At 60.4% G+C, this 57,264-nt stretch carries 50 protein-coding genes and 2 pseudogenes (2 of these 52 only partly in view); 25 read left to right on the forward strand and 27 right to left on the reverse strand.

Annotated features, from left to right (window positions below; translation table 11 throughout):
• A protein-coding gene (lpxC, locus tag AAEZ05_RS19345) for a UDP-3-O-acyl-N-acetylglucosamine deacetylase (RefSeq protein ID WP_045059296.1) crosses the window boundary here: on the forward strand, window positions 1-176 show its 3' portion. The gene continues 736 nt to the left of window position 1, outside the view; the window shows 176 of its 912 coding nt (coding positions 737-912); its start codon lies beyond the left edge, outside the window; its stop codon occupies window positions 174-176.
• 180 nt (window positions 177-356) lie between these two features.
• Here lpxC and AAEZ05_RS19350 read toward each other — a convergent pair whose 3' ends face one another.
• From AAEZ05_RS19350 to AAEZ05_RS19375, 6 genes are all read right to left on the reverse strand, one after another.
• Window positions 357-1,859, reverse strand: coding sequence for a sensor domain-containing diguanylate cyclase (locus tag AAEZ05_RS19350; protein ID WP_205891612.1), 1,503 nt, complete (start codon window positions 1,857-1,859; stop codon window positions 357-359).
• Between the two features lie 289 nt (window positions 1,860-2,148).
• On the reverse strand, window positions 2,149-2,373 hold the full coding sequence (locus tag AAEZ05_RS19355; RefSeq protein ID WP_045059297.1) for a hypothetical protein: 225 nt from the start codon (window positions 2,371-2,373) through the stop codon (window positions 2,149-2,151).
• 288 nt (window positions 2,374-2,661) lie between these two features.
• Window positions 2,662-4,026, reverse strand: coding sequence for a heavy metal sensor histidine kinase (locus tag AAEZ05_RS19360; protein WP_045059298.1), 1,365 nt, complete (start codon window positions 4,024-4,026; stop codon window positions 2,662-2,664).
• A complete protein-coding gene (locus AAEZ05_RS19365; protein ID WP_045059299.1) occupies window positions 4,016-4,693 on the reverse strand; it encodes a heavy metal response regulator transcription factor in 678 nt (225 codons plus the stop codon). Before AAEZ05_RS19365 ends, AAEZ05_RS19360 begins: the two co-directional genes overlap by 11 nt.
• Window positions 4,694-4,702: 9 nt before the next feature.
• Window positions 4,703-7,804, reverse strand: a complete 3,102-nt coding sequence (locus AAEZ05_RS19370; protein ID WP_350648476.1) for a multidrug efflux RND transporter permease subunit — start codon at window positions 7,802-7,804, stop codon at window positions 4,703-4,705.
• Complete coding sequence (locus AAEZ05_RS19375) at window positions 7,801-8,961, reverse strand: efflux RND transporter periplasmic adaptor subunit (protein ID WP_045059301.1); 1,161 nt, start codon at window positions 8,959-8,961, stop codon at window positions 7,801-7,803. Before AAEZ05_RS19375 ends, AAEZ05_RS19370 begins: the two co-directional genes overlap by 4 nt.
• A 289-nt stretch (window positions 8,962-9,250) precedes the next feature.
• On the opposite strand from AAEZ05_RS19375, the gene AAEZ05_RS19380 reads away from it, so the two are divergent.
• On the forward strand, window positions 9,251-9,508 hold the full coding sequence (locus AAEZ05_RS19380; RefSeq protein ID WP_045059302.1) for a hypothetical protein: 258 nt from the start codon (window positions 9,251-9,253) through the stop codon (window positions 9,506-9,508).
• An 87-nt stretch (window positions 9,509-9,595) separates the two neighbouring features.
• Here AAEZ05_RS19380 and AAEZ05_RS19385 read toward each other — a convergent pair whose 3' ends face one another.
• From AAEZ05_RS19385 to norR, 5 genes are all read right to left on the reverse strand, one after another.
• Window positions 9,596-10,345 (reverse strand): YkgJ family cysteine cluster protein, encoded by a 750-nt coding sequence (locus AAEZ05_RS19385; RefSeq protein ID WP_045059303.1) that lies wholly within the window; start codon window positions 10,343-10,345, stop codon window positions 9,596-9,598.
• A gap of 84 nt (window positions 10,346-10,429) precedes the next feature.
• Window positions 10,430-10,756, reverse strand: coding sequence for a hypothetical protein (locus AAEZ05_RS19390; protein WP_045059304.1), 327 nt, complete (start codon window positions 10,754-10,756; stop codon window positions 10,430-10,432).
• A 157-nt stretch (window positions 10,757-10,913) separates the two neighbouring features.
• The gene (locus AAEZ05_RS19395; RefSeq protein ID WP_045059305.1) at window positions 10,914-11,372 is read right to left on the reverse strand and encodes a GNAT family N-acetyltransferase; all 459 of its coding nucleotides are present in this window, start codon (window positions 11,370-11,372) and stop codon (window positions 10,914-10,916) included.
• 27 nt (window positions 11,373-11,399) lie between these two features.
• Entirely contained in the window at window positions 11,400-12,302 is a 903-nt protein-coding gene (locus AAEZ05_RS19400) for a chemotaxis protein CheV (RefSeq protein ID WP_045059306.1), read from the reverse strand.
• Window positions 12,303-12,439: 137 nt separating this feature from the next.
• Window positions 12,440-13,990, reverse strand: coding sequence for a nitric oxide reductase transcriptional regulator NorR (gene norR / locus AAEZ05_RS19405; RefSeq protein WP_045059307.1), 1,551 nt, complete (start codon window positions 13,988-13,990; stop codon window positions 12,440-12,442).
• 146 nt (window positions 13,991-14,136) lie between these two features.
• Between norR and hmpA the strand changes: the two genes are divergently transcribed.
• The gene (gene hmpA / locus AAEZ05_RS19410) at window positions 14,137-15,315 is read left to right on the forward strand and encodes an NO-inducible flavohemoprotein (protein ID WP_045062108.1); all 1,179 of its coding nucleotides are present in this window, start codon (window positions 14,137-14,139) and stop codon (window positions 15,313-15,315) included.
• A 200-nt stretch (window positions 15,316-15,515) separates the two neighbouring features.
• Here the strand turns inward: hmpA and AAEZ05_RS19415 are convergent, their stop codons facing one another.
• The 5 genes and pseudogenes from AAEZ05_RS19415 to AAEZ05_RS19435 all read right to left on the reverse strand — a co-directional run bounded on the left by AAEZ05_RS19415 (window position 15,516) and on the right by AAEZ05_RS19435 (window position 20,877).
• Window positions 15,516-16,142: a helix-turn-helix transcriptional regulator gene (locus AAEZ05_RS19415; RefSeq protein WP_350648479.1), complete on the reverse strand. Its 627-nt coding sequence runs from the start codon at window positions 16,140-16,142 to the stop codon at window positions 15,516-15,518.
• An 81-nt stretch (window positions 16,143-16,223) separates the two neighbouring features.
• Window positions 16,224-17,360: an NAD(P)/FAD-dependent oxidoreductase gene (locus tag AAEZ05_RS19420; RefSeq protein WP_045062110.1), complete on the reverse strand. Its 1,137-nt coding sequence runs from the start codon at window positions 17,358-17,360 to the stop codon at window positions 16,224-16,226.
• Between the two features lie 147 nt (window positions 17,361-17,507).
• A complete protein-coding gene (locus AAEZ05_RS19425) occupies window positions 17,508-18,455 on the reverse strand; it encodes an ornithine cyclodeaminase family protein (protein ID WP_205891618.1) in 948 nt (315 codons plus the stop codon).
• Window positions 18,456-18,595: 140 nt separating this feature from the next.
• A complete protein-coding gene (gene rhlB, locus AAEZ05_RS19430; protein ID WP_045062112.1) occupies window positions 18,596-20,083 on the reverse strand; it encodes an ATP-dependent RNA helicase RhlB in 1,488 nt (495 codons plus the stop codon).
• 96 nt (window positions 20,084-20,179) lie between these two features.
• Window positions 20,180-20,877, reverse strand: a pseudogene (locus AAEZ05_RS19435) (alpha/beta hydrolase).
• Between the two features lie 469 nt (window positions 20,878-21,346).
• Here AAEZ05_RS19435 and AAEZ05_RS19440 point away from each other — a divergent pair.
• The 4 genes from AAEZ05_RS19440 (at window position 21,347) to AAEZ05_RS19455 (ending at window position 25,509) form a co-directional block, all read left to right on the forward strand.
• Window positions 21,347-22,378, forward strand: coding sequence for an amino acid ABC transporter substrate-binding protein (locus AAEZ05_RS19440; protein ID WP_045062114.1), 1,032 nt, complete (start codon window positions 21,347-21,349; stop codon window positions 22,376-22,378).
• Window positions 22,379-22,443: 65 nt separating this feature from the next.
• A complete protein-coding gene (locus tag AAEZ05_RS19445) occupies window positions 22,444-23,625 on the forward strand; it encodes an amino acid ABC transporter permease (protein ID WP_045062115.1) in 1,182 nt (393 codons plus the stop codon).
• 10 nt (window positions 23,626-23,635) lie between these two features.
• A complete protein-coding gene (locus AAEZ05_RS19450; RefSeq protein WP_045062116.1) occupies window positions 23,636-24,733 on the forward strand; it encodes an amino acid ABC transporter permease in 1,098 nt (365 codons plus the stop codon).
• Window positions 24,734-24,744: 11 nt separating this feature from the next.
• Complete coding sequence (locus tag AAEZ05_RS19455; protein WP_045062117.1) at window positions 24,745-25,509, forward strand: amino acid ABC transporter ATP-binding protein; 765 nt, start codon at window positions 24,745-24,747, stop codon at window positions 25,507-25,509.
• 73 nt (window positions 25,510-25,582) lie between these two features.
• Here AAEZ05_RS19455 and AAEZ05_RS19460 read toward each other — a convergent pair whose 3' ends face one another.
• Window positions 25,583-27,226, reverse strand: coding sequence for a S8 family peptidase (locus AAEZ05_RS19460; protein WP_350599847.1), 1,644 nt, complete (start codon window positions 27,224-27,226; stop codon window positions 25,583-25,585).
• A gap of 256 nt (window positions 27,227-27,482) precedes the next feature.
• Here AAEZ05_RS19460 and AAEZ05_RS19465 point away from each other — a divergent pair, with 256 nt between their 5' ends.
• From AAEZ05_RS19465 to AAEZ05_RS19485, 5 genes are all read left to right on the forward strand, one after another.
• Window positions 27,483-28,142 carry a FadR/GntR family transcriptional regulator gene (locus AAEZ05_RS19465; RefSeq protein WP_045062157.1) on the forward strand — a complete coding sequence of 220 codons (660 nt, stop codon included), beginning with the start codon at window positions 27,483-27,485 and terminating at the stop codon, window positions 28,140-28,142.
• Window positions 28,132-29,439 (forward strand): CynX/NimT family MFS transporter, encoded by a 1,308-nt coding sequence (locus AAEZ05_RS19470; protein WP_045062119.1) that lies wholly within the window; start codon window positions 28,132-28,134, stop codon window positions 29,437-29,439. The genes AAEZ05_RS19465 and AAEZ05_RS19470 overlap by 11 nt, the downstream gene beginning before the upstream one ends.
• Before the next feature lie 111 nt (window positions 29,440-29,550).
• The gene (locus AAEZ05_RS19475; RefSeq protein ID WP_350648482.1) at window positions 29,551-30,021 is read left to right on the forward strand and encodes a nuclear transport factor 2 family protein; all 471 of its coding nucleotides are present in this window, start codon (window positions 29,551-29,553) and stop codon (window positions 30,019-30,021) included.
• Window positions 30,022-30,061: 40 nt separating this feature from the next.
• On the forward strand, window positions 30,062-30,370 hold the full coding sequence (locus AAEZ05_RS19480) for a GIY-YIG nuclease family protein (RefSeq protein WP_045062121.1): 309 nt from the start codon (window positions 30,062-30,064) through the stop codon (window positions 30,368-30,370).
• An 84-nt stretch (window positions 30,371-30,454) separates the two neighbouring features.
• Window positions 30,455-31,393 carry a glutathione S-transferase family protein gene (locus tag AAEZ05_RS19485; RefSeq protein WP_350648484.1) on the forward strand — a complete coding sequence of 313 codons (939 nt, stop codon included), beginning with the start codon at window positions 30,455-30,457 and terminating at the stop codon, window positions 31,391-31,393.
• A gap of 80 nt (window positions 31,394-31,473) precedes the next feature.
• Here AAEZ05_RS19485 and AAEZ05_RS19490 read toward each other — a convergent pair whose 3' ends face one another.
• Both AAEZ05_RS19490 and yejK read right to left on the reverse strand, forming a co-directional pair.
• Complete coding sequence (locus AAEZ05_RS19490) at window positions 31,474-31,824, reverse strand: glutaredoxin family protein (RefSeq protein WP_045062123.1); 351 nt, start codon at window positions 31,822-31,824, stop codon at window positions 31,474-31,476.
• Window positions 31,824-32,828, reverse strand: coding sequence for a nucleoid-associated protein YejK (gene yejK / locus AAEZ05_RS19495; protein WP_045062124.1), 1,005 nt, complete (start codon window positions 32,826-32,828; stop codon window positions 31,824-31,826). Before yejK ends, AAEZ05_RS19490 begins: the two co-directional genes overlap by 1 nt.
• A gap of 484 nt (window positions 32,829-33,312) precedes the next feature.
• Here yejK and AAEZ05_RS19500 point away from each other — a divergent pair, with 484 nt between their 5' ends.
• Window positions 33,313-33,594: an HU family DNA-binding protein gene (locus AAEZ05_RS19500; protein WP_007905514.1), complete on the forward strand. Its 282-nt coding sequence runs from the start codon at window positions 33,313-33,315 to the stop codon at window positions 33,592-33,594.
• A 187-nt stretch (window positions 33,595-33,781) separates the two neighbouring features.
• On the opposite strand, the gene rlmF is transcribed toward AAEZ05_RS19500, so the two are convergent.
• The 5 genes from rlmF to AAEZ05_RS19525 form a co-directional block, all read right to left on the reverse strand.
• A complete protein-coding gene (rlmF, locus tag AAEZ05_RS19505; protein WP_045062125.1) occupies window positions 33,782-34,798 on the reverse strand; it encodes a 23S rRNA (adenine(1618)-N(6))-methyltransferase RlmF in 1,017 nt (338 codons plus the stop codon).
• A 234-nt stretch (window positions 34,799-35,032) separates the two neighbouring features.
• On the reverse strand, window positions 35,033-37,879 hold the full coding sequence (locus tag AAEZ05_RS19510) for a valine--tRNA ligase (protein WP_205891625.1): 2,847 nt from the start codon (window positions 37,877-37,879) through the stop codon (window positions 35,033-35,035).
• Window positions 37,880-38,105: 226 nt separating this feature from the next.
• Window positions 38,106-38,471, reverse strand: coding sequence for a hypothetical protein (locus tag AAEZ05_RS19515; protein ID WP_045062128.1), 366 nt, complete (start codon window positions 38,469-38,471; stop codon window positions 38,106-38,108).
• 8 nt (window positions 38,472-38,479) lie between these two features.
• A complete protein-coding gene (locus AAEZ05_RS19520) occupies window positions 38,480-38,908 on the reverse strand; it encodes a DNA polymerase III subunit chi (protein ID WP_350648487.1) in 429 nt (142 codons plus the stop codon).
• A gap of 149 nt (window positions 38,909-39,057) precedes the next feature.
• Window positions 39,058-40,548 carry a leucyl aminopeptidase gene (locus AAEZ05_RS19525; RefSeq protein WP_350648489.1) on the reverse strand — a complete coding sequence of 497 codons (1,491 nt, stop codon included), beginning with the start codon at window positions 40,546-40,548 and terminating at the stop codon, window positions 39,058-39,060.
• Window positions 40,549-40,948: 400 nt separating this feature from the next.
• Between AAEZ05_RS19525 and lptF the strand changes: the two genes are divergently transcribed.
• The 8 genes from lptF to pdxJ all read left to right on the forward strand — a co-directional run bounded on the left by lptF (window position 40,949) and on the right by pdxJ (window position 49,379).
• Window positions 40,949-42,067 (forward strand): LPS export ABC transporter permease LptF, encoded by a 1,119-nt coding sequence (gene lptF / locus AAEZ05_RS19530; protein ID WP_045062131.1) that lies wholly within the window; start codon window positions 40,949-40,951, stop codon window positions 42,065-42,067.
• Complete coding sequence (lptG, locus tag AAEZ05_RS19535; RefSeq protein WP_350648491.1) at window positions 42,060-43,121, forward strand: LPS export ABC transporter permease LptG; 1,062 nt, start codon at window positions 42,060-42,062, stop codon at window positions 43,119-43,121. The genes lptF and lptG overlap by 8 nt, the downstream gene beginning before the upstream one ends.
• Before the next feature lie 171 nt (window positions 43,122-43,292).
• Entirely contained in the window at window positions 43,293-45,092 is a 1,800-nt protein-coding gene (lepA, locus tag AAEZ05_RS19540) for a translation elongation factor 4 (protein WP_045062133.1), read from the forward strand.
• A gap of 5 nt (window positions 45,093-45,097) precedes the next feature.
• Entirely contained in the window at window positions 45,098-45,952 is an 855-nt protein-coding gene (lepB, locus tag AAEZ05_RS19545) for a signal peptidase I (protein WP_045062134.1), read from the forward strand.
• Window positions 45,953-46,136: 184 nt separating this feature from the next.
• On the forward strand, window positions 46,137-46,826 hold the full coding sequence (gene rnc / locus AAEZ05_RS19550; RefSeq protein WP_010463056.1) for a ribonuclease III: 690 nt from the start codon (window positions 46,137-46,139) through the stop codon (window positions 46,824-46,826).
• Complete coding sequence (gene era / locus AAEZ05_RS19555; protein ID WP_059403406.1) at window positions 46,819-47,721, forward strand: GTPase Era; 903 nt, start codon at window positions 46,819-46,821, stop codon at window positions 47,719-47,721. Before rnc ends, era begins: the two co-directional genes overlap by 8 nt.
• Before the next feature lie 170 nt (window positions 47,722-47,891).
• Window positions 47,892-48,581, forward strand: coding sequence for a DNA repair protein RecO (gene recO / locus AAEZ05_RS19560; protein WP_045062136.1), 690 nt, complete (start codon window positions 47,892-47,894; stop codon window positions 48,579-48,581).
• Between the two features lie 51 nt (window positions 48,582-48,632).
• On the forward strand, window positions 48,633-49,379 hold the full coding sequence (pdxJ, locus tag AAEZ05_RS19565) for a pyridoxine 5'-phosphate synthase (RefSeq protein WP_350648493.1): 747 nt from the start codon (window positions 48,633-48,635) through the stop codon (window positions 49,377-49,379).
• A gap of 98 nt (window positions 49,380-49,477) precedes the next feature.
• Here the strand turns inward: pdxJ and mltF are convergent, their stop codons facing one another.
• Window positions 49,478-50,938 (reverse strand): membrane-bound lytic murein transglycosylase MltF, encoded by a 1,461-nt coding sequence (gene mltF / locus AAEZ05_RS19570; RefSeq protein ID WP_122838826.1) that lies wholly within the window; start codon window positions 50,936-50,938, stop codon window positions 49,478-49,480.
• 274 nt (window positions 50,939-51,212) lie between these two features.
• On the opposite strand from mltF, the gene purL reads away from it, so the two are divergent.
• The 4 genes and pseudogenes from purL (at window position 51,213) to AAEZ05_RS19590 (ending at window position 56,246) form a co-directional block, all read left to right on the forward strand.
• The gene (gene purL / locus AAEZ05_RS19575; RefSeq protein WP_045062138.1) at window positions 51,213-55,109 is read left to right on the forward strand and encodes a phosphoribosylformylglycinamidine synthase; all 3,897 of its coding nucleotides are present in this window, start codon (window positions 51,213-51,215) and stop codon (window positions 55,107-55,109) included.
• 5 nt (window positions 55,110-55,114) lie between these two features.
• Entirely contained in the window at window positions 55,115-55,426 is a 312-nt protein-coding gene (locus AAEZ05_RS19580; RefSeq protein WP_045062139.1) for a YqfO family protein, read from the forward strand.
• 240 nt (window positions 55,427-55,666) lie between these two features.
• Window positions 55,667-55,944, forward strand: a pseudogene (locus tag AAEZ05_RS19585) (type II toxin-antitoxin system RelE/ParE family toxin).
• Between the two features lie 14 nt (window positions 55,945-55,958).
• Entirely contained in the window at window positions 55,959-56,246 is a 288-nt protein-coding gene (locus AAEZ05_RS19590) for a HigA family addiction module antitoxin (protein ID WP_082069249.1), read from the forward strand.
• 52 nt (window positions 56,247-56,298) lie between these two features.
• Here the strand turns inward: AAEZ05_RS19590 and AAEZ05_RS19595 are convergent, their stop codons facing one another.
• Both AAEZ05_RS19595 and xseA read right to left on the reverse strand, forming a co-directional pair.
• On the reverse strand, window positions 56,299-57,120 hold the full coding sequence (locus tag AAEZ05_RS19595; protein ID WP_045062140.1) for a peptidoglycan DD-metalloendopeptidase family protein: 822 nt from the start codon (window positions 57,118-57,120) through the stop codon (window positions 56,299-56,301).
• A 3-nt stretch (window positions 57,121-57,123) separates the two neighbouring features.
• Window positions 57,124-57,264, reverse strand: partial view of an exodeoxyribonuclease VII large subunit gene (gene xseA / locus AAEZ05_RS19600; protein ID WP_045062163.1) — the 3' end only. The gene runs 1,239 nt beyond the window's last position; the window shows 141 of its 1,380 coding nt (coding positions 1,240-1,380); its start codon lies beyond the right edge, outside the window — the gene reads right to left on this strand; it ends in the stop codon at window positions 57,124-57,126.

Genomic DNA, 57,264 nt, shown 5'->3' on the forward strand with positions numbered 1-57,264 from the left:
TCTACCTGCTGGGCAATAGCCTGATAGGTGAGTTCAAGGGCTTCAAGTCCGGGCATGCATTGAACAACCAGCTGCTGCGCAAGTTGATTGAGCAGACAGATGCTTGGGAAGTCGTGACTTTCGAAGACGCCAGCACTGCACCGATCTCTTACATGCGTCCAGTTGCGGCCGTGTAAGTAAAAACCTCTCTAGTTTTTAAGGGCTGCCTTCGGGTGGCCTTTTTTTATGGCTCTTAACAAACATTTCGTTGCTTGATCCGGCGTCATCGCGAGCAGGCTCGCTCACACAATTAAACCGCGTCCTTCCCTGTGGGCGCGAGCCTGCTCGCGATGAGGCCTGACGGGGCAGCGAAACCATCAACTGCCTGCCACTACCCGATTGCGCCCCTGCTCCTTGGCCTGATACAGCGCCTTGTCCGCTGCAAACAGCAGTTGCTCCAGGGTCACATCCGTCTGGGTAGTCCAGGTGCTGATACCGATACTGACGGTCATGGGTAGCTCGTCTCCCTCCGTCTTCGGCAACTGTTGCACCGCCATCCGGATCTTTTCGGCAATCTGCCGGGCACCCGTGCTGTCAGTTTCCGCCAGGATCACCGAAAACTCCTCGCCACCGTAGCGCGCCACCAGGTCCGCAGGACGCCGTACATTGGCCGCGATTACCTTGGCGATCGTGCGCAATGCCTCGTCACCGCCTTGATGCCCATGACGGTCATTGAAGGCCTTGAAGTGATCGGCGTCGATCATCAGCACCGACAGCGGCTGGCCTGAGCGTTGTGCGCGAAACCATTCGTGGCGCAGGGTCAGGTCAAGGATCCGGCGGTTGGCGACCCCGGTCAGGGAATCGGTGGCGGCCAGTTGCGCCAGTTCCTGCTCGGCTTGATGGCGCAAACGCAGTTCCCGACACAGCAACCAGCTAAGCCACAGCAAGCCAATGCACAGCACGCCCGTAGCCCCGCTGATCACCAGCGCCGTGCGCCGCCAGGCGGCAAACACGTCGTTGCCGGACAGCGCGACGATGACCGTCAGCGGCAGATTACCAACCCGGGAAAAGGTATAGAGGCGTTGCCGGCCGTCGATACTCGAAACGCTCTCGAAGCTGCCACTGCCTTCGCGCAGGATGCGCACGACATTGGGGCGGGTGGCGAAGCTCTTGCCGATCGAGTCATGCTCCAGGTAGGGCTTCTGCGCCAGGAGGATGCCTGCGTCGTCGATGATGTTCAGCGTGCTGTCGCTGCCGATGTACAGGCTGTTGAACAGCTGGTCGAAGTAGGTCAGGCGCATTGATGCCACGGCTACCCCCAGGAACTCCCCGGTCGACGAGGCAATACGACGGCTGAAGCTGATTCGCCATTCATTGCTGTCCTCGCAATCGCAGCGGGGCTTGAACGGGCGACTGATGTACATGCCGCTGCCGGTGTTGGTGACGTGGGCCTGAAAGTAGTCGCGGTCGGCGAAATTTCCTGGCCGGGGCTCGATCAGGGATGAGTCGGCGAGGACCTCGCCATGCTTGTCGAGTAGCAGGATGTCGCCTTTGAATCGGGCCGTGGTGGAGCGGTCGAACAGCACCAGGTGGCGGATCTGCGGTGAGACCTGGCGCAGGTCGTCCCGTTGCGCGGCAGCGATCAGGCCTTGCAGGGTCATGTCGTAGAGCTCGACGGTGCGCAACACGTCGGCATCGATGAGTTGCGCAATGGTGGTTGCGCTGCGGGTGGCGGTCTCCTTCGCTCCGGCATGTTCGCGGATCAGCAGGAAGGTGACGATGCCGAGAATCGCGATGACCGTCAGGGTGCTGCCGAGGATCACCATGAGTTCAGGTCGACCGGTCTTGCCTGAAAATTGAGGGAGGCGACTGGCGGTCATGGGCATGAGGTCTGCGTGAACTTCGGTTGGGCATTTGTAGGAGCTAGCTTGCTCGCGAAGAACGTCGAGGCATCGCGTTGTTCCAGACAGCCTGCGTTATCGTTAACGTTTTTCGCGAGCGAGCTCGCTCCTACAGAGTTAAGCAGGTAGTGGACCGTTTTGCCTATCGTTGCACTTATTGCAAGAATTGGCAGGCGAAAAAAAGCCGCTGGTAGCAGCGGCTTGAAGACAACTTTTCAAAGGGAAGAGCCGATGAAAAGTGTCGAGGGAAATAGAATTCTGCAGCGGGTCAGCTGTCTTTCCCGGCCTCGGGCTGGGCGTGGAGCGTCGATGCTTGCGGGGTCTGGCCAGCGTCCTGAGCCTTGGCCGTCATCTCACCCTGATAGGCTTCGAACGCCGCAGCGCGTTCAGCGTTGCGGGTGGCGAAGGTCAGGGACTCTTCAGCCATGGCGAGTGGGGAAAGGAACAATGAGGACAAAACGAAAGCGCTGGCAATACCCATGGAGTTGGACATCTTTAAAACCTTCTTGCTTGGCAAGTGCTGTTTGGTGGCGCAAAGATAAGGCTGAACGGGGAGGGGAAAAAGAGTGGATTCGTGAAAGGACTGTTGCGTATTTGGCAAAAATAGGCCGTTGCTTGGCGTGTGCCTGTTACCGCCGGAGTGCGGGGGCCCGCATCGCGAGCAGGCTCGCTCCCACAATTGATTTCAAAGTGTTGGGGAAAATCCCGGTGGGAGTGCCCCTGCTCGCGATTGCGGCGGGTCAGGCCGTATATTTTCAGCGGGAAGAACCCAGCTGGCGTATCAGATGGGCAGGTGAATCCCGAACGTATTCACGCCCTCATCACTGCGCGCAAACACATCCCCGCCATGCATCAGGGCAATGGCCTTGACGATCGCCAGCCCCAAGCCATGGTTGTTCCCGCTGTTGCTGCGCGAAGCATCAACCCGGTAGAAGCGCTCGAACAGGCGCGGAAGGTGCTCGCTGGCGATCGGCGCGCCCGGGTTGGCCACGCCAATGCTGACCTGATGAGCCTGGGCTTCGATGCGCACAAGGATCACCTGCCCGGGCTCCGTGTGCTGCACGGCATTACTCAACAAGTTGATGAGCGCCCGGCGCAGGTGTGCGATCTCGATTCGCACCTGCGCGTCGCCGCTGACCTGGACCTCAACCTGAGCGTCCTCGAGGATGAAATCCAGGTACTCCAGGGTGGTCGCCACTTCACCCGCCAGTGAGGTCGAAGTCAGTTTGGTGGCCTTGCTGCCCTGGTCGGCACTGGCCAGGAACAACATGTCGTTGATGATCGAGCGCAGTCGCTCCAGTTCCTCGAGGTTCGATTGCAGCACTTCGAAGTAATGTTCCGCCGACCTTCCGCGAGTCAGCGCGACCTGGGTCTGGCCGATCAGGTTGGTCAGTGGCGAGCGCAATTCATGCGCCACGTCGGCATTGAAGGACTCAAGGCGTGAGTAGGCCTGCTCGACCCGCTCCAGCGTCGAATTGAATGAGCTGACGAACTGGTTCAGCTCCGGCGGCAGCGGCGACAGTTGCAACCGGCCGGATAGAAGTGGCGGCGCCAGGCGTTGGGCTTCCTGGGATAATTTGATCAGGGGTTTGAGGCCGATGCGTGCCACCCAATAGCCAAGCGCAGAAGCCAGCAGCACGCCAACGATCGCCAGGCTGATCAGCGCGATCAGCAAGTGGTGCTGCGTCTGGAAAAAGGTTTCGGTGTCGATGCCGATCATGAAGCGCAGCGCGGGACGCTGGTCCTTGGCGGGAAACTGACTGACCAACACCTTGAGTGGATAAGGCTGGTCCGGCAGCTTCAGGTCGCGCATGCCCAGGGGACCTTGGGCAAAGGCGCGGATCCGGGGCGTGAGCTCGCCGTATTCATAGTGGGGATCGCCGCTGATGATCCAGAAGCGTATGCGCTTGTCTTCCTCGCCCAGCAGCTTGAGCTTGTTGTTGATCTTCACCCAGTGCTCGGGCGTGCCGTAACGTCCGACGGTGGATTCGAGCACGCTGTAGCGCGCATCCAGTTCGGCTTCGGGCAGCAGGCCCAGGCCCTTGTCGACCTGCTGGTACAAGGCCCCGCCAATCAACAGGAACACCAGCAACGCCACCAGCGTGAACATGCCACTGAGGCGCAGGGCGATCGAGTTACTGGACACTACGGCTCTCCAGCACGTAGCCCATGCCGCGAATGGTGTGCAGCAATTTCTCGTCGAAAGGCCCGTCGAGTTTGGCGCGCAGACGCTTGATCGCGACCTCGACGACGTTCGCATCGCTGTCGAAATTAATGTCCCAGACCATCTCGGCGATCGCGGTCTTCGAGAGAATTTCACCTTGGCGACGGGCCAGTACGCTCAGCAGCGAGAACTCCTTGGCGGTCAGGTCCAGGCGGGTTCCGGCACGGGTCGCCTTGCGGCTGATCAGGTCGATCCACAAGTCGGCGATGCTCACCTGCACGGGTTCATGTCCGCCACTGCGGCGGGTCAGCGCTTGCAGGCGCGCGACCAGTTCGAGGAAGGAGAACGGCTTGCCCAGGTAGTCGTCGGCACCATCGCGCAAGCCCTTGATGCGGTCTTCGACTCGCTCGCGGGCGGTCAGCATGATCACCGGGGTTTGCTTGCGCGCACGCAGCGCCCGCAGGACGCCAAAGCCGTCGAGGCCCGGCAGCATGACGTCGAGGACGATTACCGCATAGTCACTTTCCAGCGCCATGTGCAGGCCTTCCACGCCGTCGCGCGCCAGGTCCACGGTGTAGCCTTGTTCCGTCAGGCCGCGGTGCAGGTAGTCTGCGGTTTTTTCTTCGTCTTCGATAATCAGGACGCGCATGACCCCGCCTCAGTCTGTGGTCGCCAGCGCCGCTACCGGGGCTGGTTCAGGTCGATGGAATAGCCGCTCCAGCCACAAGTATATGACCGGCGTGGTGAACAGCGTCAGCGCCTGGCTCACCAGCAGGCCACCGACCACCGCAATCCCCAGTGGCTGGCGCAGTTCGGCGCCGGTGCCGTAGCCGAGCATCAACGGCAAGGCGCCCAGCAGTGCGGCGAGGGTGGTCATGATGATCGGCCGGAACCGCGTGATACAGGCTTCATAGATGGCTTCTTGCGGTGTCAGGCCACGGTTGCGCTGGGCATCGAGGGCAAAATCAATCATCAGGATACCGTTTTTCTTCACGATGCCGATCAGCAGTACCAGGCCGATCAGCGCCATGATCGAAAAGTCCTGCCCGCAGATCCACAGCATGATCACGGCCCCGAGCCCCGCCGATGGCAGCGTCGAGATAATGGTCAGCGGGTGGACAAAGCTCTCGTAGAGCACGCCGAGGATGATGTACACGGCCACCAGCGCCGCCAGGATCAGCCACGGCTGGCTGGCCAGCGAACTCTGGAAGGCCTGGGCTGCGCCCTGGAAATTACCGCTCATGGCGGCCGGCATGCCGATCTCGGCCTTGGCCTGGTTGAGCATGATCACTGCATCGCCCAAGGCCACGCCGGGGGCCAGGTTGAATGACAGGTTGGCGGCCGGGAACATGCCATCGTGGGCAATGGACAGCGGGCCCACCGTTGGCGCATCGAATCGGGCGAGGGCCGAAAGGGGCACCATTTCCCCGCTCAATGGCGAGCGCAGATAGAAATAGTTGAGGCTTTCTGCTTTGCCGCGTTGCCGGGTGTCCAGCTCCAGAATGACGTTGTACTGGTTGATCTGGGTCTGAAATTCGTTGATCTGGCGCTGGCCGAAGGCGTCGTACAGCGCTTCGTCGACATCGCTTGCGGTCAGGCCGAAACGCGCGGCGGCGCTGCGGTCGATGCTGATGTGGGTGATGCTGCCGCCCAGTTGCAGGTCGTTGGAGATGTCGCGGAACGCCGGATTGCTGCGCAGCTTGTCGGTCAGGCGCTGGGTCCAGGTGCTGAGCGTCGCGCCGTCGTTGCTCTTGAGCACGTATTGATACTGCGCGCGGCTGGGGCCGGAGCTCAGGTTGATGTCCTGGCCGGCACGCAGGTACAGCACGATGCCGGGGACTTTCATCAATTGCGGACGAATCCGGTCGATGAACTCGCTGGCCGAGACATCACGGTCGCCGCGTTTTTTCAGGGATATCCAGAACCGGCCGTTGGCGATGGTCTGGTTGCTGCCCGACACGCCGACCGAATGGGAGAACGCCTGCACGGCCGGGTCGGCGGCGACAATCTCGGCCATGGCCAGGTGTTTTTTCACCATGTCACCGTAGGAAATATCCGCAGCGGCTTCGGTGGTGCCCAGGACGAACCCGGTGTCCTGCACCGGAAAGAAACCCTTGGGAATGAATATGTAGCCGGCAATGGCCAGGCCCAACGAAACGCCGAACACCCCGATCATCAGCTTCTGGTGCGCCAGGGCACGACGCAAGCCTTTTTCGTACCACCCCAGCAGGCGTTCGCCGAACCCCGGCTTGCGGTTGGCATGATGCACCGGCGCACGCATGAACAGCGCGGCCAGGGTCGGCGCGAGGGTCAGCGACACTACGACCGAAATCATTATGGTAGCGGTGGCGGTCAGGGCGAACTCCTTGAACAGCCGCCCGACCACGCCGCCCATGAACAGCAGCGGGATGAACGCCGCCACCAGCGAGAAGCTGATCGAGACCACGGTGAAACCGATCTCGCCCGCACCCTTGATCGCCGCCTCGCGCATGCCATCGCCGGCCTCCAGGTGACGGTGGATGTTCTCCACCACCACAATCGCATCGTCGACCACAAACCCCACGGCCACCACGATGGCAACCAGGGTCAGGTTATTCAGGCTGAAGCCCATGATGTACATCAGGGCGAAACTGGCGACCAGCGAAACCCCCAGTACCGCCGAGACGATCAGCGTTGCGGAGAGCTGGCGCAGGAACAGCGCCATGACCGCGACGACCAGGGCGATTGCGATCAGCAGGGTAATTTCCACCTCGTGCAGCGACGCACGGATGGTCTGCGTGCGGTCGATCAGCACCTTGACCTGGACCGAGGCCGGCAACATGGCCTCCAGGCCGGGCAACGCGGCCTGGATGCGGTCGACTGTTTCGACAATGTTGGCCCCCGGCTGGCGCGAGATCACCAGGTTCACCCCGGGTTGATCACCGGCCCAGGCTTGCACGTAGGCATCTTCCGAACCGTTGACGACTTTGGCCACGTCCTTGAGATGAACCGGGGCACCGTCCTTGTAGGAAACAATGAGTTGGCCGTATTCCTCGGGGTGGAACAACTGATCGTTGGTTGACAGGGTCGAGATGCTTGATTCGCCGTACAGCGCACCCTTGGCCAGGTTGAGGCTGGTTTGCTGAATGGCCACGCGGATGTCGGCCAGGGTCAGGCCGATCGCTGCGAGCTTGTCTGCGGAAGCCTGGACGCGGATTGCCGGACGCTGCTGACCGGTAATATTGATTTGGCCTACGCCGTCGATCTGACTGATCTGCCGCGCCAGCAGGGTTTCCACCAGATCGCTGAGTTCCGGGCCGGGCAGCAGGGTCGAATTGATGCTGAGGATCAGCACCGGGCTGTCGGCCGGGTTGACCTTGCGCCAGGTTGGCAGGTTAGGCATGTCCTTGGGCAGTTTGCCTGAGGCCGTGTTGATCGCCGCCTGCACTTCCTGGGCGGCGGTGTCGATGCTTTTGTCGAGGGTGAACTGCAGGGTCAGGTTGGTCGAGCCCAGGGCGCTGCTCGAGGTCATCTGGGTCACGCCGGGGATGGCGCTGAATTGCACTTCAAGCGGCGTGGCCACCGATGAAGCCATGGTTTCCGGGCTGGCCCCGGGCAATTGCGCAGCCACCTGGATGGTGGGGAATTCGGCTTCCGGCAGCGGCGCGATCGGCAATTTCGGGAACGCGATCACCCCGAGCAGCACCAGGGCGAACGTCAGCAGGATCGTCGCGACCGGATGATCGATGCACCAGGCGGAAACCGAACCGCGGCCTTTCATGACTTGGGCTCCGACTGCACGACCTGCGGCGGCTCGGTCAGCACCTGCACCGTGGAGCCGGGCTTGAGCCGGGATTGACCGTCACTGACCAGTACATCGCCGGGCTTCACGCCCTTGATAATGTCCTGCCCGCTGCCTTGATACACCATCTGCACAGGGACGATTTCAACCTTGTCACCCTTGACCCGGTAGACGAAATGTTGATCAAGCCCGCGCTGTACGACCGTGGGTGGAACCACCAGCGCGGCTTTATCCAGGGCTGTCTGAATTTTTACCGTCACCAGCAGGCCGGGCCAGAGTTTTTGCCCGGGATTGTTGAATTCGGCCTTGGCGCGGATGGTCCCGGTGTTCGCATTGATCTGGTTGTCGATCAGCGTCAGATGCCCCTCGCCCAACAGGTTGCCGGTCTCGCCGTCGGTGTCGGCACCGATGTAGGCAGATACCTGCGCATGCTCGGGGTCGTTGATCAGGCCTTGCAGGGTCGGCAGCATTTGCTGGGGCAGGGAAAACTCCACGGCAATCGGGTCGATCTGGGTCACCGTGAATAGCCCCTGCGTATCGGTCATGCGCAGGACATTGCCTTCGTCTACCGTGCGAATACCCACTCGCCCGGTGACCGGGGAGCGAATCTGCGTGTAGGAAAGTTGTACTTGCGCCGCATCGATCGAGGCCTGGTTACCTTGGGCCGTGGCCTTGAGCTGGTTGACCAGCGCCTGCTGCTGATCATAGGTCTGCTTCGACACGCCATCGTCGACGCTGAGCAATTTGTAGCGCTTGAGGTTGACCAGTGCCACCTGCAACTGCGCCTGGCTTTCACCCAATTGCGCGCGGGCCTGATCAAGGTTGGCGCGAATCGTGCGGTCATCGATGGTGGCGAGCAGGTCGCCTGCTTTCACCAATTGTCCTTCCTTGACCAGCAATTTGGTGAGCACACCATCGATCTGCGGACGCACCACCACACTGTGCAGGGACAGCACTGAACCAATGCCGCTGACAAAGCGCGGAACATCTTTTTCAGCGACGTTCACTACGCGCACGGGAATGGCGTTCGGCGTGGCCAGTTTCGCCGTGGCTGGCTTGCTCAGGTACCAGATGCCCAGCGCAATCAGCGCGATCAGAAGGGTGGCGAGCAGGGCGGTCTTTTTCTGGATTCGCATGCGAGTGGGGCGCCGGGCAGAAGATCGAAATGGGAGGGAGATTTATACCTCCCTTATAGCCCTGTTACACCGTCAGCAAAGTGACTGCCAACTGACAGCGCTGTCAGTTTGGTCGCCAAGGCTGTAAGAGGCACCGTCACCTACCCGTAGGCAGCGGTTGTCAGCAGGCGTTGAAAATTCTTGCAGTGCCGACCGAAGGTGCGCGTGCGTGGGTCGGCCGGGCAGGTATACTGCCGCCTTTCGCGGCTCGCTGACCGGGCCCGACTCTTTTGCATCACCCGGAGCTTTCATGACTTCCCCGACACAACCGCCGGTTGCCGACGCTTCGAGCGACGCCTCGGCAGACCTGCCAGACAGCGTCGACTCCAACGCAGACAGCGAAACCAAAACTGCAATCCCGGCCTTCAAGTTCCCGTTCAAGCCAGGTGAGCTGGCTGCGACAAAAAACGCCAGCCAGCCCTGGTACAAGAATGGCGCGAAGAATGGCCACACCAAGACCCCAGGCGCTGCGCCTCCGGGTACCCGTCGTTCGATGGGTAAGCGCTAGGCTTCTGGATAATTGCTGATGGGTGCACTGCCATCGCGAGCAGGCTCGTTCCCACAGGGGCGGGCTTGGCCGCGATAGGTGTTCAGATCAGGCCGACCGCAACGAAATAAACGCATAGTTTTGCGCTGCCTCGCTGGTCACCTCGGCACCGGCGGCTTGCACCTGGCCGGCGATGTCGTCGCCTGACACATGGAACAGCCACTCACTGGCCCATTCCGGCAGCGTCTGGCCGGCCAGCTCATCGAAGATCGTGGCAAATTCCGCCATATCCGGCAGGTACGCGGTGAACCCGTCGCCCTTCAACGCCGTGGTGCGAATGCCCAATAGCGCGCACATCGCATCCTTGACCAGCACGTCGTCGCGGTCCGCCTGGCGGGAGCGCTGGATCAGCTCGGCCAGTGGCTGATCGACCAGGGTGCCGCCGACGATCAGGTCCGGGCCGCTTTCCCACGATTGTGGCGGGCATTCCTTCACCGCGATGTCGAGCGGAATGTGCGGATTGATCTCCATGGGGTAGATGCGGCAGACCAACGGGCGGCGGTCATAGATGCGACACAGGTTGTCTTCGTCAAGATTCCGGCAGCGACCCTGGTTGTAGGCGGCAAAGGTAATGGCCACGAAGGCCTCGGTTTCGCCGCTGCTGACCTGCACCGAGCGACGCTCGGCATGTTCGCGTTGCTGCACTGGCAGGCCCAGGCCATTAGCGAGAAAACCCTCGACCAGCACGATCACCTGACCGCCGTCAGCGGCCCACATGCGGGCTTCATCCAGGGTCAGGGGGACATGGTGATCGGTGCAGCATTTGCCACAACCTACGCAGGAAAACGTCGTATTCATTGAGCAGTCAGTCGCATCCGAGGGCAGTCAAGCGGTGACGGAAAATCACCACGCAGGCCTGCCTGGAAGCAAGTTATGCGCCATTCACCGGTTTTTGGCCGGAGGGCGGATGGAATCCCACTCGGTGACATAGGCTGTTTTGCTTTTCTTGTTGTAGAGGCACAGCTCGGTGCCTTGCTGGCCTTTCATGTGTTTTTGCGGGTACTGGCCTTGCAGCAGCAGTGCGGTGTACTCGACCCGGTCATCGAATTGAGCGGCGTTGCCAACCGGTTTGGCGTTCTTCAGGCCGCTCGCCTTGGTGCAACTGGTGAGCACAGCCTTGTCGAAGGCGGCCCAGGCGTCGGAGCTGGAAGCCTGGGCCTGGGTGGCGAGGGCGCCGAGGCAGATGAAGGTCAGGGTGATTGCTTTCATGGGTTCCGGGATCCTGGGGCATGGGTTGTCCGAAGTTGGAGTATGCCTCCACAGGATAAGTTTGCCCGACCGCCAAAAGATCGCAGCCTTCGGCAGCTCCTATAGGGTCGACCGCGTTCGTCTGCAGGAGCTGCCGCAGGCTGCGATCCTGGCGATATCAGGCAGGTACCGGTTCGCGCCGAACCACATACATCCCGACATGCTCATACAATCGCTGCGCCTTCAGGTTGTCTTCCAGCACCTTCAAATCGACAAATCCTTCGCGCCGACACTGGAATATGTTGAAAGCATGGAGCAGCAGTGCCTGGCCTAAACCTCGGCCTTGGGCCCGCGGATGCACCACCAGGTTTTTGATGTAGGCACTCGTCCAGCACTGGCAGACACCCACAATCCCTTCATCGTCCAGCGCGATGAAGCACAGGGATGGGTCGTACTCGGGATCGGTTTCAAAACGCCTTTGCCAGGTATCCAGGGCCGGCACGCGACCGCCACCGTGCAGATAACCCTGTTCCATCAAACGATGAACGGCTTCAGCCAGGTCCGGGCGGTACTCGCAGAGGACAATACCCTGCGGCCAAGTGATCGCAGGCACCGCTGCAGCGAGGTTGCGCCGCATCAGAAAACAGAAATCCTTGCTCACACCTTAATGACCCTGTTCTGCAACGGTCTTGGCGGCTTCGATCAGGCACTTGGTCAGTTCCGGCGAGGAGAACTTGGTCAACACGGCGTTGGCGCCGGCAAGACGAGCCTTTTCGCTGTTCATCGCACTGTCCAGAGACGTGTGGAGCAACACATAGAGGTGGGAGAAATCCGGGGTTTCACGCAAGGTCCGGGTGAAGGCATAGCCGTCCATCTCCGACATTTCTATGTCTGAAACGATCAGGTTGATCTGCTGTTCGGTGCCTTGCAAGTCCAGCAGGCAATCGATGGCCTCCTTGGCGCTGCGGGCGGTGTGGCATTGCAGGCCGAGGTTGCGCAGGGTGTGCACCGATTGCTGCAATGCGGTCTGGCTGTCATCGACCACCAGGATCCGGGCGTTGCCGAGTATGTCGGCGTCTTCCATGCTGAGTTCGGTCGGTGCCGATTCGATCTGGGCCGGGGCAATGCCGTGGATGACCTTTTCGATATCCAGCACCTGCACCAGCGTGCCATCGACCGAGGTGACCCCGGTGATGTACGAGCGCGAGCCTCCAGAGCCGTAGGGCGGTGGGCGGATATCGGTGGTCAGGCAGTGGACGATCTTGCTCACTGCCTGCACGTGCAGGCCCTGTTTGGAGCGGCTGACATCGGTGACGATCAGGCAGCCACCGTTGGGGTCTTCCAGCGGTCGTTCGCCAATGGCACGGCTGAGGTCAATCACCGACAACGACATTCCGCGCAGGCTGGCGATGCCTTTGACGTGGGGGTGTGACTCCGGCATTTTGGTCAGCGGCGGGCAGGGGATGATTTCACTGACTTTCAGCAGGTTAATCGCCATCAGCTTGCCGCTGCGCAAGGTAAATAGCAGAAGCGAGAGTGAGTCTGCGCGGGCTTTGGTGGAGGACATAAAAACCTTCTGTGGAGAAAGGTGATGGGCGTCTCGGGGACCGCCAACAACTATCGATGCCGGGTTATCGACTTGTTGGGGTCAGGCTTTAGCCTTCAATCGATGTTCGATGGATCAAAAGATCGAACGATCTTCTGTTACTTCATGCCGAGGCGCTTGGCCATGCGTCCAAGGTTCGCCCGGTCCAGGCCCAGCTCCCGCGCCGCGCTGGCCCAATTGTCGTGGTGGCGTTCCAGGCAAGCGCTGATCAGTTGTCGCTGATAATTTTCGGTTGCTTCACGCAGGTCACCCGACACCAGTGCCACCGCTGCACCGGCGGGTTGCTCTGGCACTGCTTCGACGTTGCCGTAGGGCAGGTCCAGATCCGCCGCGCTCAAGGTGAGAATCTTCGGCCGCTCCTTGCAGTGACCCAGCGCCTTCAGGGCGCTGCGGCCAATCAGGTGCTCCAGCTCTCGCACGTTGCCCGGCCAGTCGTAGGCCAGCAACGCGGCCTGGGCATCGCTGCTCAGACGCAGGCTGTTGAGGCCCATGCGTGAGCGGTTCTGCTCAAGGAAGTATCCGCTGAGCAACAGTACATCGCGCCCGCGGTCGCGCAGCGCCGGCACCAGCAGGGGATAGACGCTCAGCCGGTGATAAAAATCGGCACGATAGCGACCACTGCGCACTTCCTCGGCCAGGTCGCGGTTGGTCGCGGCAATCAAGCGCACGTTCACCTGATGTTCCTTGTCCGACCCCAGTCGTTGCAGCTGGCCGCTTTGCAGCACGCGCAGCAGTTTGGCCTGCACAGTCAGCGACAGCTCGCCCACTTCGTCGAGAAACAGCGTGCCGCCATTGGCCAGTTCGAATTTGCCGCGCCGGTCATTGGTGGCGCCGGTGAAGGCGCCGCGCACGTGGCCGAATAGCTCGCTTTCCACCAGGGTGTCGGGCAGGGCGGCGCAGTTGAGGCTGATGATCGGTTTGTCGGCGCGGGCGGACGCAGCGTGGATGGCCTGGGCCACCAGTTCCTTGCCGACCCCGGTTTCGCCAGTGATCAGTACGGTGAGGTCGCTGCTGCCCACCAGGTCGATTTCTTCAACCAGGCGTTTGAGCGCCTTGCTCTGGCCAATCATCTCGCGGTTCTGCTGGCCGCTCGCCTGGCGATAAACCTCGGCGCGCTGATGCTCGTCTTCGGCCCTGTTGGCCAGGCGTTCGATCCGTTCGGCTGCATTGACCGTGGCCGCCGCCAGGCTGGCGAACGCTTGCAGCGCATCCAGCTCAATCGGTTCGAAGCGTTGCGGATCGAGGGCATCGAGCGTCAGCAAGCCCCATGGGCGTTCGTCGATAAACAACGGGCAGCCCATGCAGTCATGGACTTCCAGATGCTCATGCAGGCCATCGACCAGCCCATCGTAGGGGTCTGGCAACTCGCTATCGGCGGCAAACCGGGTGGGGCCCGGACTGCTGAGCAGCGCTTCGAAGCGCGGATGCTCGCTGATTTTAAAGCGCCGCCCCAGGGTATCCGTGCTCAGGCCGTCGACTGCCAAGGGCACCAACCATTCGCCATCGATGCGCAGCAGGGCTGCGGCATCGCACGGCAGCAGGGCGCGCATGGCTTCGAGCAGGCGTCGATAACGCTCGCCCTCCGGGAGCTCGCGGGACAGGTCAGAGACCAGCGGGAGCAGCGTGGTGAGCAAGGATTTTGCAGTCATAGTGACTCCATATAGTCGATATGACTATAAATCAAATTAGGTCTAAATGACTATATAGTTGGTAAGCTATTGATATATATGAAAATTAAATCTGGCATGAAAACTGATACGTAAGGGCAAACGAATAGAAACCCAGGAGTTACCTTATGCTGAGCGCTCAAGATCGTGCCATCGTCAAATCCACCGTGCCGTTGCTGGAAAGCGGTGGCGAAACATTAATTACCCATTTCTACCGGATGATGCTCTCCGAGTACCCTGAAGTGCGCCCTTTGTTCAACCAGGCCCACCAGGCCAGTGGTGACCAGCCGCGTGCCCTGGCCAACGGTGTGCTGATGTATGCCCGTCACATCGATCAACTCGACCAGTTGGGTGATCTGGTGGCCAAGATCATCAACAAGCACGTGGCCCTGCAAATCCTGCCGGAGCATTACCCGATCGTTGGCAGCTGTTTGCTGCGTGCCATTTCCGAAGTGCTGGGTGACGAGATCGCCACGCCTGAAGTGATGGCCGCCTGGGGCGCTGCCTATGGTCAGCTGGCCGATATCCTGATCGGCGCGGAAAAAAGCATCTACGACCAGAAGGAACAGGCACCTGGCGGCTGGCGTGGCGCGCGGGAGTTCATCGTGGCGGCCAAGGTCGAGGAGAGTGCGGAGATCATTTCGTTCTACTTCGAGCCTGCCGACAAGGGCCCGATCCTGGCAGCAGAGCCTGGCCAGTACATCGGCATGAAACTGGTACTCGATGGTGAAGAAATTCGCCGTAACTATTCACTGTCGGCCTTGACCAATGGCCAATACCGCATCAGCGTCAAGCGTGAGCACGGCGGTCGTGCCTCCAACCACCTGCACGATCAACTGCACGTCGGTGCGTCCATCCAGCTGTTCCCGCCATCGGGTGAATTTACCTTGAGCGCCAGTAACAAACCCCTGGTGCTGATCAGTGGCGGCGTTGGTATTACCCCGACCCTGGCGATGCTTGAGGCGGCGCTGGCAACTGAGCGTCCGGTGCACTTCATCCATTGCGCGCGCAATGGCAGCGTCCATGCGTTTCGTGACTGGATCGACGGGCTTGCCGAACGTCATCCGCAGCTCAAGCGGTTCTACTGCTATGCCGAAGATGACGGCGTGAGCCCGGCGGCGCACAAGGTGGGGGTGTTGAGCCAGGAACAGTTAGGCGAGTGGTTGCCGCAGGAACGCGATCTGGATGCCTATTTCCTTGGGCCCAAGGGCTTCATGGCGGCGGTCAAGCGCCATCTCAAGGCGCTGGGTGTGCCGGAGAAGCAAAGCCGCTACGAGTTCTTCGGGCCAGCATCCGCGCTGGAATAGCCACCGCACCTTTTGCACGGGCGGATTGCAAAGGTGTAGCTGATGGCCTTATCGCGGGCAAGCCTTGCCCCCACAGGTGGTGAGGTCTGGCAGTGGCGGCAAGCCCTGTAACCACAGTCGGTGAGATCTGTGGGAGCAAGGCTTGCCCGCGATGAGGCCTGTACAGTCACCCCTTGCAAGCCGGCCCCGGGAGAGTCAGGTCAGCCCTTGAGTTCCTTCAAATGTTTGTAAACCGTCGCCCGTCCCATGTTCAGGACATTGGCCACATAGTTGGAGGCGCTTTTGCCTTTGAAGGCGCCTTCGGCGTGCAGAGCCAGGACCAGTTCGCGTTTGTGGTCGCGGGTCAGCATGCTCAGGCTCAGCTGTCGGTCGCGCAGCCAGGCATGGAGGAAGGTGTTGATCCGCTCCTGCCAGTCATCACGGAACAGTGAGTCCGGTTGCGGTATCAGCTTGCTCGGCGACAGGAAAAGATCCAGCGCCGCCTTGGCGTTTTCGAACAGCGAAATATTCAGATTGATGCACAGCACCGCCAAAGGATGGCCAGCGCTGTCACGCAACACGCTGCTCAGGCTGCGAATTTTCTGACCATCCCAGTTGAGCTTTTCATACGGCCCGATGTTCCGTTCGCTGACCTCTTCACTGAGCATGTCTTCCAGCGAGGAATCGTCACCGACTTCACGTTTCGACAGGTTGTTGGCGATGTAGTCGACTTTCTGCGTGCGCAGATCGTGCAGCACCACTTCGGCATGGGGAAAGAACAGCGTCGCAATCGCGTCGCTGATGGCTCGGTAGTTATCCAGGGCCGGATCTTTCTCGGGGGCGTTCATTCAGTGGTGCTCCGGGCGACGTCAGCGCCCATAAGGCAGGGCGCTGGAAGTTTGCAGCAAACGGGAGTGGACGTCACCTGACTACCCCTGTTGGTTCAGGCGGGCGGGGGCGAGCATGGCGGCATTGAGGCCGAATTTCGACAGGGCTTCCGGCAGGTCCTGGCCGCGCACCAGTGCAGCGCTGGCCTGGCCCATCGCTGGAGAGGTCTGAATCCCGTAACCGCCTTGAGCCGCCACCCAGAACAGTCCAGGTACCTGCGGATCGAAGCCGGACAGCAAATCGCCGTCGCTGACAAAACTGCGCAAGCCCGCCCAGGTGCGGGTCGGGCGGCGGATGGTCAGGGTGGTGGCCTCCTCGATCTGGTAGATGCCCATGGCAATGTCCAGCTCTTCGGGTTGCACATCATGGGGTTCGACCGGGTCGGCATTGGCTGGGGAGCCAAGGAACATCCCGGCGTCGGGCTTCATATAGAAGGATTCATCCAGGCTGACCAGCATCGGCCAGTGGTGGATGTCCACGCCTTCGGGCCCGGCAAAGATGAACGCCGCGCGGCGCTTGGGTTGCAGGCCCAGTGGCTGCGCGCCAGCGAGGGCGCCGATTTTGTCCGCCCAGGCGCCTGCCGCATTGATGATGACCGGGGCGCTAAAGGTTTGGCCGTCGGTTTGCACCTGCCAGATGCCCTCGGCGTCCCGGCTCAGGCTCACCACCTGAGTATCGGTCAGAACCTGGCCCTGGTTGCGGCGGATTCCACGCAGGTAACCCTGATGCAGCGCATCGGTATCAATGTCGCTGGCGGTCGGGTCATAGATGGCGCCATGAACTTTTTCCCGGCGCAAGATCGGCAGGCGCACGCACGCTTCCTCGGCGCTGAGCAGCTGCATCTGCGGCACTGTGGCCTTGGCGCTCAGGTACTGGTTCTGCAGTTCGGCAGGGTCGCCGCTGAAGTCCACCGTCATCTCGCCGCGCGGGGTCAGCAGTGGATGTTCGCAGAAGCCTGGCGGTGGCGCATCGAAGAAATCCCGGCTGGCCTGGGTCAATGCCCGAACCTGTGGTGTGCCGTAAGCGGCGGTGTACAACGCCGCGGAACGGCCGGTGGAGTGGTAGCCCGGATGGGATTCGCGTTCGAGCACAATCACCCGCGCGTGCTGCGACAGCCAGAAACCGGTGGAAGCGCCGGCAATGCCGCCGCCGATGATGATGAAGTCTGCCTGGCTCATGCATGTCTCCTGATGGGCGCAAATGCCAATGTTATTGATACCCCCCTGTGTAGAAGCTGCCGCAGGCTGCGATCTTTTGATCTTGCTTTTACCAGGTCAAGATCAAAAGATCGCAGCCTTCGGCAGCTCCTACAGGGGTTGGTGGTGTTAGTGCTGTAGGCGGTAGATGGCATTGGCCAGTGCGATGTCTTCCAGGCCCAGACCGATCGAGCGGAAGAACACGTGGCGATCGTAGGCCGGACGCTGCACTTTTTCGCTCATCAGCTCGGGCAGGTCGCCGACGATACTGTCCTTGTCCCAGCCATGCTGTTCGCCGGCAATCAGCATTTCCCCGGCCGAACCGGGCGTGGTCACACGATAGTCGCAGAACACCTGCATGGCGTTGAGGCAGTGCGGCGGCACTTCGTGAGCCCGTGGCGCGTTGGTGCTGATGGAGGTGATCAGGGCCGGTTTGCTCAAGGTGGACGGGTCGATGACCGGGCCGGCGGAGGAGGTACACAGCATAATCACGTCAGCGTCCAGGACGGCCGCTTCGCGACTGGAAACCAGCGTCAGGCGCGGATCAAGCCCTGTGAGCCGTGCCTTCGCTCCAGCGTCAAGACCGTCCAGGCTCGGGGAATACAGGTTGATGCTCTGCCAGGCACGCAGGCCCTTCACGTAATGCAGGTGCGCCTGGGCCACCTTGCCGCTGCCGATAATTGCCAGGCGCTGCGCTGTTGGCGGCGCCAGGGCATCGACCGCCACGGCGGTGGTCGCTGCCGTACGTGCCGTGGTCAGTTCACCGGCATCACAGAGCAACAGCGGTTGACCGGTCTGCATCGACATCAGCAGCGTCCACGCCGTCACCAACGGGCCTTGCTCGCGCACGATGTAAGGCGACGTCTTGACCCCATAAACGCCATCTTTGGCCAGCACGCCCAAGTAGTTGATGAAGTCGCCAGCGCCTTGGGGGAATTCAACCAGTTGCTGCGCCGGTTGCACCGCGTGGCCTGCGGCCAGGTCACGGAACAGTTTGCGCAGGATCTGCGGCACGTCGATTTGATCGAGCAACTCGCGTGCTTGAGGTTGGGTGATCACGTAAGGCGTGCTGGACATGAACGGCTCCGGAGACTGCATCTGAACTATTTTGTCTATTATGGACTTTTAGTTTATTCCGGCAAGCTCCGTTCGAGAAAAACCAGGCAAAAAAAAGCGCAGTCCGTTGCCGGCTGCGCCTCTTCTACTGCGGCCCGTATTTACGGGCGCTTACGCTCAACCGCACGCAACAAATGGGTCGGCGGCGTCTCGCAGCTGATCTTGCGACCCAGCAGTGCCTCGATGGACGGCAACTGGTAGGAGTCGTCTTCACCGGCGAAGCTGATGGACACGCCATCGGCGCCCGCACGTCCGGTGCGGCCTATACGATGCACGTAGTCGTCCGGCATTTCCGGCAGGGTGAAGTTGATCACGTGGCTGATGCCGTCAATGTGAATGCCGCGACCGGCAACATCGGTGGCGACCAGCACGCGGATCTTGCCTTCGCGGAAGCCTTCCAGCGTCTTGATGCGCTTGTGCTGCGGTACGTCACCGGACAACTGCGCGGCGTTGACGCCATCACGCACCAGCCGTTCTTCGATGCGACGCACTTCGTCCTTGCGGTTGGCGAACACCATCACCCGCTCCCAGCCGTTGTCGTTGACCAGGTTGTAGAGCAGTTTGTATTTGTCGGCACCGGCAACGGCGTAGATGTGCTGCTCGACGTTTTCGCTGGCGACGTTCTGCGACTCGATCTCGACGATCGACGGCTCGGTGGTCCATTGCTTGGCCAGGTTCATCACGTCTTCGGTGAAGGTCGCGGAGAACAGCAGCGTCTGACGCTCGTTCTTCGGCGGGGTCTGGCGAATGATCTGCCGCACCTGCGGAATGAAACCCATGTCGAGCATGCGGTCGGCTTCGTCCAGGACCATGACTTCGACCATGTCCAGGTGCACGTCGCCGCGCTGGTTGAAGTCCAGCAAACGGCCGGGCGTGGCCACGAGGATGTCGCAGTGACGGGCTTCGAGATGCTTGAGCTGCTTGTCGAAGTCCATGCCGCCAACGAACGTCATGACATTGAGGCCGGTGTACTTGGTCAGGTCAGCGGCGTCCTTGGCAATCTGCACCACCAGTTCCCGGGTTGGCGCGATGATCAATGCCCGTGGCTCGCCCATGTAGCGCTCTTTGGGCGGCGGGGTTTGCAGCAACTGGGTGATGATCGAGATCAGGAACGCAGCGGTCTTGCCGGTGCCGGTCTGGGCGCGGCCGATGGCATCCTTGCCAGCGAGGGTAAAGCCCAGCACCTGGGCCTGGATCGGCGTGCAATACGGGAAGCCCAGGTCCTGGATGGCGTGCATCAATTCAGGGGCGAGTTTGAAATCGTGGAAACGGGTTTTGCCTTCCTGGGGTTCGACGACGAAGTCTTCGAGTTTCCAGGGAATAACCGGTGCCTTGGGCTTGGGTTCGCGACGCGGCCTGACAGGCTTGGGGGCTTCGCTGCGCGGCGGCTCGTCGGCTGTTACCTCGACAGTGGGGGCAGCCGGTGGGGTCATCGGCTCGTGCTTGGGTACCGCTGCGGTGGCGGTCCGGCCAGACTGATTACCGTCGGCGCGGTGGCTGGGTGAGTGAGACGGAGCGCTGGAGGCTGGCGCGAGCTGCTCAGTCTCGCTTTTACCGAACATTTTCTTGAGTGCTTTGAGCACGGTCATCTCATCAATTGATTAAGGAATGTACGCCGGCCAGTGTAATGCAAGAATCGGGCGCGGCGTAGTGTGATGATCAAAGGCAGCTTTTACACAGTCTGTTTAGCGTAGGCGCTCGGTCAGCCAGGCGCCGATATCGCTGATCTCTTCGGGTAACACTTCGTGCCCCATTGGGTATTCCTGCCATGTCACGGTAACACTTCGTGCCCCATTGGGTATTCCTGCCATGTCACGGTGACACCACGGGCCTTCAAGTGCTCGTAGGCACTGCGCCCCATCGAATTTTGCACCACCTCATCGTATTGGCCGTGCAGGCACAGCACGGGAATACGCTGCTGGCTGGCGGAAATGTCCAGCTCGTCGCTGAACGTCGGAGCGTAGGTGGAGAGGGCAAGTACGCCACCCAGCGGGCCTTGCCATTTCAGGAAGGCCGCGTGCAACACCACGGCACCGCCCTGGGAAAAACCGGCGAGAAAAATTCGCGAGGCGTCTATTCCGCTGGCGCGCTCGGTTTCGATCAAGTCCAGAACCCGTTTTGCTGACTCATCCAGCTGCTCGCGGCTGATTGCCCGGGCCGGGCTCATGGCCAATATGTCGTACCAGCTGGGCATCTCGTAGCCACCATTTATGGTGACCGCGCGCGTGGGTGCCTGGGGTAAAACAAAGCGGGTGCTCAACAGGGTTTCCTGCAACGCTTCGGCCACTGGCAGGAAGTCATAACGGTCGGCGCCCAGGCCGTGCAGCCAGATAACACAGGCGTCTGCTGGCTTGACGGGTTGAAGAATCAGGGGCTCGGTCATGTTCGCTCCATTTTTGTGCGTGCGCTCTCATTGAGTGCGAGATCTGAGTGCGCGTCTGGTTGATCAGTTAAGAAGATGTCGCAAGGTTACAAGTTTTGCTATTGACCTGTCTTTGAATCGCTTTGGCGGGCGGTCTGGTACGGGCTTTGCTATGGGAAAACCCGAGCAATCAATCCAGCGACTGGCGGTAACACTATCAGTGTACTGCTGGTGGCGGGATAGCAACAAAAATCCGGTGATGGATGTTCGCCAGTGGCCGCTACGGGCTTCGCGAACGTGAAGGGCTACAGCCCGTTCGGCCGACTGGTGAGAAGTGAGTGATCCATGATGTGGATTTTCTCCTACTAGACTCATAGCTAAGGTCCTACGTCGCTTGACCCTAAAAAAAGCCAACACGGGTCAACAACGCCTCATAAGGGTGCGACTGGACTCACGCTCCGACACAACAAGAGCAAAACTGGAGGTTTGAATGAAGATGTTGAAATCCACCCTGGCCGTCGTGACTGCAGCCGCAGTACTTGGCGTCAGCGGGTTCGCTCAGGCGGGTGCAACCCTGGATGCAGTGCAGAAGAAAGGTTTTGTACAGTGCGGTGTAAGTGACGGCCTGCCGGGTTTCTCGGTTCCGGACGCCACTGGCAAGATCCTCGGCATCGATGCTGACTTCTGCCGCGCTGTAGCCGCTGCCGTATTCGGCGACGCGACCAAGGTTAAATTCAGTCAGTTGAACGCCAAGGAGCGCTTCACCGCGCTGCAGTCCGGCGAAATCGACATCCTGTCGCGCAACACCACCATGACCAGCTCCCGTGACGCGGGCATGGGCCTGAAATTTCCAGGCTTCATCACCTACTACGACGGCATCGGCTTCCTGGTAAACAACAAGCTGGGCGTCAAGAGCGCCAAGGAACTGGACGGTGCAACCATCTGCATCCAGGCCGGTACCACCACTGAGCTGAACGTTTCCGACTACTTCCGTGGCAACGGTCTGAAATACACCCCGATCACCTTCGACACCTCCGACGAAAGCGCCAAGTCGCTGGAATCCGGTCGTTGCGACGTGCTGACCTCCGACAAGTCCCAACTGTTCGCCCAGCGCAGCAAGCTGGCCGCGCCGAAAGACTACGTGGTTCTGCCGGAAACCATCTCCAAGGAGCCACTGGGCCCTGTCGTGCGTAACGGCGATGACGAGTGGCTGGCGGTGGTCCGCTGGACTGGCTACGCCATGCTCAACGCTGAAGAAGCCGGCATCACTTCGAAAAACGTCGAAGCTGAAGCCAAGGCCACCAAGAACCCGGACGTCGCTCGTATGCTCGGGGCTGACGGTGAATACGGCAAGGATCTGAAACTGCCGAAAGACTGGGTCGTACAGATCATCAAGCAAGTAGGTAACTACGGCGAAGTGTTCGAGAAAAACCTCGGCAAGGGCACCCCGCTGGAAATCGACCGTGGCCTGAACGCGCTGTGGAACAACGGCGGCATTCAATACGCACCACCAGTGCGCTGATGGTTCTATCACCCGGTGGGCCAACCGCCGGGTGATGTTCTGTTCCATTCTTTGCGGGGCACTTCATGCAAAATTCAATCGGCGCACCAAAGCAGAGGCTCAGCCTCAGCGATCCCAAAGTGCGTGCGTGGCTATTCCAGATCATCACCATTGTGGCGGTGGTCTCGCTGGGCTGGTTTCTGTTCGACAACACCCAGACCAACCTGCAACACCGGGGCATCACTTCCGGCTTCGACTTTCTGGAGCGCAGTGCCGGTTTCGGCATCGCTCAACACCTGATCGACTACACCGAATCGGACAGCTATGCCCGGGTGTTTGTCATCGGCCTGCTCAATACGCTGCTGGTGACGTTCATCGGCGTGATCCTGGCGACGATCCTCGGGTTCATCGTCGGCGTGTCACGGCTGTCAAAAAACTGGATTATTGCCAAGCTGGCGACGGTGTATGTAGAGGTTTTCCGCAACATTCCGCCGCTGCTGCAGATCCTGTTCTGGTATTTCGCGGTATTCCTGACCATGCCAGGACCGCGTGCCAGTCATAACTTTGGCGATACCTTCTTTGTCAGCAGCCGTGGCCTGAACATGCCGGCGGCGTTGGCGTCTGATGGTTTCTGGCCATTCGTGGCCGGCGTGGGCGTGGCCATTGTCGCTATCGTGCTGATGTGCCGCTGGGCCAACAAACGTTTCGAAGAAACCGGCGTGCCATTCCACAAGTTCTGGGTCGGCCTGGCACTGTTCCTGGTGATCCCGGCACTGTGCGCGTTGATCTTCGGCGCGCCGGTGCATTGGGAAATGCCCAAGCTGCAAGGCTTCAACTTCGTCGGTGGCTGGGTATTGATCCCCGAACTGCTGGCGTTGACCCTGGCGCTCACCGTGTACACCGCGGCATTCATTGCCGAGATCGTGCGCTCGGGCATCAAGTCGGTCAGCCATGGCCAGACCGAGGCGGCGCACTCCCTGGGGCTGCGCAACGGTCCGACCCTGCGCAAGGTGATCATCCCGCAAGCCCTGCGCGTGATCATTCCACCGCTGACCAGCCAATACCTGAACCTGGCGAAAAACTCCTCGCTGGCTGCCGGTATCGGTTATCCGGAAATGGTTTCGTTGTTTGCCGGCACGGTGCTCAACCAGACCGGACAGGCGATCGAGGTGATTGCCATCACCATGAGCGTGTACCTGGCGATCAGTATCAGCATTTCCCTGCTGATGAACTGGTACAACAAGCGCATTGCGCTGATCGAGCGGTAAGGAATAGCGCATGAGTACTCATATTTTCAAACCTGACATGCCCCCACCGGACCGCAGTATCGGTGTGGTGGCGTGGATGCGCGCCAACATGTTCTCCAGCTGGCTCAACACCCTGCTGACCCTGTTTGCGTTCTACCTGATCTACCTCGTGGTGCCGCCGATCCTCAGCTGGGCGATCATCAATGCCAACTGGGTCGGGACCAGCCAGGCCGACTGCACGAAGGAGGGCGCCTGCTGGGTGTTCATTCAGCAGCGCTTCGGCCAGTTCATGTACGGCTACTACCCGGTGGACATGCGCTGGCGCGTGGACCTGACCGTGTGGCTGGCGGTTATCGGCGTGGCCCCGTTGTTCATCTCGCGCTTCCCGCGTAAAGCGGTGTACGGGCTGAGCTTCCTGGTGCTGTATCCGATCATTGCCTGGTGCCTGTTGCACGGTGGTGTGTTTGGCCTGACCCAGGTGGCGACCAGCCAATGGGGCGGCCTGATGCTGACCCTGGTGATCGCCACCGTCGGGATTGCCGGCGCCTTGCCGCTGGGTATTGTCCTGGCACTGGGGCGGCGCTCGAACATGCCGGCGATTCGCGTGGTCTGTGTGACCTTCATCGAATTCTGGCGCGGCGTGCCGTTGATCACGGTGTTGTTCATGTCCTCGGTAATGCTGCCGTTGTTCCTGCCAGAAGGCATGAACTTCGACAAGCTGCTACGGGCCCTGATCGGCGTGATCCTGTTCCAGTCGGCCTATGTGGCCGAGGTGGTGCGCGGTGGCTTGCAGGCGATTCCCAAAGGTCAGTACGAAGCAGCCGCAGCGATGGGCCTTGGTTACTGGCGCTCGATGGGCCTGGTGATCCTGCCGCAAGCCCTGAAGCTGGTGATCCCTGGCATCGTCAACACCTTCATTGCGCTGTTCAAGGACACCAGCCTGGTGATCATCATCGGCCTGTTCGACCTGCTCAACAGCGTCAAGCAAGCGGCCGCCGACCCGAAATGGCTGGGCATGGCCACTGAAGGCTACGTGTTCGCCGCCCTGGTGTTCTGGATTTTCTGTTTTGGTATGTCGCGCTATTCCATGCATCTGGAACGCAAGCTCGACACTGGCCACAAGCGTTAGGAGTTCTTTTTATGAGCGAAGCAATTAAACAGCCTGTGAGCCCTGAAGGCATTATCCAGATGCAGGGCGTGAACAAGTGGTACGGGCAGTTTCACGTACTCAAGGACATCAACCTGAACGTCAAGCAGGGCGAGCGAATCGTCCTGTGCGGTCCGTCGGGTTCCGGCAAATCCACCACTATTCGCTGTCTTAATCGCCTGGAAGAACACCAGCAGGGGCGCATCGTGGTCGATGGCGTGGAGCTGACCAACGACCTCAAGCAGATCGAGTCGGTGCGTCGCGAAGTCGGCATGGTGTTCCAGCACTTCAACCTCTTCCCGCACCTGACCATCCTGCAGAACTGCACCCTGGCGCCGATGTGGGTGCGCAAGATGCCCAAGCGCAAGGCCGAGGAAATCGCCATGCACTACCTGGAACGCGTACGCATTCCGGAGCAGGCGCATAAATTCCCGGGGCAACTGTCCGGCGGTCAGCAGCAGCGCGTGGCGATTGCCCGTGCCCTGTGCATGAAGCCGAAAATCATGTTGTTCGACGAACCGACTTCGGCACTTGACCCCGAGATGGTGAAAGAGGTGCTGGACACCATGATCGGCCTGGCCGAAGACGGCATGACCATGCTTTGCGTGACCCACGAAATGGGCTTCGCCCGTACCGTGGCCAACCGCGTGATCTTCATGGACAAAGGCGAGATCGTTGAACAGGCGGCGCCGAATGACTTCTTCGACAACCCGCAGAATGAGCGCACCAAGCTGTTCCTGAGCCAGATCCTGCATTGATCGACGCTCGGCAGTGAAATAAACCCGGACTGAGTGCCGGGTTTATTTTTTTCCAATCGACAACCGCCTGCTATCAGCTGGTCTTTTTATCCAAGGCCAACTGCACTGCCTTCAATGCATTGAGCCTGCCGTGACCGTAATAGTGGCTATGGCCATTCTGATCATATTCTCCCATCGCTCCATCCAGGAAATGAGTGATCTTGTCGCAACAGTCAGCAAGGATCGAGCGAACCTCGGTGCGTGTCAGCGCGGGGTTGGCCGATAAAACCAGAGCCGCCACCCCGGCGGCGCCGGGGCAGGCGCTCGACGTTCCGCCAAAGCTCTCGGTGTAGTTGCCCCACAAGTCACCTTGCCCAAGGGCTTTGTCGTTGTAGCCATTTCTTCCTCGCAGATCTGTTGTCCATATGCCGCGGGTGCGAGCGGGAAAACTGCTGGGCTGGAAATTGTAATCCGGGTGCTGTTCCTGATCGCTGGGAAACGCGCACCAGATGGCTTTTCCGTAATCACTGTAGGCGCTGCGGCGGCTGTGGTCGTTGCAGGCGGCTACGGCCATGACCAGTGGATGGCTGGCATAACCATCATTGTCGACACTTTCACTGCCATTGCCGGCGGCGAAGAAAATCGGGCAGCCCTTGCCCTTTCTCCCTCTGAGCGCGGCGAAATTGATGGCCAGGCGAATACTGGCGGGTAACGGATGGACTTGATGATGGGCCGGATCCATAGGGTCGGCCCAGTTTCCGTCCGGAGGGCCCCAACTGCAACTGATGATGTCCGCGCCATTGAGCGCAGCCCAGACGAAAGCGTTCGCTTCGGTCTGACCTCCCAGTGACTCCGCGTCACCCAGGCTGATCGGCATCAGTCTTGCTCTGGGTGCGACTCCGCTTGCGCCATGCAGGCCATCGGCACAGGCGACACCTGCGGCGGCGGTACCATGGCTTTCATCGGCGTGCTGAGGGCGCGGGTCGGCTCCGGGTTGCCTGGGGTTTCTGTAGCTCCTCGGGGCGACGATTTTGTCGGCCGAGGTGAATTCGGGATGGTCGATATCAAAAGCATCGTCTATGACGGCGATCACTACATTCGCGCCCAGACTCAGGGCGTGGGCAGCCTCGACGTTGGCACTGGCATCAATTTCATACTGATAGCTTACAGTGGTTTTTTTCAGGTGCCACTGATTGGGGTGGATAGTGCGTGAGTGACGTTTTGTCAGGAGTTCAGGATGGCAGTACTCCACATCCTCACGTTCGAGCAAGGTCAGTGCCTGATTGAATACCTGTGTTCCGCAGCCTTCTCCTGGCGTCACGAAATAAGCGTTTTGTGCGTAAACGACTTTTGTCTTGATCGTCAGTCCTGCTTCTTCGAGTACGGTTTCGCAGGCCAGCGAGTCGTGTGAGTCGATAAACTTGATGAAGATATTTTCGGTATAGATCACGGGTTCCCTGGTGTCCGCCGCCACCAGGACGCTGCCGGCGAAACGCACGTTGGGTAGTTGACGCAAGCAGCGCTTGCAGGCCTGCAGATTCCCGGAGTCGGCTGGCAGCTTGAAAACACTCAGTCCTGACGACTCGAAATGAATCACCCGTTGTGCATGGTCCAGGGGGGGGGCGGTGGTGTCGAGAAGGGCTGGCAAGCCGGGAAGGGTTCGGACGACGACCAGATCAGGGGCAGTGTCCAGAAAGAATGAAGGTTCTGATTTGTTGCCGTATTTGAATTCCTGCATAGCGTGTTCCTTGTCTGTGTGAAGTTAGGAGGCGCTGAAGCACGCCCCAAGGCAGTGCCTTGGGTGCAGGAAGTCTATTGGCCGGGTGCAGCGTTCATCTATCGGAAAGGCCTGAGGCTGTTGCGGGAAAGTTCCTCAATATCTGTCGGATGTGAGCTGGCTGTTCTACCTGGATGGAGCAGCGGTTGCCTTTAGGAGCAAACCTGACTAACATGTCAGGAAATACATCCTATGATTGGATGACTGCAAGGGTGTCTTGGCTCAGATGTCTCCATTGGTAAAAAGATCTCTGGTCGACCAGGCGTTGGATCAGCTTCGTTTACGCATCACCGAAGGCACGTGGACTGTGGGCCAACGCCTGCCCACCGAACCCGAGTTGTCCGCAGAGCTCGGTATCAGCCGTAATACCGTGCGTGAAGCCATGCGCGTGTTGGCCTTTTCCGGATTGATTGAGATTCGCCAGGGTGACGGTAGTTACTTGCGCGCGGTGATCGATCCACTCGACACCCTCAAAGCGCTGTCCCGCTGCTCTCATGAGCAGGCCCGCGAAACCCGGCACATTCTTGAAGTCGAGGCCATTGGCCTGGCCGCCTTGCGCCGCACTGACGAAGACCTGGTGGCCTTGCGTGAAGCACTGGGCGTCAGCGGCAGCCACTACCATGGCGATCTCGACAGCTACATCGCCTGCGACCTGGTGTTTCACCGGCGCCTGGTCGATGCCGCACACAACCCCACGCTCAGTGAGCTGTATCGCTACTTCTCCAGCATCGTCGGTGCGCAACTGCGCCAGACCCTGAACATCACCCCACGGCGCCAGGAAGTGTTCGACCTGCATATCGAACTGCTGGACGCCGTCGAGCAACGTGACCCGGAACGGGCCAAAGCCCTGTCCAGGCAGTTGATCAATGAACCTTGAACACGAGAAAACCATGTCCAGCCGTAACAGCAACATCCCTGAAGCCAAACGCACGGCAGAGCTCGAAGAGCTGCTGATCGACGCCGAGGCCGATGACGACGAGGTGCAGAACAGCCATCCGATCCTGCGCCGGCCCTGGCTGCTGTTGCTGGGCCTGATCCTGGTGGCATTGAACTTGCGCCCGGCGCTGTCGAGCATGGCGCCGATGCTCAGTGACGTGTCGAAAAGCCTCGGATTATCGGCGGCCCAGGCCGGTCTGCTGACCACCTTGCCGGTGCTGTGCCTCGGCCTGTTCGCACCGCTGGCACCGATCCTGGCGCGCCGTTTTGGCGCCGAACGGGTGGTGCTGGGCATTCTGCTGACGCTGGCCGGAGGAATCATCCTGCGCAGTTCGTTTGGCGAAATCGGCCTGTTTGCCGGCAGCGTGCTGGCGGGTGCCAGCATTGGTGTGATCGGCGTATTGCTGCCGGGTATCGTCAAGCGCGACTTTGCCAAACACGCGGGTACCATGACCGGGGTCTACACCATGGCCCTGTGCCTGGGGGCAGCGATGGCCGCAGGCGCCACCGTGCCGCTGAGCGAACATTTCGACCAGAGCTGGGCAACGGGCCTGGGCTTCTGGGTTATTCCGGCGTTGGTCGCGGCGCTGTTCTGGCTGCCGCAAGTCGGGCACAAACACGGTGCGCACAATGTCGCCTACCGGGTTCGCGGTTTGCTGCGTGACCCGCTGGCCTGGCAAGTGACCCTGTACATGGGCCTGCAATCGTCCCTGGCGTATATCGTGTTTGGCTGGTTGCCTTCGATCCTGATCGGTCGCGGCCTGACGCCGACCCAGGCGGGGCTGGTTCTGTCCGGCTCGGTGATTGTGCAGTTGGCCAGTTCCTTGGCGGCTCCCTGGCTGGCGACTCGCGGCAAGGACCAGCGCCTGGCCATCGTGGTCGTTATGGCTTTGACCCTCAGTGGCCTGTTCGGGTGCCTGTATGCGCCGATCGATGGCTTGTGGGGCTGGGCGATTCTGCTCGGGCTGGGACAGGGCGGGGCGTTCAGCCTGGCGCTGACCCTGATCGTGCTGCGCTCGCGAGATGCCCACGTAGCGGCGAACCTGTCGAGCATGGCTCAAGGCTTCGGCTACACCCTGGCATCCATGGGGCCATTGGCGGTCGGCATCGTGCATGACTGGACCGGCGGCTGGGCGGCGGTCGGCTGGATTTTCGGGGTCATCGGCCTGGGCGCGATCCTTGCCGGCCTGGGAGCCGGGCGATCGTTGTACGTTCAAGTAGTCAGCGAAAAACTCTGACACCTCGGACACTATCGGTATTCGGCCCACGAATGCCGATAGTGTTCCGCGAATTGGCAGGCTATCGTGCGGGCAGTCTTCAAAACTGTTCCGCCACCCAGGAGCCTGCACATGAGTGATGCCCACCAAGCATTGATTACCCGGTTTTACCAGGCTTTCCAGCGGCTGGATGCCGAGGCCATGAGCGCCTGCTACACCGATGACGTGGTGTTCAGTGACCCGGCCTTCGGTGAACTGCATGGGCGTGATGCGGGTGACATGTGGCGCATGCTCACCACTCGCGCCAGGGACTTTTCCCTGACGTTCGACGACGTCCGCGCCGACGAGCGCACCGGGAGTGCACATTGGGTGGCGACGTACCTGTTCAGCCAGACCGGCAATACCGTGGTCAACGACATCCAGGCACGGTTCGTGTTTCGCGACGGAAAAATCTGCGAGCACCACGACCGTTTTGACCTGTGGTCCTGGTCGCGCCAGGCGCTGGGTTTAAAAGGTCTGCTGTTGGGCTGGTCGCCCCTGGTAAAAAACGCCGTTCGGGCCCAGGCCTTGAAGGGGTTGAAGGCATTCCAGGCCGGGCGCTGATAAGATCGCCACTTGTTTCTTTTCCAATCCAGATCGTCAATTGAACAGTCTCAGCCAAACGTCTGTTAGCGCCGTCGAAACGCCGCTGGTCAGCAAGCCCTGGTTCGTCTACCTCGTACGTGCCGCCAATGGTTCACTGTACTGCGGGATCAGCGACGACCCCGTGCGCCGCTTCGCCACTCACCAGCGGGGTAAAGGTGCGCGCTTCTTCCTCTCAAGCCCGGCCGTGGCCCTGGTGTACACCGAGGCCTGTCGCGACAGGAGTGAAGCGCTACGTCAGGAGCGGCTGATCAAGAAACTCAGGAAAAGCGCCAAGGAGTGCCTGGTCGCGAACTATCAATCTGACTGATCAGTTCCCATCAGGCAGACCCGTAGGCCGCCTGCCGATTGCGCGCTAAGCTGTTGACTCCTAATTCGCGCGGCGGAGCCGAGCATGTCCGAGTTGATCCTGCATCATTACCCGACGTCCCCTTTCGCCGAAAAGGCCCGCCTGTTGTTGGGTTTCAAGGGGCTGTCCTGGCGCTCGGTGAAGATTTCACCGGTGATGCCCAAGCCTGACCTCACCGCCTTGACGGGTGGCTATCGCAAGACGCCGGTGTTGCAGGTCGGTGCAGACATCTACTGCGACACTGCGTTGATTGCCCGGCGCCTGGAGCATGAAAAAGCCTTGCCGGCTCTCTTCCCGGAAGGTCAGGAGATGATCGCTGCGTCGTTCGCCGCCTGGGCGGACTCAGTGGTGTTCCAGCATGCCGTTAGCCTGGTGTTCCAGCCGGAATCTGTCGCCGTGCGTTTTGCCAGCCTGCCGCCGGAAGCAATCAAGGCCTTCCTGGCGGATCGCGCCGGGCTGTTCAGTGGTGGCAGCGCCACCCGCGTGTCTGCCGAGCAAGCCAGGCACCAGTGGCCGACGATCATGGCGCGACTCGAACAGCAACTGCAGCGCGAGCAGGGTGATTTCCTCTTCGGCGAGCCGTCGATTGCCGATTTCGCCCTGGCGCATCCACTGTGGTTCCTCAAGGCGACGCCGGTCACTTCGCCGCTGGTCGATGGGTATCCGGCAGTGTCAGCCTGGTTGGGCCGCGTCTTGGGCTTTGGCCATGGGGCTGCGAGCGAGATGACTGCAGAGCAAGCGCTTGAGGTGGCACGCAGCGCTACACCGGCGCAGTTGCCGCAGGAACGCTTTGCAGAACCTAACGGTTTCGAGGCGGGTCAGCGGGTAGTGATTGCGGCCACGGATTATGGGGTTGATCCGGTGGCGGGTGAGTTGGTGTTTGCCGGAAGTGAAGAGCTGATTCTGCGTCGCGAGGATGAGCGGTGCGGGGTGGTGCATGTGCATTTCCCGCGATTCGGGTTTCGTCTCGAAAAGCAGCGGTAGATCAACAGATCCCAGCCTCCGGCAGTTCCTGAATTAGAGCGGTGCTCATCTGCAGGCGCTGCCGAAGGCTGCGATCTTGTTTATTTCAAGGCTGCGAGTATGGCGTCCGGGTCATACCCGCGAATCAACGTCCCGTTTACATCGATGATCGGAATGCCGCCGCCACCCAGCGCCTCGTAAGCCTTGCGCGCCTGGGCATCCTTCTCGATATCGAACTCCTTGTAGGGAATGCCTTTCTGGTCGAGAAACCGTCGGGTCAACTTGCAGTAACCACACCATTCAGTGGCGTAGAGCACCACATCGGCCTTGGCCTGGGTCTGCTCCGATACCACCTGGGACGGATTGAACACCCGCTCGATCTTGCCCCAGTTCTGATAGACCACGATCACCAGCAGGATCAGCAGGAATTTTTTCAGCACGCCCCGCAGCATCAGTTGCGACGCTTGAGCTGATCGGTGAGCTGGGTTGGCAGGCCCTTGATGATCAGGGTGCCGGCTTCTTCGTCGTACTCGATCTTCGAGCCCAGCAGGTGCGCCTCAAAGCTGATGGAGAGGCCCTCGGCACGGCCCGTGAAACGACGGAATTGATTCAGGGTACGTTTGTCCGCAGGGATCTCCGGAGACAGGCCGTAGTCCTTGTTGCGGATGTGATCGTAGAACGCCTTAGGACGTTCTTCATCAATCAACCCGGACAGTTCCTCCAGGCCCATGGGCTCACCCATCTTGGCCTGGCTGCTGGCGTAGTCCACCAGCGTCTTGGTTTTCTCCCGGGCGGACTCTTCCGGCAGGTCTTCGCTTTCAACGAAATCACTGAAGGCCTTGAGCAGCGTGCGGGTTTCACCGGGGCCGTCGACGCCTTCCTGGCAGCCGATGAAGTCGCGGAAGTACTCCGAGACCTTTTTCCCGTTCTTGCCTTTGATGAACGAAATGTACTGCTTGGACTGCTTGTTGTTCTGCCACTCCGACACGTTGATCCGCGCCGCGAGGTGCAGCTGACCCAGGTCCAGGTGGCGGGACGGGGTCACATCGAGCTGCTCGGTCACGGCGACGCCTTCGCTGTGATGCAGCAGGGCGATGGCCAGGTAGTCAGTCATGCCTTGCTGATAGTGTGCAAACAGCACGTGCCCACCGACCGAGAGGTTGGATTCCTCCATCAGCTTCTGCAGATGCTCCACCGCCACCCGGCTGAATGCCGTGAAGTCCTTGCCGCCTTCGAGATACTCCTTCAGCCAGCCGCTGAACGGGTGCGCCCCGGACTCGGCATGGAACAAACCCCATGCCTTGCCTTGTTTGGCGTTGTAGCTCTCGTTGAGGTCGGCAAGCATGTTCTCGATGGCGCTCGACTCAGGTAACTCTTCGTCGCGGGCATGCAGAACTGCAGGCGTGCCGTCGGGTTTTTTGTCGATCAGGTGGACGATGCAATGGCGGATCGGCATGGGCTTCTCGGCTGATTGTAGAGGGGAGGGCGCGCTCCCCGAAAAAGCGCCCAGTGTACCGCAACTAGGTATGCATGCCCTTTGTAGGAGCTGCCGAAGGCTGCGATCTTTTGACTTTGCTTTTTAAACAAAAAAGATCAAAAGATCGCAGCCTTCGGCAGCTCCTACGGGGGTTGAGGGGCAATTTGCGGGTGCGCAGCGGCCCTTATGCTGTTTTTTAACGTTTTAGACCAATAAAGCTGACCAAATGGGTAGCTAGAGGCGGATATTTCCCCGTCTCTGTGCTAGTTTTGCCCGGTCTTGCGCGAAGTCACTGCGTTAAGCGTGCATTCAGCATTTGTCAGGTCGAACCAAACCCTGATTTCGGTATCTATAACCCCGATCCCGTGGTTATTGGCCGAGGGTGCCAGATCCAGAAGATCGGGCTCGATGGCTGACACTGCACTCTGCAATCCATATGAATTTGATAGGGAAGGAACACTACATGGCTCTTACTAAAGACCAACTGATCGCCGACATCGCTGAAGCTATCGACGCGCCAAAAACCACCGCGCGTAATGCTCTGGACCAACTGGGCCAAATCGTTGCCGATCAGCTGGAAAATGGCGGCGAAATCACTCTGCCAGGTATCGGCAAATTGAAAGTGACCGAACGTCCTGCCCGTACTGGCCGCAACCCTTCGACTGGCGCTGCCATCGAAATCGCTGCCAAGAAAGTTATCAAGCTGGTTGTGGCCAAAGGCCTGACCGACGCTGTTAACAAGTAAGACGTGTAAAAAAACCGTGCTCCGGAGCGATCCGGGCACGGTTTTTTTGTGCCTGTGATTTGCCGGAGGGCTCGAACCATCGCGGGAGTATCACCGCTGTAGGCGCTGTCGAGTGAAACGAGGCTGCGATCTCTTGATCTTTCACAACAACATCAAAAGATCGCAGCGTGCCGCAGCGCCTACGGTCTCAGCGAGCCCAGCGCTGACGCCAGATTTGCTGTTCGCTCTTGGTCTGGAACGTCCAGGCGACGAAACGGCTTTTCTTCTGCCCCTGGGACATTTCCACGACCTGGCTTTCCAGCACGCCGGCCTTTTTCAGGGCGATCTCGATCGCGGGCAGGTTCGACGCCTTGGACACCAGGGTGCTGAACCACAGCACCTTGTGCTGGAAATGCGCGCTCTCGGCGATCAATTGAGTCACGAAGCGCGCCTCGCCGCCCTCGCACCACAGTTCAGCCGACTGGCCACCAAAGTTCAGCACCGGCAGCTTGCGTTTCGGGTCGGCGCGACCCAGTGCGCGCCATTTACGCTCGCTGCCCTTGGTGGCTTCGTCCATCGAGGCGTGGAACGGCGGGTTGCACATGGTCAGGTCGAAGCGTTCGCCCGGCTCCAGCAACCCCAGCAGGATGTGCTTGGGGTTGGTTTGCTGGCGCAACTGAATGGCCTTGTTCAGCCCGTTGGACTGGACGATGGCCTTGGCAGCGGCCACGGCGGTCGGGTCGATTTCCGAGCCGAGGAAGTGCCAGCGGTAGTCGCTGTAGCCAATCAGCGGATAGACGCAGTTGGCGCCCATGCCGATGTCGAGCACCTTGACCGGCGCGCCACGGGGGATTTCGCCGTCATTGACGCTGGCCAACAGGTCGGCCAGGAAGTGCACATAGTCGGCACGCCCCGGAACCGGCGGGCACAGGTAATCCGCCGGGATGTCCCAGTGGGCCACGCCGTAGAACGACTTGAGCAGCGCGCGGTTGAACACCCGCACCGCGTCCGGGCTGGCGAAGTCGATGCTTTCCTTGCCGTATGGGTTGGTGATCACGAACTTCGCCAGTTCGGGCGTGGTCTTGATCAGCGCCGGGAAGTCATAACGACCCTGGTGGCGGTTGCGCGGGTGCAGGCTGGCCTTTTCGCGGGGCTCGACGGCTTTGGCCGGGGTCGCGGATTCGGGCTTCTTGCGCGCAGGGCGGGGTGTGCGGGGGGCGTTCATGGGTGTGATCGATTCGGGTATGGCTGAAAGTGACGGGCATTGTCCCACATTAGCTACCCAATGACGCATATCCCCTGTAGGAGCTGCCGAAGGCTGCGATCTTTTGATCTTGATTTTGAAGATCAAAAGATCGCAGCCTTCGGCAGCTCCTACAGGGGGCGGTGTTTGTGGGTGAGTGGCAGGCACAAAAAAGGGAGGCCATTTCTGGCCTCCCTTTTTCATTGCGATTTGCCGTTACAAACTGGCAATCCGCGCATGCTGCTCGGCCAGTTTGCCCAAAGCCTGTTGCGCTTCGGCCAGTTTGGCGCGTTCCTTCTCGATGACTTCGGCCGGCGCCTTGTCGACGAAACCGGCGTTCGACAGCTTGCCGCCCACGCGCTGGACTTCACCTTGCAAGCGCAGGATTTCCTTGTCCAGGCGTGCCAGCTCGGCGTCCTTGTCGATCAGGCCGGCCATTGGCACAAGCACTTCCATCTCGCCGACCAGGGCGGTCGCGGACAGTGGTGCTTCTTCGTCTGCTGCCAGCACAGTGATCGACTCGAGGCGCGCGAGCTTCTTCAGCAGGGCTTCGTTTTCGGTGAGACGACGCTGGTCTTCGGCGCTGACGTTCTTCAGGAACAGGTTAAGCGGCTTGCCTGGACCAATGTTCATTTCGGCGCGAATGTTACGCGTGCCGAGCATCAGCGTTTTCAGCCATTCGATGTCATCTTCGGCGGCTGCGTCAATGCGCTCTTCATTGGCCACTGGCCAAGGCTGCAGCATGATTGTCTTGCCTTCGATGCCGGCCAGCGGCGCGATGCGCTGCCAGATTTCTTCGGTGATGAACGGCATGAACGGGTGCGCCAGGCGCAGGGCAACTTCCAGTACGCGAACCAGGGTGCGACGGGTGCCGCGCTGGCGTTCGACCGGCGCGTTTTCGTCCCACAGCACCGGCTTGGACAGTTCCAGGTACCAGTCGCAATACTGGTTCCAGATGAACTCGTACAAGGCTTGTGCGGCCAGGTCGAAGCGGAACTGGTCGAGCTGACGGGTCACTTCGGCTTCGGTGCGTTGCAGCTGCGAGATGATCCAGCGATCCGCCAGGGACAGTTCGTAGGCTTCGCCGTTCTGGCCGCAGTCTTCGCCTTTGTCCAGCACGTAGCGCGCCGCGTTCCAGATTTTGTTGCAGAAGTTGCGATAGCCTTCGACGCGGCCCATGTCGAACTTGATGTCGCGACCGGTGGAGGCCAGCGAGCAGAAAGTGAAGCGCAGGGCGTCGGTGCCGTAGCTGGCGATGCCGTCGGCGAATTCGTCGCGGGTCTGCTTCTCGATCTTCTTCGCCAGTTTCGGCTGCATCATGCCGGAAGTGCGTTTCTGCACCAGATCTTCCAGCTCGATGCCGTCGATGATGTCCAGCGGGTCAAGGACGTTGCCCTTGGACTTGGACATCTTCTGGCCCTGGCCATCGCGCACCAGGCCGTGCACATACACGGTCTTGAATGGAACCTGCGGCGTGCCGTCTTCGTTTTTCACCAAATGCATGGTGAGCATGATCATCCGGGCAACCCAGAAGAAAATGATGTCGAAACCGGTCACCAGCACGTCGGTGGAGTGGAATTTCTTCAGGAATTCGGTCTGCTCAGGCCAGCCGAGCGTGGAGAACGTCCACAGGCCCGAACTGAACCAGGTGTCGAGTACGTCGTTGTCCTGTTGCAACGCCACGTCCGGGCCGAGGTTGTGCTTGGTGCGCACTTCGGCTTCGTCGCGACCGACGTAGACTTTGCCCGACTCGTCGTACCAGGCCGGGATCCGGTGACCCCACCACAGTTGACGGCTGATGCACCAGTCCTGGATGTCACGCATCCACGAGAAGTACATGTTTTCGTATTGTTTCGGCACGAACTGGATGCGGCCGTCTTCAACGGCAGCAATTGCAGGCTCGGCCAAAGGCTTGGTCGACACGTACCACTGGTCGGTCAGCCACGGCTCGATGATGGTGCCCGAGCGATCGCCTTTCGGCACTTTCAGGGCGTGATCGTCGACGCTGACCAGCAGGCCGGCGGCGTCGAAGGCGGCAACGATTTGCTTGCGCGCCTCGAAGCGGTCCAGGCCTGCGTATTCAGCCGGGATCTTGCCGTCGATGCTTTCGTTCAGTGTGCCGTCGAGGTTGAACACCTGGCAGGCCGGCAAAACGGCGGCGTTCTTGTCGAAGATGTTCAGCAGCGGCAGGTTGTGACGCTTGCCGACTTCGTAGTCGTTGAAATCGTGGGCCGGGGTGATTTTCACACAACCGGTGCCGAACTCAGGATCGCAGTAATCGTCGGCGATGATCGGAATGCGGCGGCCGACCAGCGGCAGCTCGACAAATTTGCCGATCAGGGCTTTGTAGCGTTCATCGTTCGGGTTAACGGCCACGGCGGCGTCGCCGAGCATGGTTTCCGGGCGAGTGGTCGCGACGATCAGGAAGTCGTTGCCTTCAGCGGTTTTCGCGCCGTCGGCCAACGGGTACTTGAGGTTCCACAGGAAACCTTTCTCGTCGTGGTTTTCCACTTCGAGGTCGGAAATCGCCGTGTGCAGCTTGGTGTCCCAGTTGACCAGGCGCTTGCCGCGGTAGATCAGGCCGTCTTCGTGCAGGCGCACGAATGCTTCCTTGACCGCTTCAGACAGGCCGTCGTCCATGGTGAAGCGCTCGCGGCTCCAGTCTACGGACGAGCCGAGGCGGCGGATCTGGCGGCTGATGTTGCCACCGGACTGATCCTTCCATTCCCAGATTTTCTCGAGGAATTTCTCGCGACCAAGATCGTGGCGACTCTGACCCTGGGCTTCGAGTTGACGCTCCACCAGCATCTGCGTAGCGATACCGGCGTGGTCGGTACCCGGCTGCCACAGAGTGTTGCGACCCTGCATGCGGCGGAAACGGATCAGGGCGTCCATGATCGCGTTGTTGAAGCCGTGCCCCATGTGCAGGCTGCCCGTCACATTCGGCGGCGGGATCATGATGGTGTAGGACTCGCCCGCGCCTTGCGGGGCGAAGTAATTCTCAGACTCCCAGGTGTTGTACCAGGAAGTTTCAATGGCGTGCGGCTGGTAGGTCTTATCCATGCGCGGCGGGACCCTATTGGCATTAATTCAGGAAAAGCCGACGAGTATAGCGGGGCATGGGGCGAAGGGCGAGCAGGGGCGGACAGGGCGCGTCATCTCTCACGGTGCGAACACGGTAGGAGCTGCCGCAGGCTGCGATCTTTTGATCTTGATCTTTTCCGGAATCGTTGAAGATCAAGTCAAAAGATCGCAGCCTGCGGCAGCTCCTACATTGGAATGGCGTGGGCTACTCGTACTGGCTGAGCAACCGCTCCATCCGCGCCGCCAGTCGGCGTTTGATTTCGGTTTCGATATGCGGCGCAAAGTCGTCGATCACGTCTTGCATGATCAGCATGGCAGCGGCGCGCAGTTCGCCGTCCAGATGCAGCAAGGCGTCCGGGCCTTTATCTTCGGCAGCCGGGGCAGGGGGCGGTTCGCTGGCGGCTGGCGGGTTGCCGGCAGCCTCGAACAGCATGGGGATCTGTTCCTGATCCTCGTCCTCGACCGTGTCGGTCAGCAACGGTGGTTGCAGGTTGTCATCGCCGAGCAGTTGGCGGATCGACTCGAGGTCGTCCAGCAGATGCGCGGACTGTTGCTGTTTTGGCGTGTCCATCGGAATACTCAGAGTCGCTGTAAACGGTGGTCTTGCAAAGGATAGCCCTGTTCGCGATAGAAACGGAAACTCTCCCGCGCGGCCTGGCGAATCACCGGGTCTTCCACCACCACTTCCGCCACGCGGGCGAACTTGTTGGCAAAGGTCGGTACTTTCAGGGCGAGATTAACCAGCAGGTCCTGATGTTGACCGCAGTCGTCTCCCAGGCCCAGCACAATCAAACCCTGCGGCTCGCTCTCGGCGGGGCCATGGGGCACGAAACTTTCGCCCTTGAACGCCCAGAGGCGTGCGTCGAGATCGTCACGTTGGTTCGCATCGCTGCAATGCAGGTAGATGCGATGGCCCATGCGCCAGGCTTTTTCAGTGAGCTTGCAGGCGAAATCCAGCCGCGCCGACGGATCGGCGCTGGGCAGGATATAGAAGTCGACTTTGGTCATTGCGGTTCCTGGAATCAACTTCCGCGGAATCTGTAGGAGCGAGCTTGCTCGCGAAGGTCGTCAACGATTACGCGGGAAACCAGGTTAATCGCGGTGATCTTGAGTTTTTCGCGAGCAAGCTCGCTCCTACAGTGGTCAGTGAGCGATATTTAGGCCTTGGCGCGGTCCAGCAGGTACTGGGTCAGCAGGGGTACCGGACGGCCAGTGGCGCCCTTGTCCTTGCCGCCGCTGGTCCAAGCGGTGCCGGCGATGTCCAGGTGCGCCCAGTTGAGGTTCTTGGTAAAGCGCGACAGGAAGCAGGCTGCGGTGATGGTGCCGGCTTTCGGCCCGCCAATGTTGGCGATGTCGGCAAACGGGCTGTCGAGCTGTTCCTGGTACTCATCGAACAGTGGCAACTGCCAGGCACGGTCGTCTGCGGACTGACCGGCGCTGAGCAACTGGCCGATCAGTTCGTCGTTGTTGCCCAGCAGGCCGGAGGTGTGTGCGCCCAGGGCGACGACACAGGCGCCGGTCAGGGTCGCGATGTCGATCACGGCCTGGGGCTTGAAACGTTCTGAATAGGTCAGGGCGTCGCACAGCACCAGGCGGCCTTCGGCGTCGGTGTTGAGGATTTCCACGGTCTGGCCGCTCATGGTGGTGACGATGTCGCCTGGGCGCGCAGCGTTGCCGCTCGGCATGTTCTCGGCGCAGGCCAGGATGCACACCAGGTTGATCGGCAGTTTCAGTTCGAGCACGGCGCGCAGGGTACCGAAGACGCTGGCGGCGCCGCCCATGTCGTACTTCATTTCGTCCATGCCGGCGCCCGGCTTGAGGCTGATGCCGCCGGTGTCGAAAGTGATGCCTTTGCCGACCAGGGCGAACGGCTTCTCGGATTTCTTGCCGCCGTTGTATTGCATGACGATCAGGCGCGGAGGCTGGGCGCTGCCCTGGCCCACGGCGTAGAACGAGCCCATGCCCAGGTCCTTGATCTTCTTCTCGTCAAGGACTTCGACTTTCAGGCTCTTGAATTCCTTGCCCAGGCTCTTGGCCTGCTCGCCCAGGAAAGTCGGGTGGCAGATGTTCGGCGGCAGGTTGCCCAGGTTGCGGGTGAACGCCATGCCGTTGGCGATCGCGGTAGCGTGGGCCACGGCACGCTCGACTTCAGCCTGGGCGGCCTTGATGGTCACCAGGGTGATTTTCTTCAGGGCGCGCGGCTCGGCTTTCTGGCTCTTGAACTGGTCGAACGTGTATTGGCCGTCCACCAGGGTTTCAGCCAGCAGGCGGGTCTTGCCGTAGCTGTCACGACCCTTGACCACGACTTCGTCCAGTGCCAGTACCGCATCGCTGCCGTTCAGGCCCTTGAGGGTATTGAGGATGCCGGCGATGATTTTACGGAATGGGCGATCACCCAGTTCTTCGTCCTTGCCGACGCCGACCAGCAATACGCGCTCGGCCTTGAGGTTGGGCACGCTGTGCAGCAGCAGGCTCTGGCCAACTTTGCCGGCGAGGTCGCCACGCTTGAGCACGGCGCTGATCGCGCCGCCGCTCAGTGCGTCAATTTGGCTGGCCACGGCGCCGAGTTTGCGGCCTTCGCTGACGGCAACCACCAGCGTGGCGGTTTTCAACGTTTGCGGATTAACGCTTTTTACAACCAGTTCCATGTCGGGGCCCCTGAATCAATGATCAACACGCAAGTGTCTGAACTTGCCTATAAATAGAGTACGCAAGGCAGGCTTGCGGCAAAGGCCGCAGTTTGAACCTCGTCGGCGGCGCCTGACAACCCTGGGTCGCAGGTTCGTCACGGTTCCGGCCGCTCTTGCAGGAGCGAACTGGATCCGGGCGGCGTTGCGCCGATGAACCTGAGAGCACCGTTGAGTGTCAGACGTCCCGCGTAATCGTTGACGAGCACGCGAGCGAGCTCCCGCATGGCGAACGCGCGCAGTGACAGGCGCATGCAATCACAGGATAATGCGCCATCTTTTTCGGCGGCCCTGCTTTGCGGTCCGCCTGCTACGTTTGCTTGTTTGGCCGCCTTCGCCTGACAACCCTGGAGTGTCTGGTTTGATTGTCTTTCGTTACCTATCCCGCGAAGTCCTGTTGACCTTGAGCGCCGTCAGCGCCGTGCTGCTGGTCATCATCATGAGCGGACGCTTCATCAAATACCTCGCCCAGGCCGCTGCGGGCCTGCTGGATCCAGGCTCCCTGTTCCTGATCATGGGGTTTCGTCTGCCGGGCTTCCTGCAACTGATCCTGCCGCTGGGCCTGTTTCTGGGCATTCTGCTGGCTTACGGTCGCCTGTACCTCGAAAGCGAAATGACCGTGTTGTCGGCCACCGGCATGAGTCAGCAACGGCTGTTCGCCATGACCCTGTTCCCGGCCACCCTGGTGGCATTGGTGGTGGCATGGCTGAGCCTGAGCCTGGCGCCACAAGGGGCCAACCAGTTCCAGTTGCTGCTGAACAAGCAAGACGCCCTGACTGAATTCGACACCCTGGAGCCGGGCCGCTTCCAGGCCCTGCGTGATGGAACGCGGGTGACCTACACCGAGACCCTGACGGACGATCGCATCAACCTCGGTGGCGTGTTCATTTCCCAGAAGAACACCAGCACCGACCAGAAGGATCGCGGGATTTCCGTGCTGGTGGCCGAGAGGGGTCGCCAGGAAATCCGCCCTGACGGCAACCGCTACCTGATTCTCGACAATGGCTATCGCTACGACGGCAAGCCGGGCCAGGCCGACTATCGCGCCATCAAGTACGACGAGTACGGCGTGCTGCTGCCCAAGCCGGATGTCAGCGACGAAGTCACCGACCGTGACGCGATGCCCACCAGCAGCCTGATTGGCAGCGATGACGTTCGCTCGCGCACCGAATTGCAATGGCGCATGTCCCTGCCGTTGCTGGTCTTTATTGTCACCCTGATGGCGGTGCCGCTGTCGCGAGTGAATCCGCGCCAGGGGCGATTCCTCAAGCTGCTGCCAGCGATTCTTCTTTATATGGCCTACCTGACCATCCTGATTGCCGCTCGCGGCGCGCTCGAAAAAGGCAAGATCCCGATGGCCCTCGGCTTGTGGTGGGTGCACGGGATCTTCCTGGCGATTGGGCTGGGCTTGCTCTATTGGGAGCCCCTGCGCCTGAAGATGGCGAGTCGCCGCAGCGCGCTGGAGGTGGCCCGTGGTTAAGCTGGATCGCTACATTGGTAGCAGTGTTTTCGTGGCCATCCTGGCCGTATTGGGCATCATTCTCGGTTTGGCGACGCTGTTCGCCTTCATCGACGAGATGGGCGATGCGAGCGATACCTACACCTTGCTGGACGTGCTGAGTTACGTCCTGCTGACGGCCCCCCGACGTTTGTACGACATGTTGCCGATGGCGGCATTGATCGGCTGCCTGATCGGCCTGGGCAGCCTGGCCAGCAACAGCGAACTGACCATCATGCGCGCCGCTGGCGTGTCCATTGGCCGGATCGTCTGGGCAGTAATGAAGCCGATGCTGGTGCTGATGGTTGTCGGAGTCCTGATCGGCGAATACGTTGCGCCGGCCACCGAAAGCGCTGCCCAGGCCAATCGTTCGCTGGCCCAGGGCAGCGGTGACGCGCAAAGTGCCCGTCACGGCCTGTGGCATCGCCAGGGTGACGAGTTCATTCACGTCAACTCGGTACAACCCAACGGCTTGCTGTACGGTGTCACCCGCTATCGCTTCGACAAAGAGCGGCACATGCTGTCGGCCAGCTTCGCCAAGCGTGCGGAGTTCGACAAGGACCACTGGCAGCTGAGCGATGTCACCACCACGGTATTCCATGAGAAGAACACTGAAGTGGTTGCGGCCCAGGTCGAGCGCTGGGAAGTTGCCCTCAGTCCGCAACTGCTGAGCACGGTGGTCATGGCGCCAGAGTCTCTGTCGATCTCCGGTTTGTGGGGGTATATCCATTACCTGGCCGACCAGGGGCTGAATAACGGTCGTTACTGGTTGGCATTTTGGGTCAAGGTGTTGCAGCCGCTGGTCACTGCGGCACTGGTGCTGATGGCGATCTCCTTCATCTTTGGTCCGCTGCGCTCGGTGACCCTCGGTCAGCGGGTGTTCACCGGTGTACTGGTGGGGTTCACCTTCCGAATCGTCCAGGATCTGCTGGGGCCATCGAGCCTGGTGTTCGGTTTCTCGCCGCTGTTTGCGGTGCTGGTGCCTGCCAGCGTGTGCGCCCTGGCCGGGGTCTGGTTGTTGCGCCGGGCCGGTTGATTGCGCGTATTTCCCGAACAACGAGCCAATGAAAAACGCCCTTGTCGTGAGACCGGGGCGTTTTTGTCAGTGCCGTCCGACCTGCGCAGGTGACGCTTGCGCCGTGGATCAGGTACAATTCCCGGCTATTTTTCCGCGGGCTATGCCTGCAGCCTTTTTGAGTGTTGATCCGTGAGTGATTTGAGTCATATCCGCAATTTCTCCATCATCGCCCACATTGACCATGGCAAGTCGACGCTGGCCGATCGATTCATCCAGATGTGCGGCGGCCTTGCCGAGCGCGAAATGGAAGCCCAGGTACTGGACTCCATGGACCTGGAGCGTGAACGCGGGATCACCATCAAGGCCCACAGCGTCACCCTTTATTACACCGCTCGCGATGGCATCAAGTACCAGCTGAACTTCATCGACACCCCGGGCCACGTTGACTTCACCTATGAAGTCAGCCGCTCGCTGGCGGCCTGTGAGGGTGCTTTGCTGGTGGTCGACGCTGGCCAGGGCGTGGAAGCGCAGTCGGTTGCCAACTGCTACACGGCGATCGAGCAGGGCCTGGAAGTCATGCCCGTGCTGAACAAGATCGACCTGCCGCAGGCCGATCCGGACCGCGTGAAGGAAGAGATCGAGAAGATCATCGGCATCGATGCCACTGATGCCGTCGAGTGCAGCGCCAAGACCGGCCTGGGCGTCGATGAAGTCCTCGAGCGTCTGGTGCGCACCATTCCTGCGCCGACCGGCAACTACGAAGATCCGCTGCAAGCGTTGATCATCGACTCCTGGTTCGACAACTACCTGGGCGTTGTTTCCCTGGTACGCGTGCGCCATGGCCGCGTGAAGAAGGGCGACAAGATTCTCGTCAAGTCCACCGGCAAGATCCACCTGGTGGACAGCGTCGGTGTATTCAACCCTAAACATACCGCTACCACTGACCTTAAGGCCGGTGAAGTAGGTTTCATCATCGCTGGCATCAAGGACATTCACGGTGCGCCGGTGGGTGACACCCTGACCTTGAGCTCAACCCCGGACGTCGACGTCCTGCCGGGTTTCAAGCGCATTCAGCCGCAGGTTTACGCCGGCCTGTTTCCGGTCAGCTCCGACGACTTCGAAGATTTCCGTGAGGCCCTGCAAAAGCTCACCCTCAACGACTCGTCGCTGCAGTACACCCCAGAGAGTTCCGACGCCCTGGGCTTCGGCTTCCGTTGCGGGTTCCTCGGCATGCTGCACATGGAAATCATCCAGGAGCGCCTGGAGCGCGAGTATGACCTGGACCTGATCACCACGGCGCCGACGGTAATTTTCGAGCTGTTGCTGAAAACCGGTGAAACGATTTACGTCGACAACCCGTCGAAGCTTCCAGACCTGTCTTCCATCGAAGACATGCGCGAGCCGATCGTGCGGGCCAACATTCTTGTGCCGCAAGAGCACCTGGGCAACGTCATTACCCTGTGCATCGAGAAGCGTGGCGTGCAGCACGACATGCTGTTCCTCGGTACCCAGGTCCAGGTGACCTACGATCTGCCGATGAACGAAGTGGTCCTGGACTTCTTCGATCGCCTGAAGTCCACCAGCCGCGGCTATGCTTCGCTGGACTACCATTTCGATCGTTATCAGTCGGCTAACCTGGTGAAACTGGATGTGCTGATCAACGGTGACAAGGTCGACGCCCTGGCGCTGATCGTGCACAAGGATAACGCGCACTACAAAGGTCGCCAGTTGACCGAGAAGATGAAAGAGCTGATTCCGCGCCAGATGTTCGACGTCGCGATCCAGGCCGCCATTGGCGGGCAGATCATTGCGCGAACCTCCGTCAAGGCACTCAGAAAGAACGTATTGGCCAAATGCTACGGCGGCGACGTCAGCCGTAAGAAGAAACTGCTTGAAAAGCAAAAGGCCGGTAAGAAACGCATGAAGCAAGTCGGCAACGTGGAAATTCCACAAGAAGCCTTCCTTGCAGTGCTCAGGTTGGATAGTTAGGTCCTATGTCACTAAATTTCCCGCTGTTGCTGGTCATCGCCGTGTTCGTCTGCGGCCTGTTGGCGTTGCTCGATCTGGTTTTTCTCGCGCCGCGTCGGCGTGCAGCCATTGCATCCTATCAGGGCAGCGTCAGCCAGCCTGACGGGATGGTGGTCGAAAAACTGAACAAGGAGCCGCTGCTGGTCGAATACGGCAAGTCGTTCTTCCCGGTGTTGTTCATCGTGCTGGTGCTGCGTTCGTTCCTGGTGGAACCGTTCCAGATTCCATCCGGCTCGATGAAACCGACCCTGGACGTTGGCGATTTCATTCTGGTGAGCAAGTTCTCCTACGGGATCCGCTTGCCGGTGATCGACAAGAAAGTGATCGAAATCGGTGACCCGCAGCGCGGCGATGTGATGGTTTTCCGCTATCCGAGCGATCCGAACGTCAACTACATCAAGCGTGTAGTGGGCCTGCCGGGCGACCAGATTCGCTACACCGCCGACAAGCGCCTGTTCGTCAACGGCGAGTCCGTTGCCGAGCAGTTGATCGGCTCCGAGCCGGGCACCCTGGGCAGTGCCGAGCTCTACAAGGAAAAACTCGGTGTCGCCGAGCACCTGATCCGCAAGGAAATGAGCCGCTATCGCGCAACGCCGGACCGTTCGTGGACCGTGCCTGCCGGGCACTACTTCATGATGGGCGACAACCGCGACAACTCCAACGACAGTCGCTATTGGGATGATCCGAGTATTCCCAAGGACCTGCTGGGCATGGTCCCCGACAAGAATATCGTCGGCAAGGCCTTCGCGGTCTGGATGAGCTGGCCTGAACCCAAACTCAGTCACCTGCCGAACTTCTCGCGGGTTGGCCTGATCAAGTAATCACACACGGCGCTGTTGAACACAGCGCCGAATGCATTTCTGGAGCCGCTACAATCGGCGCCCGAAGCATGAAAACAATGATATTCAGGACGTAATTTTTGAACACAGCGTTAATTGTCCCAAGCCTGCGCCGCACCCCGGCGATGGCGGTGGAATCCAGCCACGAACTCAGCGTGGGTACACCGTGAGCGTTTCCTTAAGCCGTCTAGAGCGTCAGCTCGGCTACACCTTCAAGGACCAGGAACTGATGGTCCTGGCCCTGACTCACCGCAGCTTTGCCGGGCGCAACAACGAACGCCTGGAATTCCTCGGTGATGCCATCCTCAATTTCGTCGCTGGCGAGGCGCTGTTCGATCGCTTCCCGCTGGCTCGCGAAGGCCAGTTGTCGCGTCTGCGCGCACGCCTGGTGAAAGGTGAGACCCTGGCTGTACTGGCCCGCGGTTTCGATCTGGGCGAGTACCTGCGCCTGGGCTCTGGCGAGTTGAAGAGCGGCGGTTTCCGTCGCGAGTCGATTCTGGCCGATGCCCTGGAAGCGCTGATTGGTGCAATCTACCTGGACGCGGGCATGGACATGGCGCGCGAGCGCGTGCTGGCCTGGCTGGCCGGTGAGTTCGAAGGCCTGACGCTGGTCGACACCAACAAAGATCCAAAGACCCGCCTGCAGGAATTCCTGCAATCGCGTGGGTGTGAGCTGCCGCGTTACGAAGTGGTGGATATCCAGGGTGAGCCGCATTGCCGGACGTTCTTCGTCGAATGTGAAATCACCTTATTGAATGAAAAAAGCCGAGGTCAGGGTGTGAGTCGTCGTATTGCCGAACAGGTAGCGGCCGCCGCAGCACTGATTGCCCTGGGTGTGGAGAATGGCAATGACTGATTCAACCGCAACACGCTGTGGCTATGTTGCCATCGTCGGCCGTCCCAACGTGGGCAAGTCCACGTTGCTGAACCACATCCTCGGCCAGAAGCTCGCGATCACTTCGCGCAAGCCGCAAACCACCCGCCACAACATGCTGGGCATCAAGACCGAAGGCGCCGTGCAGGCGATCTACGTCGACACTCCGGGCATGCACAAAGGTGGCGAAAAAGCCCTCAACCGCTACATGAACAAGACGGCCTCGGCAGCCTTGAAAGACGTGGACGTGGTGATCTTCGTAGTCGACCGCACCAAGTGGACCGACGAGGACCAGATGGTCCTGGAGCGCGTCCAGTATGTGACCGGCCCGCTGATCGTGGCGTTGAACAAGACGGATCGCATCGAAGACAAAGCCGAGCTGATGCCGCACCTGAGCTGGTTGCAGGAGCAGCTGCCGAACGCGCAGATCATGCCGATCTCGGCCCAGCACGGGCACAACCTCGAAGCGCTGGAGCGGGTGATTGCCGGCTACCTTCCGGAAAACGATCACTTCTTCCCCGAAGACCAGATCACCGACCGCAGCAGTCGCTTCCTCGCCGCCGAACTGGTGCGCGAAAAGATCATGCGCCAGATGGGTGCAGAGCTGCCGTACCAGATCACCGTCGAAATCGAAGAGTTCAAGCAGCAGGGCAAGACCCTGCATATTCATGCCTTGATCCTCGTCGAGCGCGACGGCCAGAAGAAGATCATCATTGGCGACAAGGGCGAGCGCATCAAGCGCATCGGCACCGAGGCGCGCAAGGACATGGAGCTGCTGTTCGACTCCAAGATCATGCTCAACCTCTGGGTGAAAGTGAAAGGCGGCTGGTCCGATGACGAGCGCGCGCTGCGTTCGCTGGGTTACGGCGACCTGTAAACCCGATCGACGCTGCACCGCAGAACCTGTGGGAGCGGGCTTGCCCGCGATGAGGATGTAACATTCAATATAGATGTTGGATGTCAGTCCGCCATCGCGGGCAGGCCCGCTCCCACATTGGTTTTTGTTGTTTGTAGAGCTGCGCACTTTCTTCGAGAACCCTGACTTCCATGTCGCAAACCCCACCCATTCCCCAGCCCGCCTTCGTACTCCACTCTCGCGCCTACCGCGAGAGCAGCGCGTTGGTCGACTTCCTTACGCCGCAAGGTCGGCTACGGGCGGTGTTGCGCAGTGCGCGGGGCAAGGCCGGGACCTTGGCCAGGCCCTTCGTGCCCCTGGAAGTCGAATTTCGCGGGCGAGGGGAGCTGAAGAACGTCGGGCGGATGGAGGCCTCGGGGGTTTCCACCTGGCTCAACGGCGAAGCGCTGTTCAGTGGCCTGTACCTCAATGAGCTGCTGATTCGCCTGCTACCCGCCGAAGACCCGCTGCCGGGTGTGTTCGACCACTACGCCGCGACGTTGCTGGCGCTGGCCGAAGGTCGTCCGCTGGAGCCGTTGCTGCGCTCCTTTGAATGGCGGTTGCTCGATGATCTGGGCTACGGCTTCGCGCTCGGCACTGATATCCACGGTGAGCCTGTAGCGCCGGACGGTCTGTATCGCCTGCAGGTGGACGCGGGACTGGAGCGGGTGTACCTGTTGCAGCCCGGACTGTTCAACGGCACTGAATTGCTGGCCATGGCCGAAGCGGACTGGTCGGCACCGGGTGCTTTATCGGCCGCCAAACGGTTGATGCGCCAGGCACTTGCCGTGCATCTGGGCGGTCGTCCCCTGGTTTCCCGAGAGTTGTTTCGAAAGCCGTAAAATCCCCGTGTATGCTGTGCACCGAACTTTCCCCTCTTCAGGAGCGCTTCCGTGACCACCAGCAATCGCATTCTTCTTGGCGTGAACATCGACCACGTTGCCACCCTGCGTCAGGCCCGGGGCACTCGTTACCCGGATCCGGTCAAGGCCGCACTGGACGCGGAAGAGGCGGGCGCTGACGGCATCACCGTGCACCTGCGCGAAGACCGTCGCCATATCCAGGAACGCGACGTGCTGCTGCTCAAGGATGTGCTGCAGACCCGCATGAACTTCGAGATGGGCGTCACCGAAGAGATGATGGTGTTCGCCGAGCGCATCCGCCCTGCGCACATTTGCCTGGTCCCGGAAACTCGCCAGGAGCTGACCACTGAAGGCGGGCTGGATGTAGCGGGGCAGGAGGCTCGGATCAAGGCGGCGGTGGACCGACTGGCGAAAATTGGCTGCGAGGTGTCGTTGTTCATCGACGCGGACGAGCGCCAGATCGAAGCGTCCCGCCGAGTGGGTGCGCCGGCCATCGAGCTGCACACGGGGCGTTACGCGGACGCCGAGACGCCGACGCAAGTGGCTGAAGAGCTCAAGCGTGTAGCGGATGGCGTGGCTTTTGGTCTGGCCCAGGGTTTGATCGTCAACGCCGGCCACGGTCTGCACTACCACAACGTTGAAGCGGTGGCTGCGATCAAGGGCATCAACGAACTTAATATCGGCCACGCGCTGGTGGCGCATGCGCTATTTGTCGGCTTCAAGTCGGCGGTGTCGGAGATGAAATCGCTGATTCTGGCAGCGGCGTTGAAAGGCTAAGATCAAAAGATCGCAGCCTCCGGCAGCTCCTACAGGTGTACGCATAACCCTGTAGGAGGTGCCGGAGGCTCGAGCCGCGTTCGGACGATCTTTTTGCTTTAAAGCTGCGGCGATTCCTGGTTCGGTTTGGACTTGTCGATCCCCGGCACATGCAAATTGCCTTCAGCCACCTGATCACCCTCAAGCTGCGGCTGTGTCACCCAGGTCAGGATGTCGTAATACCGGCGGATGTTCGCCACAAAATGCACCGGCTCGCCGCCCCGGGCATAACCATAGCGGGTCTTGCTGTACCACTGCTTCTGCGACAGGCGCGGCAGGATCTTCTTCACGTCCAGCCATTTGTTCGGATTCAGCCCTTCCTTGGCGGTCAGCTTGCGCGCGTCATCCAGGTGGCCGCTGCCGACGTTGTAGGCCGCCAGGGCAAACCAGGTGCGGTCTGGCTCCTTGATTGAATCGTCCAGCTGTTCCTTCATGTAAGCCAGGTACTTGGCGCCGCCCATGATGCTCTGCTTGGGGTCCAGGCGATTGGACACGCCCATGGCCTGCGCAGTGTTCTGGGTCAGCATCATCAGGCCACGCACGCCGGTCTTGGACGTCACTGCGGCCTGCCACAGGGATTCCTGATAACCCACCGCCGCCAGCAGGCGCCAGTCGACCTTTTCTTTCTTGGCGTAGGCCTTGAAGTGCTGTTCGTACTTGGGCAGCCGTTGCTGCAAATGCTGGGCGAAGGTCGTGGCGCCCATGTAGCCGAGCACGTCGACGTGACCGTAGTAGCGGTCCTTCAAACGTTGCAGGGTGCCGTTCTTCTTGACCTTGTCGAGGTAGTCGTTGATCTCGTTGAGCAGGCTGTTGTCTTCGCCTGCCGCCACGGCCCAGCTCTGGTTGCTGGCGTCACCCAGGTCAAAGGCGACCCGCACGTTGGGGAAGTAGACCTGGTTCATCGCCACTTCGTTGGAGTCGACCAGGGTCAGGTCGATCTGGCCTTCATCGACCATGCGCAACAGGTCCACGACTTCGACGGCGTCGGACTCTTCGTATTCAATGCGCGGAAATTTCCGTTTAAGCTCTGCCAGTTGCTCGGCATGGGTGCTGCCCTTGAGCACCATGATCTTCTTGCCCACCAGATCCCCCGCATCGGTAGGCCGTGACTGGCCGTTGCGATAGATGATCTGCGGGGTGACTTCCAGGTAGGAGTGGGAGAACCGCACCTGCTTTTTGCGTTGCTCGCTGCTGACCAGTCCGGCAGCAGCCAGCACAGGGCCGTTGGGCTTGCCCACCTGATTGAACAGGTCGTCCAGATTATCGGCGGTTTCGATTTTCAGCTCGACCCCCAGATCGTCGGCGAAACGTTTCACCAGCTCGTATTCAAAGCCGGTTTCACCGCTGCGATCCTGAAAGTAGGTGGCGGGGCTGTTTCGGGTAACCACCCGCAGCACGCCATCCTCCTTTACACGCTCGAGTGTGTTGGGTTTATCAACACAGCCACCAAGCATCAGGAAGAGTCCGGTTGCGATCAGCCATTTGGCGTACCGCGGACGCAAAGCCGTTGGGGAAAACATCTGCGCAGTATACGCAAAGGACCACGAGCGCCATATCTCGACAGCACTGGGCCAGTCTGCTAGAGCAGCAAAAAACGGCGCACAACCCGCAGGAATGGGCTTTTACGGCGCTTCTTGATGGAAAAAATAAGCGCTGAACGCCTCCTGTTTCTGCCCTGAAACCCCGGCCCGACGTTCGGGTACGGCCGTGCGTACCGTTTCGGGTGATGTCACGGGCGGTTTAGGCTAGAATGCACGGCCTCAAAGCACACCCCTTCCCGAGGCTGTCCCGAAGATGTTGATCCTGCGCGGCGCTCCTGCCCTTTCTGCCTTTCGCCACAGCAAACTCCTTGAGCAACTTCGCCGATGCGTCCCGGCTGTCAGCGGCTTGTATGCTGAATTCGCTCACTTCGCCGAGGTTACCGGCGTCCTGACCGGCGACGAACAGCAGGTGCTCGCGCGCCTTCTGAAGTACGGCCCAAGTGTTCCAGTCCAGGAGCCGACCGGTCGTCTGTTCCTGGTGTTGCCACGTTTCGGCACCATCTCGCCCTGGTCCAGCAAAGCCAGCGACATCGCTCGCAACTGCGGCCTGGGCAAGATCCAGCGCCTTGAGCGCGGCATCGCCTTCTATGTCGCCGGCCAGTTCAGCGAAACTGAAGCGCAGCTGATCTCGGACGCCTTGCACGACCGCATGACCCAGATCGTCCTGGCCAACCTGGAGCAGGCCGCAGGTCTGTTCAGCCACGCCGAGCCCAAGCCCCTGACCGCGATCGACGTGTTGGGCGGCGGCCGCGCCGCGCTGGAAAAAGCCAACACCGAGCTGGGTCTGGCCCTGGCCGAAGACGAGATCGACTATCTGGTCAACGCTTTCGTCGGCTTGAAGCGCAACCCACACGACATCGAACTGATGATGTTCGCCCAGGCCAACTCCGAGCACTGCCGTCACAAGATCTTCAACGCCAGTTGGGACATCGACGGTCAGAGCCAGGAAAAAAGCCTGTTCGGCATGATCAAGAACACCTACCAGATGCACAGCGAAGGCGTCCTGTCCGCTTACAAGGACAACGCCTCGGTGATCGTCGGTAACGTCGCCGGTCGTTTCTTCCCGGACCCTGAAACCCGCCAGTACGGCGCGGTGCAGGAGCCGGTGCACATCCTGATGAAGGTGGAAACCCACAACCACCCGACCGCGATCGCCCCGTTCCCGGGCGCATCCACCGGTTCCGGTGGCGAGATCCGCGACGAAGGCGCTACCGGTCGCGGCGCCAAGCCAAAGGCTGGCCTCACTGGTTTCACCGTGTCGAACCTGCAGATCCCGGGCTTCGAACAGCCGTGGGAAGTGCCGTACGGCAAGCCTGAGCGCATCGTTACCGCGCTGGACATCATGATCGAAGGCCCACTGGGTGGCGCCGCGTTCAACAACGAATTCGGCCGTCCCGCCCTGACCGGCTACTTCCGTACCTTCGAACAGTCGATCACCACTCCCCGTGGCGACGAGGTTCGCGGTTACCACAAGCCGATCATGCTGGCCGGCGGCATGGGTAACATCCGTGCCGAACACGTACAGAAAGGCGAGATCATTGTCGGCTCCAAGCTGATCGTCCTCGGTGGCCCGGCCATGTTGATCGGCCTGGGTGGCGGCGCGGCTTCCTCCATGGCCACCGGCACCAGCTCGGCTGACCTGGATTTTGCATCCGTACAGCGCGAAAACCCGGAAATGGAACGTCGCTGCCAGGAAGTCATCGACCGTTGCTGGCAGTTGGGTGACAAGAACCCGATCAGCTTCATCCATGACGTCGGCGCCGGCGGCCTGTCCAACGCTTTCCCGGAACTGGTCAACGACGGCAACCGTGGCGGTCGCTTCGAACTGCGCAACATTCCAAACGACGAGCCGGGCATGGCCCCGCACGAAATCTGGAGTAACGAATCCCAGGAACGTTACGTCCTGGCGGTTGGCCCTGCGGACTTCGAACGCTTCCAGGCGATCTGCGAACGCGAGCGTTGCCCGTTTGCCGTCGTCGGCGAAGCCACTGCCGAGCCGCAACTGACCGTTACCGACAGTCACTTCGGCAACAACCCGGTGGACATGCCACTCGAAGTGCTGCTGGGCAAGGCTCCGCGCATGCACCGCTCGGCTGTTCGTGAAAACGAACTGGGCGATGACTTCGATCCGGCGACGCTCGAGATCGCCGACTGCGTTGAACGCGTTCTGCATCACCCGGCCGTCGCCAGCAAAAGCTTCCTGATCACCATCGGCGACCGCACCATCACCGGCCTCGTGGCCCGTGACCAGATGGTCGGCCCGTGGCAGGTTCCAGTGGCCGACGTTGCCGTCACCGCCACCAGCTTCGACGTCTACACCGGTGAAGCCATGGCCATGGGCGAGCGGACTCCGCTGGCTCTGCTGGACGCTCCGGCGTCGGGCCGCATGGCCATTGGTGAGACCCTGACCAACATCGCCGCTTCGCGCATCAACAAGATCTCCGACATCAAACTGTCGGCGAACTGGATGTCCGCGGCCGGTCACCCGGGTGAAGACGCACGTCTGTACGACACCGTGAAGGCAGTTGGCATGGAATTGTGCCCGGACCTGGGTATCACCATCCCGGTGGGCAAGGACTCCATGTCCATGGCCACCCGCTGGAACGATAACGGCGAAGACAAGACCGTCACCTCGCCGATGTCCCTGATCGTGACCGGTTTCGCGCCAGTGGCTGACATCCGTCAGACCCTGACTCCGGAACTGCGCATGGACAAGGGCACCACCGACCTGATCCTGATCGACCTGGGCCGTGGCCAGAACCGCATGGGCGCCTCGATCCTGGCCCAGGTTCACGGCAAGCTCGGCTCGCAAGCGCCGGACGTCGATGATGCCGAAGACCTGAAAGCCTTCTTCGCAGTGATCCAGGGCCTCAACGCCGATGGTCACCTGCTGGCTTACCACGACCGTTCCGACGGTGGCCTGCTGACCAGCGTAGTGGAAATGGCGTTTGCCGGTCACTGCGGCCTGAGCCTGAATCTCGATGGTCTGGCAGAAACCTCCGCTGACATCGCCGCGATCCTGTTCAACGAAGAACTGGGCGCCGTGATCCAGGTTCGTCAGGACGCCACGCCAGACATCCTCGCGCAGTTCAGCGCGGCCGGTCTGGGCGACTGCGTGTCGGTGATCGGTCAGCCAATGAACAATGGCCAGATCAACATCACGTTCAACGGCGAAACCGTATTCGAAGGCCAGCGTCGTCTGCTGCAACGTACCTGGGCTGAAACCAGCTACCAGATCCAGCGTCTGCGCGACAACGTCGACTGCGCCGAACAAGAGTTCGACGTGCTGCTGGAAGAAGACAACCCGGGCCTGAGCGTCAAGCTGAGCTTTGACGTCAACCAGGACGTCGCTGCGCCTTACATCAAGAAAGGCATTCGTCCACAGGTTGCCGTATTGCGTGAGCAGGGCGTCAACGGTCAGGTGGAAATGGCGGCGGCATTTGATCGCGCCGGCTTCAACGCCATTGACGTGCACATGAGCGACATCCTGGCCGGCCGTGTCGACCTGAACGAGTTCAAGGGCCTGGTAGCCTGCGGTGGTTTCTCCTACGGCGACGTACTGGGTGCCGGCGAAGGCTGGGCCAAGTCCGCGCTGTTCAACAGCCGTGCTCGCGATGCGTTCCAGGGCTTCTTCGAACGCAACGACAGCTTCACTCTCGGTGTGTGCAACGGTTGCCAGATGATGTCCAACCTGCATGAGCTGATCCCGGGCAGCGAGTTCTGGCCACACTTCGTGCGCAACCGTTCCGAGCAGTTCGAAGCGCGCGTGGCGATGGTTCAGGTCCAGGAATCGAACTCGATCTTCCTCCAGGGCATGGCCGGTTCGCGTATGCCGATCGCCATCGCCCACGGTGAAGGCCATGCCGAGTTCGCCAGCGAAGAAGCCTTGCTCGAAGCCGATCTGTCGGGGTGCGTGGCGATGCGTTTCGTCGACAACCACGGCAAGGTCACCGAGAAGTATCCGGCCAACCCGAACGGCTCGCCGCGCGGCATCACCGGGCTGACCAGCCGTGACGGTCGCGTGACCATCATGATGCCGCACCCTGAGCGTGTATTCCGCGCCGTGCAGAACTCGTGGCGCTCGGAAGACTGGAACGAAGACGCGCCGTGGATGCGCATGTTCCGCAACGCTCGCGTGTGGGTGAACTAAGCCCCATGTTCAAGCTCGCCTTTTTCGTTCCGACCAGCCACGTCGATGGGGTCAAGAGTGCTGTGTTCGCTGCCGGTGGCGGTCGAATCGGTGCCTATGACCACTGTTCGTGGCAGGTCCTGGGCCAAGGCCAGTTCCGCCCGCTGGACGGCAGTCAGCCGTTCATTGGCGAGGCTGGCGAGGTCGAGCAGGTGGAGGAATGGAAAGTCGAGCTGGTCGTGGCGGATGAGCTGATCGTGGCCGTGGTGGCCGCGTTGAAGCTCAGTCACCCGTATGAGACACCGGCTTACGAGGTATGGCGGCTGGAGGATTATTGATCTCTGGTTGCTGAGGCAGGAAACCCGCTGGGCCAGTTTGGTCGGCGGGTTTTTTGTTGCCTATAAGCTCCGTCTGACGTGTGCTTCGCAGGGTTCCTACAAGTTTTTAGGGTTGTCGCTCGGAACCCGAATCTCTAGTTTCCTGGGTTTAAATACCTGAGTGACCGACCCCATGAAGCCCGATCAAAAATCCTCCGATAAGCCATTGCGGTGTGTGATGTATCGCGTCACAGTCCTCGCATGATTGTCAGCTGGAAACATAAAGGCCTCAGAGCTTTCTATGAGACTGGTTCAACCAAAGGCATCAACACGAATCATGCAAAGCGCTTGCGTCGAGTCCTCCTCATCCTGGACAGCGCCCGCCACTCAAGTGAGCTGGATCTCCCCGGTTGGCGATTCCATAGTTTGAGAGGCGAGCTGGCTGACTATTGGTCGGTCAGCATAAGTGGTACTGGCGCATCATTTTTCGCATGTTCGACGACCACGTCGAGCTGGTTGATTATCTTGACTACCACTGAGCAGAGGCAGCTGAATGGGTATGCACAATCCTCCTCATCCTGGCGAAATCTTGCTTGAGGACGTGGTTCCCGGACTGGGGATCACCATTACTGAAATGGCTCGACGTCTCGGGTATGCCCGGGAAACTTTTTCCAGAATATTGCATGGGCACGCGCCTATCAGTCCCGATCTGGCTGTACGTTTGGAGCGCGCTGGCATCAGCAAGGCCCAAACCTGGCTGGCCATGCAGTGCAGCTACGATTTGTGGCAGGCCGAGCACCGCGAGCAGCCTCAGATCGAGCGGTTTGCTCGCATCGATTGAGCTACGATCAAACCCGCTTTCTCAGCCGTGCGCTGATTGATGGGGGGATCACTTACGGCTGAAACGCCCCAATGAAAATCGCCGGATCCACCCGCGCATCATTCAGGCTCACATTCCAGTGCATGTGCGGGCCGGTGGCGCGGCCGGTGGCGCCGACTTTGCCGACTACGCCGCCGCGAGGCATTTGCTGGCCGACGTTCACGTCGATTTTCGACATGTGGCAGAACATGCTGATAAAGCCCTGGCCGTGGTCGACGAACACCGTGTTGCCGTTGAAGAAGTAGTTGCCGATCAGGATCACCTTGCCGGCGGCGGGGGTCTTGATCGGGGTGCCGGCGGGTACGGCGAAGTCCAGGCCGGAGTGGGCGTTGCGTTCTTCGCCGTTGAAGAAGCGACGCACGCCGAACTTGCTGGAGAGGGGGCCGTTGACCGGTTTGTCCAGCAGCAGGTTGCTCGGGGTGTTCGGGCTGAAGGTGCGGTAGGCCTTGATCTGCTCGGCCAGCTCGCCCTCAATGCGCTTGAGGTTGGCCGGGTTCGGGTTGACCTGCTGGGTGTTTTTCAGGGTGATGTGCTGTTCCGGGTACTTCTTGCTGCCAACGGTGAACACCAGGTTGCGCCCGCCGCTGCTGACTTGCTGGTGGCCAGGCTTGACCGTCAGCGGCACGCCGACAATGGCCAGCCAGTTGTTCTGTTCCTTTACCACCAGCACCGGCTTGCCTTGATAGCTGGCCTTGGGTGGTTGCGCAGAGGTGCCCAGGTCCACCACCGCCACGCCGCCCGGCACCGGTTTGTTGAGCAAGCGAGTGATGTAGCTGTCGGCGTGGGCGTTGAAGGTCAGGCACAAGAAAAACAGCGAGGCGAGAATGCGCGGCATGGATCAATCCAGTAAAGAAAGGGTGACGGGCGTCAGGTGATTGTCTTCGACCCTGACTTGCAGCTCGCCTTCGCCCAGCCTGGCTTTGAGGCGCTGGCCGGTGTGGGTCTGGGCGGCGTTACGAATCGCATTACCGCGTTCATC

Source organism: Pseudomonas sp. HY13-MNA-CIBAN-0226 (assembly GCF_040310305.1).
Taxonomy (GTDB): Bacteria; Pseudomonadota; Gammaproteobacteria; order Pseudomonadales; family Pseudomonadaceae; genus Aquipseudomonas; species Aquipseudomonas gregormendelii.

Excerpts from the sequence above, each read along its gene's own strand:
- AAEZ05_RS19350 (WP_205891612.1), bottom strand. The coding sequence starts at position 1,859 with ATGACCGCCAGTCGCCTCCCTCAATTTTCAGGCAAGACCGGTCGACCT.
- AAEZ05_RS19355 (WP_045059297.1), bottom strand. The coding sequence starts at position 2,373 with ATGTCCAACTCCATGGGTATTGCCAGCGCTTTCGTTTTGTCCTCATTG.
- AAEZ05_RS19365 (WP_045059299.1), bottom strand. The coding sequence starts at position 4,693 with ATGCGCGTCCTGATTATCGAAGACGAAGAAAAAACCGCAGACTACCTG.
- AAEZ05_RS19370 (WP_350648476.1), bottom strand. The coding sequence starts at position 7,804 with ATGAAAGGCCGCGGTTCGGTTTCCGCCTGGTGCATCGATCATCCGGTC.
- AAEZ05_RS19375 (WP_045059301.1), bottom strand. The coding sequence starts at position 8,961 with ATGCGAATCCAGAAAAAGACCGCCCTGCTCGCCACCCTTCTGATCGCG.
- AAEZ05_RS19380 (WP_045059302.1), top strand. The coding sequence starts at position 9,251 with ATGACTTCCCCGACACAACCGCCGGTTGCCGACGCTTCGAGCGACGCC.
- AAEZ05_RS19385 (WP_045059303.1), bottom strand. The coding sequence starts at position 10,345 with ATGAATACGACGTTTTCCTGCGTAGGTTGTGGCAAATGCTGCACCGAT.
- AAEZ05_RS19390 (WP_045059304.1), bottom strand. The coding sequence starts at position 10,756 with ATGAAAGCAATCACCCTGACCTTCATCTGCCTCGGCGCCCTCGCCACC.
- AAEZ05_RS19395 (WP_045059305.1), bottom strand. The coding sequence starts at position 11,372 with ATGCGGCGCAACCTCGCTGCAGCGGTGCCTGCGATCACTTGGCCGCAG.
- AAEZ05_RS19400 (WP_045059306.1), bottom strand. The coding sequence starts at position 12,302 with ATGTCCTCCACCAAAGCCCGCGCAGACTCACTCTCGCTTCTGCTATTT.
- norR (WP_045059307.1), bottom strand. The coding sequence starts at position 13,990 with ATGACTGCAAAATCCTTGCTCACCACGCTGCTCCCGCTGGTCTCTGAC.
- hmpA (WP_045062108.1), top strand. The coding sequence starts at position 14,137 with ATGCTGAGCGCTCAAGATCGTGCCATCGTCAAATCCACCGTGCCGTTG.
- AAEZ05_RS19415 (WP_350648479.1), bottom strand. The coding sequence starts at position 16,142 with ATGAACGCCCCCGAGAAAGATCCGGCCCTGGATAACTACCGAGCCATC.
- AAEZ05_RS19420 (WP_045062110.1), bottom strand. The coding sequence starts at position 17,360 with ATGAGCCAGGCAGACTTCATCATCATCGGCGGCGGCATTGCCGGCGCT.
- AAEZ05_RS19425 (WP_205891618.1), bottom strand. The coding sequence starts at position 18,455 with ATGTCCAGCACGCCTTACGTGATCACCCAACCTCAAGCACGCGAGTTG.
- rhlB (WP_045062112.1), bottom strand. The coding sequence starts at position 20,083 with ATGACCGTGCTCAAAGCACTCAAGAAAATGTTCGGTAAAAGCGAGACT.
- AAEZ05_RS19440 (WP_045062114.1), top strand. The coding sequence starts at position 21,347 with ATGAAGATGTTGAAATCCACCCTGGCCGTCGTGACTGCAGCCGCAGTA.
- AAEZ05_RS19445 (WP_045062115.1), top strand. The coding sequence starts at position 22,444 with ATGCAAAATTCAATCGGCGCACCAAAGCAGAGGCTCAGCCTCAGCGAT.
- AAEZ05_RS19450 (WP_045062116.1), top strand. The coding sequence starts at position 23,636 with ATGAGTACTCATATTTTCAAACCTGACATGCCCCCACCGGACCGCAGT.
- AAEZ05_RS19455 (WP_045062117.1), top strand. The coding sequence starts at position 24,745 with ATGAGCGAAGCAATTAAACAGCCTGTGAGCCCTGAAGGCATTATCCAG.
- AAEZ05_RS19460 (WP_350599847.1), bottom strand. The coding sequence starts at position 27,226 with ATGCAGGAATTCAAATACGGCAACAAATCAGAACCTTCATTCTTTCTG.
- AAEZ05_RS19470 (WP_045062119.1), top strand. The coding sequence starts at position 28,132 with ATGAACCTTGAACACGAGAAAACCATGTCCAGCCGTAACAGCAACATC.
- AAEZ05_RS19475 (WP_350648482.1), top strand. The coding sequence starts at position 29,551 with ATGAGTGATGCCCACCAAGCATTGATTACCCGGTTTTACCAGGCTTTC.
- AAEZ05_RS19485 (WP_350648484.1), top strand. The coding sequence starts at position 30,455 with ATGTCCGAGTTGATCCTGCATCATTACCCGACGTCCCCTTTCGCCGAA.
- AAEZ05_RS19490 (WP_045062123.1), bottom strand. The coding sequence starts at position 31,824 with ATGCTGCGGGGCGTGCTGAAAAAATTCCTGCTGATCCTGCTGGTGATC.
- yejK (WP_045062124.1), bottom strand. The coding sequence starts at position 32,828 with ATGCCGATCCGCCATTGCATCGTCCACCTGATCGACAAAAAACCCGAC.
- AAEZ05_RS19500 (WP_007905514.1), top strand. The coding sequence starts at position 33,313 with ATGGCTCTTACTAAAGACCAACTGATCGCCGACATCGCTGAAGCTATC.
- rlmF (WP_045062125.1), bottom strand. The coding sequence starts at position 34,798 with ATGAACGCCCCCCGCACACCCCGCCCTGCGCGCAAGAAGCCCGAATCC.
- AAEZ05_RS19510 (WP_205891625.1), bottom strand. The coding sequence starts at position 37,879 with ATGGATAAGACCTACCAGCCGCACGCCATTGAAACTTCCTGGTACAAC.
- AAEZ05_RS19515 (WP_045062128.1), bottom strand. The coding sequence starts at position 38,471 with ATGGACACGCCAAAACAGCAACAGTCCGCGCATCTGCTGGACGACCTC.
- AAEZ05_RS19520 (WP_350648487.1), bottom strand. The coding sequence starts at position 38,908 with ATGACCAAAGTCGACTTCTATATCCTGCCCAGCGCCGATCCGTCGGCG.
- AAEZ05_RS19525 (WP_350648489.1), bottom strand. The coding sequence starts at position 40,548 with ATGGAACTGGTTGTAAAAAGCGTTAATCCGCAAACGTTGAAAACCGCC.
- lepB (WP_045062134.1), top strand. The coding sequence starts at position 45,098 with ATGTCACTAAATTTCCCGCTGTTGCTGGTCATCGCCGTGTTCGTCTGC.
- era (WP_059403406.1), top strand. The coding sequence starts at position 46,819 with ATGACTGATTCAACCGCAACACGCTGTGGCTATGTTGCCATCGTCGGC.
- recO (WP_045062136.1), top strand. The coding sequence starts at position 47,892 with ATGTCGCAAACCCCACCCATTCCCCAGCCCGCCTTCGTACTCCACTCT.
- mltF (WP_122838826.1), bottom strand. The coding sequence starts at position 50,938 with ATGTTTTCCCCAACGGCTTTGCGTCCGCGGTACGCCAAATGGCTGATC.
- purL (WP_045062138.1), top strand. The coding sequence starts at position 51,213 with ATGTTGATCCTGCGCGGCGCTCCTGCCCTTTCTGCCTTTCGCCACAGC.
- AAEZ05_RS19580 (WP_045062139.1), top strand. The coding sequence starts at position 55,115 with ATGTTCAAGCTCGCCTTTTTCGTTCCGACCAGCCACGTCGATGGGGTC.
- AAEZ05_RS19590 (WP_082069249.1), top strand. The coding sequence starts at position 55,959 with ATGGGTATGCACAATCCTCCTCATCCTGGCGAAATCTTGCTTGAGGAC.
- AAEZ05_RS19595 (WP_045062140.1), bottom strand. The coding sequence starts at position 57,120 with ATGCCGCGCATTCTCGCCTCGCTGTTTTTCTTGTGCCTGACCTTCAAC.